We start from the raw sequence: 54,162 nt of genomic DNA on the forward strand, positions 1-54,162 counted from the left end.
TAGCGAGACCCCGCCTGGACCCCGCCTGAACCGAGCACCGCAGGTTGCCCGCAGCGAAGCGGAGGGACGCAGCAACCAGGGTCGCCTTTTCTTTTGCTTACTTTTCTTTTGGCGAAGCAAAAGAAAAGTGAGTAGCCGCCGGGCTACCCCCGGCCAGCAACACTCAGCAGCGAGCGCTCAGGCCGGGGCAAGAACCGGCCTCAATCAACCGATCGTTTAAGCCGAATCTCTTCCAGCTTGACGCTGCCAAACGCCACAGTCTTGAGCGAGGGCATCTCCCGCTTGAACCCCGCAGCCTGTTCATAAAACCGCAACGCACGCTCATTGCGCAACAGCACCCACAGCGTGACCTGTGTGCAGCCCTCTTCCTTCAGGCCTTCGCGCGCGCCGTCCCAGAGGGCCAGGCCCGCGCCCTTGCCCCAGTGTTCGGGAAGCACGTACAAGGCCCAGATTTCACCGACGGTGGATTTGGTGCCGGCATCGCGGGAGCGGTCAAAGCCGACAAAACCGACGATCTGCTCGCCTTCGGTGGCCACCAGCAGTTGCGGTTCGCTGAACTCGATGGCTTCGCGCCAGTAGGCCTGGCGCTTTTCAACAGTGATCTTGGCGAGGTAGTCCTCGGGCATGAGATCTTTGTAGGCGGCTTGCCAGGTGGCAACATGGATCTCGGCGATGGTTTTGGCATCGCGGGGCGTGGCGGGTCGAACGGAATAGCTGGACATGGAAAATCGGGAGGGTTGTTCTTGGAGTCGGAAAATAATCCGGCGGAGCGGAATTGTCGCCCAGATTGCCTCCCTGCCGCCAATAGATTCGCACCAAAGCCGCCGAACGGCGGGCCGGCGCCCGGAAGCGACACGGGCGTCGGGTACATTCGGCGCACCATAACCCTTACAAGCGCGCTCACATCATGGCCCAACGCCTCCAGTTTCCCCTGCAAATGTCCTTCAAGCTCATGGCCGTTGCGCCACAGTTCCTGGTCAAGGACGCGCATAACCAGCCGGTGGCCTATGTCAAGCAAAAACTCTTCAAGCTCAAGGAGGCCATCGCTGTTTTCGCCAATGAGAAGCAGGACCAGCTGCTGCACCAGATCAAGGCCGACCGGATCATCGATTTTTCGGCGCTGTACAACTTCACCGATCCGCAGGGCGTGGCGCTGGGAGGCATCAAGCGGCGCGGCATGCGGTCCATCTGGAGGGCCGGTTTTGACGTGCTGGACAACGGCGTCACGCATTTCAGCATCAACGAAAAAAGCGTGATGACGCGTTTTCTCGACGGCCTGTTCAGCCAGATTCCCCTGATCGGACTGTTTTCAGGCTATGTGTTCCATCCCGCCTACCAGGTGACGCGGCCTGACGGCACGCTGGTGGCCGAACTCACCAAGCGGCCGGCCCTGTTTGAGGGACTCTTCACCGCCGAACAGATGGCCCCCTTCAGCGAGCGCGAAGAGCAGCAGTTGCTGCTGTCCCTGATGACCGTGCTGCTGCTGGAGCGCGCGCGCGGCTAAGGCGGGCACCCTCGCGAAGACGGACATGGACGACGACACCCAGCCCAGCGGCTCCGCCGCCGCACCCGTGTTCAGGGTCAGGCTGGACGCGGAGGGCGCACATTTCAGCGCCTCGCCGTCCCTGCCCATCCTGCAGTCGGCGTCATTGGCCGGCGTGGTGATGGACAGCTCCTGCCGCAACGGCACTTGCCGCACCTGCATCCGCAAGCTGGCCAGCGGCCAGGTGGCCTACCGCATCGAATGGCCTGGCCTGAGCGCCGAGGAAAAGCAGGCGGGCTACATCCTGCCCTGCGTGGCGTACCCGCTGTCGGACCTGGTGATCGCGGCGGCCGACTGAACGGCCGGCGCCACCGGCAGGTCCCCGGGCGACGAAGCGCCCTCGCCCAGCACGCGCTGCATCAGCACCGTGTCCACCCACTGGCCGAATTTGTAGCCGACGCAGCCCAGCGTACCGACGTGCGTAAAGCCCTGTACCTCATGCACCCGCAGCGAGCCGGTGTTGGCGCTGTTGCCGACCACGGCCACCATCTGACGGAAGCCGCGCTGCTCGCACTCGTGGATCAAGGCACGCAGCAAGGCGCTGCCGACGCCGGCCTGGCGCATGCCGGGCGCGACATAAATCGAGTCTTCCACCGTATGGCGATAAGCCGGCCGTGAGCGGTAAGCGCTGCCATAGGCATAACCCGCCAGCACCCCGTCGCGGCGAGCCACCAGGTAGGGATAACCGCCTCGCAGGATGTCGGCGCGGCGTGACAACATCTGGGCCGCCGTGGGTGGCTCCAGCTCGAAGGTGGCCAGATTGGTCGCCACGTAGTGGGCATAGATGGCCTGTATCGCTTCGATGTCGCTCTCGGCGCAAGGGTGGATGAAGAGCGCGCCAGCATCGGGCGCGGGCAGTGGCGCAGGGAAAGCCTGTGAAAGATGTTGCATGCCGCCATGGTTGCCCAAGGCCACTCATAAGTAAATATGTTGAAACTTATGGTTTTGATTAGAATTTCTTTGCATGCTCAACCTGGACCACCTGCGCACCTATGCGCTCATCGTCGAAACCGGCAGCTTCTCGGGCGCGGCCGAAAGGCTGGGCCTGTCGCAGCCGGCCGTCAGCCTGCAGATCCGGCAGCTGGAGCAGCGCCTGGGCGTGCGCCTGGTCGAGCGCGTGGCGCGCCGGGCCTCGCCCACGCCGGCGGGCCTGGATCTCCTGGCGCAGATCCGCCACGTGGACGCGGCGGTGGAAGGCGTGCTGACGGCCATGGCCTCGCATTCGGCCGACGTCACCGGCCGCGTGACGCTGGGAACCGGCGCCACGGCCTGCCTTTACCTGCTGCCGCACATCCTGCGTTCACTGAGGGTGCGCTTTCCCAATCTCAGCGTGCTGGTCAGTACCGGCAATACCGCCGACTTCGTCAAGGCGGTTGAGGGCAACACCATGGACATGGCGCTGGTGACCCTGCCCGTCAAGCGCCGCGCCCTAGTCACCACACCGATGCTGAACGACGAATTTGTGGCGGTGATTCCCAGGCGGGAGGCGGGGCTGCCCGCCCGCATCACGCCGGCCTTCCTGGCCAGGCGCGAACTCGTGCTGTTCGAGCCGGCGGCCAATACCCGCGTGATCATCGACCAGTGGTTCCGGGACGCGGGCCACACCCCCAGGCCCGTGATGGAACTGGGCAGCGTGGAGGCCATCAAAGAGATGGTGGCCGCCGGCCTGGGCTGCAGCATATTGCCGGCCATGGCCGTGACCGGCCCCGGGCAGCATCCCGAACTCGCCGTTCACCCGCTGTACCCGCGGCTGCAAAGAACATTGGCGCTCGTGATGCGCGGCGACAAGCCGGTCAACAAGGCCATGCGCCAGGTGATCTCCGCGATCGAGCAGCGAACAGGGAACTGAGCATTTCAGGCCCCGGCCAACATTCGACACAAAAAAACCCGCCGGCCATGTAGCGCGCTGTCAAACAACTGTGCCAGCATGTCAGGATGGAAATCCTGCCGCCGACCGCCGCCGTGGAAAGTCCCCGCAGCCTTCACAGCCCCTATAGCCTCACGCCGGCGCGCGACGCGGCCGCGAGTTTCGCGGAACTCGAGGAGCTCAAGGCAATTTTGCTGGCGGGCAGCGCCCACTTTGAAGTCGACGTCGTGGCCGAGGCGCACACCGCAGGTCCCTCGTTCCCGCTCTACACCGCCAGCATAGGCTCGCGCGACCCGCAGGCGCCCGCCGTCGGTTTCTTCGGCGGCATCCACGGGCTGGAGCGCATCGGCACGCAGCTGATCCTGCACTACCTGCGCGCACTGCTGTTTCGCCTCGAGTGGGACGAGTTGCTGCACCGCCAGCTCGAAAAAATCCGGCTGGTCTTCATGCCCATCGTCAACCCCGGCGGAATGTGGGCGCACAAGCGCGCCAACCCGCAGGGCGTGGACCTGATGCGCAACGCGCCGCAGCGCGCCGAGGGCCATGTGCCCTTCCTGGCCGGCGGACAGAGCATCAGCCCCTCGCTGCCCTGGTACTGCGGCCGGCCGGGCATGCCCATGGAGGCCGAGAGCGCGGCCCTGCTGCGCGTGGTGCACGAGCAGCTCGCCAGCCGCCCTTTCAGCCTGGCGCTGGACTGCCACTCGGGCTACGGTTTTGACGACAGCCTGTGGTTTCCCTATGCCAAGACGCGCCGGCTGATGCCGCACCTGCCCGAGATGTTCGCGCTGCGGACCATGCTGGAACAGTCGCACCCGCACCATGCCTACAGCTTTGAGCCGCAGAGCAACCAGTACCTGCTGCACGGCGACCTCTGGGACCACGCCTACGACCACGCGCCGCCGCGCCATGTGTTCCTGCCGATGACGCTGGAGCTGGGCTCCTGGCTGTGGATACGCAAGAACCCGCGCCAGCTGTTTTCGCGGCACGGCATCTTCAACCCCATGAAGGCGCACCGCACCAAACGCGTGCTGCGCCGCCATGCGGATCTGCTGGACTTCCTCACGCGCGCCGCCTTCGCCGCGCCGAACTGGCTGCCCTCGGGTGAGCGGCGCGCGCTGCTCACACAGCTGGCCACGGCGCACTGGCGGCCCAGGCGGGTGCGCTGATATGACCTGGGTACTGCTCAGGGGCCTGACCCGCGAGGCGCGACATTGGGGTGACTTCGCGGAGCGGCTGGCGCGCGCCTTGCCGGGCTCGGCCAGCGCGGCCACACGGGTAGTGGCGCTGGACCTGCCGGGCAACGGCGTGTTCTGCCGTAAAGACTCGCCGGCCACGGTGCGCGCCATGGCGGACTTCGCGCGTGAACAATTGCGGGCCCGCGACCTTGCGCCGCCCTATCGCCTGGTGGCGATGTCCTTGGGCGGCATGGTGGCCGCCGACTGGGCGCTGCGCCATCCGGAGGAGGTGGACGGACTGGTGCTGATCAACACCAGCATGCGGCCGCTGGGCCGCGCCAGCGAACGCCTGCGCCCCACCACCTGGCTGCCGCTGGCGCTGGTGGCCGCGCGCTGGCGCGATGCGGCCCATGCCGAGCGCGTGATCCACCGCATTACCTGCAACCGCAGCACCTCGCTGGAGCAGGACCTGGCCGCGTGGACCCGCATCCGCCAGGACGCGCCCGTCAGCGCCGCCAATGCCTGGCGCCAGCTCAAGGCCGCCGCGGCCTTTACCATGGCCGCGCCGCCCGCCTGCCCGGCTCTTGTGCTTTCGTCGGCGGCCGACCACCTCGTGCATCCGCGCTGCTCGGCCCGGCTGGCGCAGGCCTGGCAGGCCACCCACCACGAGCATCCCTGGGCCGGTCACGACCTGCCGCACGACGACGCCGACTGGGTCTGCCGGCGCATTGCCGATTGGGCGGGGGGCGGCTGAACTCGCCCTTTTTCCGCATCGTGGGCTGTCAAGGGTTTCCTGGGCGCAAAACCGGGTTTTGGCCGGGAGGCCCCGGGGCCGCAAGCCGACTCAGGCAAAATCATCCCTTGTCTATACAAGACGCGCCTTCCATGACGAACCCCACCTCACCCGAATCCCAGCCCGCCGGACTGCCGGCCAGTGATGGCGGCCAGGCCGCTACACCGGTGCGCAACAAGCGCATGTGGGTGCTGGCGCTGGGCACGGCGGCGCTCTGGAACCTGGACCCGGCCTTCGGCGAAATGGCCGAGATGATCGGCATGATTGCCTGCGCCGGCAACAAGACACTGGCCAAGGACGCCATCGCCCAGATGCGCAACAAGGCCGACAGCCTGCGCGCGAGGATCCCGCCCCTGCCCGCCAGCGCGCTGACCAAGGTCGTACGGCGTGCCGAAGCCGCCTGCGGCGCGGTGCTCGACAAGGGCGTGCGCGTCAAGGAAGTCGAGGCCAGCTGGGAGCACTTTGTCGCCTGCGTGCGCGCCTTGCCGGACAGGCACAGGTAGGCCGGCCCGCCGCCGCTCAGCGCGCTGCGTAAGGACTTTGCCGGTGCGCGAGCGCGCCCAGAGTCTGCATCGCTGCCTCAAAACGCTCGCTCCACGGATGCCCGTAATTGAGCCGCAGGCAGTGCCGGAAATTGCGGCGCGCTGAAAACACCGGCCCCGGCGCGATGCCTATGCCCTGCTCCAGCGCCGCCTGGTGCAAGGCCAGCGCGTCAAAGCCCTCGGCGAATTCGACCCACACAAAATAGCCACCCGCGGGACGCGACACGCGCACGTCCGGCGGGAAATGGCGGGCTAGGGCGGCCAGCAGGCTGGACAGCTGCGACTCCATCGCATGCCGCAGCTTGCGCAGGTGCTTATCGTAGCCGCCGTGCTGCAGGTAGTCGGCGATCGCCAGCTGCGCGGGCAGGCTGGCCGACAGCGTGGTCATGAGCCTGAGCCGCTCTATCTGCTGGCCGAAGCGCCCGGGCGACACCCAGCCCACGCGGTAGCCGGGCGCCAGCGTCTTGCTGAAAGAGCTGCAGTGCATCACCAGGCCCTTGCGGTCAAAGGCCTTGGCGGGCAAAAAACCGCGATGGCCGAAGTAGAGCTCGGCGTACACATCGTCTTCGATCAGCGGGATGTCGCGGGCGGCCAGCAGCGCGACCAGCGCTTTCTTTTTCTCGAGCGACAGGCTGGCGCCCGTGGGGTTCTGGAAAGACGTCATGAACCAGCAGGCCTTGACCGGGTGCCGCTGCAGCGCGTCGGCCAGCGCCGCCAGGTCCAGGCCGTCCTGCGGGTGCACCGGGATTTCCAGTGMCTTCATCTTGAGCCGCTCCAGCGCCTGCAGGCTGGCGTAAAAACCGGGCGACTCGACCGCGACCAGGTCGCCGGGCTGGGCCACGGCCGTCAGGCACAGGTTCAGCGCCTCCAGCGCGCCGTGCGTGACGATGAGCTCCTCGGCCGGCTGCGCCATGCCCATACCGAGGTAGCGCAGCGCGATCTGCCGGCGCAGACCCTCATCACCGCGCGGCAGGCTGACCACGGTGTCCGGCCCCTGGATGAAACGCGAACTGCGGGCCAACGACTTGCCCAGCCGCTGCAGCGGAAACAGCCCCGGCGCTGGGAAGGCCGAGCCCAGGGGGACGATGGCCGGGTCCTGCGCCGCACCCAGCACGGCGAACACCAGTTCGCTAACGTCCGGCCGCGGCGCCACCCGGGCCGCCTTGCCGGCCCTGCCATCGGCCGCGCCGCGCGCCGGCGCCGCCAGTTGCTGCATGGCCGAGGCCGTGACGTAATAACCCGAGCGCGGCTGCGCACGTACCAGGCCTTTTTCTTCCAGCCGGTAATAGGCCTTGAAGGCGGTGGAGGCGCTCAGGCCGTGCTGCGCCGTGATCGTGCGTATCGACGGCAGGCGTGTGCCGGGCGCCAGGCGCCCGCCGCGGATGTCGGCGGCCAGCAGTTCGACCAGTTGTTCGTAGCGTTTCATGAAGGGGCCATCTGATATTGCAATTTTCCGCTGTTTTTCATCTGATATGCTTTTTTCGACGGCAACTGATGCTTACGCGGACCGCTCATGTGCGGCATGATGGCCGCATGGAACAGACCTGTTTTGGACGCTTTTTGCTGCGCCCCCTACGCCGCCTACGCCTGCTGGCGCTGCCCGCCGCCCTGGCCTGGGCGGCGGCCGGCCCCGCGGCGGCGGCGCCACCTCCCTTTGAAGACAGCATCGCCCAGCGCGCCATGGCCTGCACCGCCTGCCACGGGTCGCAGGGCCGCGCCGCGCCCGACGGCTATTACCCGCGCCTGGCCGGAAAGCCGGCGGGTTATCTCTACAACCAGTTGCTCAACTTTCGCGACGGGCGTCGCCACTACGGCCTCATGACGCAGCTCATTGAGCCGCTCAGCGACGCCTACCTGATGGAAATCGCCACGTATTTCTCGCAGCTGGAGCTGCCCTACCCGGCCCCCCTGCCCGCCGCCGCCGCGCCCGAGGTGCTGCGCCACGGCCGGCAGCTTGTGCTCGAAGGCGACGCCGCGCGCCGGCTGCCGGCCTGCGTGCAATGCCACGGCCAGGCCATGACCGGCGTGGCGCCCGGCATTCCCGGCCTGCTGGGCCTGCCGCGCGACTACCTCAACGCGCAGCTGGGCGCCTGGAAGGCCGGCACGCGCCGCGCGCACGCGCCCGACTGCATGAAGGAAGTGGTGGCCCGCCTCACCGTCGAAGACATCAACGCCGTGGCCAGCTGGGCGGCCGCGCAGCCCCTGCCCGCCAGCACCAAGCCCGCTACCAGCCTGCCCCCGCTACCGCCCGGTGCGACCGCTATTACCTGCGGCAGCGCGTCCCCGCCCCCCGCAACGGCCGCGGGCCCTGCGAAGGCGCAAAAATGAAAAATAGCCCCTACGCTCCCTCACTACGTGTGGTCGCTGCCCCCCGAGGGGGCGCTTTTCATCTTGGGGCGGCCCGGCGATGAAAAAACTCTTCAAAACCGTGCTGGTCCTGGTGGTCCTGGCCGTGGGCGCAGGCGCGCTGGTCTGGGCCCTCAATGTGCGCGACGAAATCGACGTGAAGGCGCCGGTGGCCAACGCCGCGCCCAGCGAAAGCCTGATCGCGCGCGGCGCCTACCTGGCGCGCGCCGGCAACTGCCAGGCCTGCCACACCGCGCCGGGCGGACAGGCTTATGCGGGCGGGCGCGGCATCGCCACGCCCTTCGGCACCGTCTTCACCTCCAACCTCACGCCCGACGACAAGACCGGCCTGGGCACCTGGTCGTCGGCCCATTTCTGGCGCGCCATGCACAACGGCCGCTCCAAGAACGGCCGGCTGCTGTACCCCGCCTTTCCCTACACCAGCTACACCCAGGTCACGCGCGAAGACTCGGACGCGCTATTCGCCTACCTGGGCAGCCTGCCCCCCACGGTGGCGCCCAACCTGCCGCACGCGCTGCGCTTTCCCTACCAGTCGCAGGCGGCGCTGGCGGTGTGGCGCGCGCTCTTCTTCAGCCCCGGCGTCTACGAGGCCGACGCCGCGCGCGGCGCCGAGTGGAACCGCGGCGCCTACCTGGTCAAGGGCCTGGGCCACTGCGCGGCCTGCCACACCGCGCGCAACGCGCTGGGCGCCAGCGACCAGGGCCTGGACCTGGCCGGCGGCCTGATCCCGATGCAGAACTGGTATGCGCCCTCGCTGGCCTCGCCCTATGAGGCGGGCGTCGGCGACTGGGACAAACAGCACATCGTGAGCCTGCTCAGAAACGGCGTCTCGCCGCGCGCCTCGGTCACCGGCCCCATGGCCGAAGTCGTGCAGCGCAGCACCCAGTATTTAAGCGACGCCGACCTGGGCGCGATGGCGCAGTTCCTGAAAGAGCTGCCCGCCACACACACCGCACCGCCGGAGCCGGTCGCCATCAGGACCGGAGGCGAGTCGGTGGAACGCGCCGCCAAACTCTATGAGCAACACTGCGCGCAATGCCACGGCGCCAAGGGCGAAGGCATCGCCAACGCCTATCCCGCGCTGGCCGGCAACCGCGCCGTGGCCATGGGCCAGGCCGTCAACCTGGTGCAGATCGTGCTCAACGGCGGCTACGCGCCCGCCACCGCGGGCAACCCGCGGCCCTTCGGCATGCCGCCTTTTGTACTGGTGCTCAATGACGCCGACATGGCGCTGGTGCTCACGCACATCCGCCAGTCCTGGGGCAACCGGGCCAGCGAGATCACGCCGCTGGAAGTGAACCGGATACGGGCGAGTACGGGACGGTAACTGGGTTGCACTTACCCCAACCAGAGTTGGCCGGAAATTTTCCGCCGGACTGTATTCAACAAAAAAATAACTTCACATTAAAAACGGCAGGAACGACGAGAGCGGTTTCGACAGTAAGCGCAACCATGTGAATACACTCACGGTGTCAGAAAACATACGCGCACAAGAGCGAGGGCAACATGAGCTATTTGAAAACCGTCTTTATCGCCAGGCGCGAGGGCCTCATCACACTCCTGGGTAGTCTGATTTACCTTGCAGTTTGGACTGCCCATACGTACCAACCAGCGCTGTCACCAGTCCCTCCGTTCTACGGGATGCTGAGCCTTTACATCTCAATGGCTCTTGGGCTCGTATACGCTCAAATGGGAGGATTCAGTCGAAAGAGGTTTGAATCCGGGCTGTTCAACACAGCAATGCTGATCCTTGTCATGCTGGTACCCTTTTTTGTGGCTGTTCAGTCGGCGCTGCGCCGGTAAAGAGAGAAGGCATTCCTCAAGACCCTGGCGCCGGCGTAACCATCCTGTCGCGTTTGGAGAGCGAGGGAAACATCCTGAACCACGCCACCGCCACCAACAGCGTGCCCACGCCGCCGGCCACCACCGAGCCGACCGGCCCGAGTAGCGCCGCCGTGGCGCCCGATTCGAACTCGCCGAGCTGGTTGGAAGCGCCTATGAACACCGAGTTGACGGCGCTGACGCGGCCGCGCATCTCGTTGGGCGTCTCGATCTGCACCAGGGTCTGGCGCACCACCACGCTGACCATGTCGGCCCCGCCCGAAATGGCGAGCACCAGCAGCGACAGCACAAAACTGGTCGACAGGCCGAACACCACCATGCAGACGCCGTAAAGAGCAACCGCCGACAGCATGGTAGGCCCGACGCGGCGCTCGAGCGGCCAGCGCGTGAGCAGCGCCGACATCAGCAGGGCGCCTGCCGCCGGCGCACCGCGCAGCAGGCCCAGGCCCCAGGGCCCGACGTGCAGGATGTCTTTGGCGAACATGGGCAGCAGCGCGGTGGCGCCGCCCAGCAGCACGGCGAAAAGATCCAGCGACACGGCGCCCAGCAGGGCCTTGCGCTGCCAGACGAATTCGACGCCAGCCAGCAGCGTCCGCAGCGTCACCGGTTCGCGCGGCGGCGGCGCATGGTCGTAGCGCAGCACCGCGATCAGCACGCAGCCGGTAGCAAAAAGGAAAGCACAGGTGGCGTAAACCGCCGTGGCGCCGGCCACAAAAATCACGCCGCCCAGGGCCGGCCCGCCGATCACCGCCGCCTGCATGCCGGCCGAGCTGAAGGCCATGGCGCGTGGCAGCATGGCGGGTGGCACCAGCACCGGGGTGAGCGCCTGCTGCGCCGGCATCTGGAAGGCCCGGGCCACACCCAGCAGTACCGACACCGCGAGCAGCAGTTCGCGCGAGGCCCAGCTGTGGTGGGCGCCCCAGCCCTGCGTGGCGGACACCAGGATCATCGCCACCGTGGCCTGTGTGACCAGGCAGCCCGCGATGATGCGGCCGCGGTGAACGCGGTCTGCCACATGCCCCGCCACCAGCGTGAGCAGCAGCGCCGGCATGAACTGGTACAGCCCCACCAGGCCCAGGTCCCAGGCGCTGCCGGTCAGCTCGTACATCTGCCAGCCCACCGCCACCATCAGCATCTGGTTGCCCGTGGTGCCGAAAATCCGTGCGAACCACATGCGCATATAGGCGCGCTGGCGGGTCAGTTCCTTGAAAGTGTGTGTCGGCATGCGGGCGTGAAGCTTAACAGCGCCACGTCAACGCGGCGTCTCTGGGGATATTGGCGTGGGGAGGGTTGTGCGGGAGGCGTCCGCGCGGCAGTTAACATGGCGACATAACAACAGCAAGCAACACACCTAGGAGGTCGTTATGCACCGCATCGTCATCGTTGGAGGAGGCGCCGGAGGGCTGGCGCTGGCTACGCAGCTGGGCAAGCGCCTGGGCAAAAAAGGCCAGGCCGAAGTCACCCTGGTGGACGCCGCCCGTACCCATGTCTGGAAACCGCTGCTGCACCAGCTGGCCGCCGGCAGCTATGACACGCATGCCGAAGAAATCGAATACCTGGCGCAGGCGCGCTGGAACCACTTCAAGTTCCGCCTGGGCAGCCTGACCGGCGTGGATCGCCAAAGCAAGACTGTTCAGCTGGCCGCCAGCCACGACGAGGCCGGCCGCGAGATCACGCCGGCCCAGCAGCTGGGCTACGACACCCTGGTGATTGCCGTGGGCAGCCAGACCAACGATTTCGGCACGCCGGGCGCGGCCGAGCACACCATCAAGCTGGACAGCCCGCAGGCGGCCAAGCGCTTTAACGACCGGCTGATCAACGCCTGCATACGCGCGCAGACGGTGCCGCGCATGGCCGGCAGCGGGCGCCTGACAGTGGCCATCGTGGGCGGCGGCGCCACCGGTGTGGAACTGGCCGCCGAGCTGCACGCCGCGGCGCGCGTGCTGGCCAACTACGGCTTCGACCACATCCACCCCGAAAAAGACCTGCAGATCGTGCTGGTGGAAGCCGCGCCACGCCTGCTGGCCCAACTGCCCGAGCGTCTCAGCGAATCGGCCATGCGCGAGCTGCGCAAACTGGCCATCGAGGTGCACACCAATGAAAAAGTGGTCGAAGTCACCGCCGACGGCCTGAAGATGGCCAGCGGCAAGGTGGTCTCGTCCAGCATCACGGTGTGGGCCGCCGGCGTGAAGGCGGCGGACTTCCTGCGCACCCTGGGCGGCACGCCCGAAGGCGGCGAGGCGCTGGAGACCAGCAAGCTCAACCAATTGGTGGTCAACGGCAACCTGCAGACCACGCGCGACGCGAGCATCTACGCCTTTGGCGACTGCGCCGCCTGCCAGCAGCCCGACGGTACCTGGGTGCCGCCGCGCGCACAGGCCGCCTACCAGCAGGCCATGTACCTGGCGCGTTCCTTGTCCGACCTGATCGCCGGCAAGCCGGTCGCGCCTTTTGTGTTCAAGGACCAGGGTTCGCTGGTCTCGCTGTCCGAATATTCCTCGGTCGGCAGCCTGATGGGCAGCCTCACCAAGGGCAGCTTCTTCATCGAGGGCCAGTTGGCCAAGATCATGTACTGGGCCCTGCACAAGCAGCACCAGCTGGCGCTGGGCGGCTTCAAGAAAACCGCGCTGATCACCTTGTCTGAAATGCTGGACCGGACCTATCGCCCGCGCATCAAGTTGCACTGATAATCAGGCATCCCCTTTATCAATCCACCGGAGAAAACCATGGCAAAAGGACAGCAGAACAACAACAAGATGGTCAAGAAACCCAAGAAGGACACCTCGCCGCCCAAGACGGTGTCGCCCGACGCGGTGCGCCCGACCATCGTGACCCAGGTGCCGCTGCGCGGCAAGCTGAAGAACAAATAAGCCTTGATGGCCGGCACTGGCGACTCGCCTGCAAACCTGCCCACGGACGTCCCGGCTGCTGCTCCGGCACAGCCGGGCAATCCCTTGCACGGCGTCAAGCTGGAGGCGATCGTCACCGCGCTGTCAGACCATTACGGCTGGGAAGAGCTGGGGCAGCGCATCAATATCCGCTGCTTTACCAGCGAACCCAGCGTGGCGTCCAGCCTGAAGTTTTTGCGCAAGACACCCTGGGCGCGCGAGAAGGTCGAAAGCCTTTACCTCTTCATGCTGCGGGAGGTCAAACGCAGCAGCCCGCCGGTTCACAATTTTCCGCCGCCCAAGCCAAAGGCCTGACCCCGCTCCAAAGAGCTGCTCAAAGCGGGTTGGCGAACAAGAGCATCATGGCGATACCAACACCGATCAGGAAGTTGGCGTCAATCAGCCCGGCCAGCAAAAACATCTTGACCTGCAGCGGCTCCATCAGTTCGGGCTGGCGCACGGCGCCCTCCAGAAAGCGCCCGCCCATCGCGCCTATGCCCAGGCAGGCGCCTATGGCACCCAGGCCTATGATCAATCCACATGCAATGGCAATGGCACCTGCGTCAGTCATGATTTTTCTCCTTGGTTAAAAACTTTGTCGATGACTGAATCATGAAGGCCGGCCCGTTGCAGAACAATGACCTGGCAGGTAATGGCGCCGCGGCCACCGGTTTCGGGCTGCTGCATGCCGACGACAGCCTGCTGGTGCTGGATAAACCCGCAGGCCTGCTCGCGGTGCCCGGGCGCGGCGAAGGCAAGCAGGACTGCCTGAGCGCGCGCGTGCAGGCGATTTACCCCGACGCGCTGGTCGTACACCGGCTGGACCAGGCCACCTCGGGCCTGATGCTGATGGCGCGCGGGGCGGCCATGCAGCGCGCGCTGAGCCTGGCTTTTGAAAACCGCGAAGTCGGCAAGCGCTATGTGGCCGTGGTGGAGGGCCGCCTTCCCTCACCCGCCGATGCGCAAGCCTGGAGCCTCATCGACCTGCCCATCATCGTGGACTGGCCGCGCCGCCCGCTGCGCATCATCGACGCCGAACGCGGCAAACCAAGCCGGACCCGCTGGCGCGTGCTGGCCTTCGACGCGGCCACCAACACCACGCGCGTGGAGCTCGAACCGGTCACCGGCCGATCGCACCAGCTGCGTGTACACCTGCAGGCGCTGGGCCACCCCATCCTGGGCGATACCCTTTATGCCCCTGCCGAGGTGCAGTCCAAGGCCCCGCGCCTGCTGCTGCATGCCGCGGCGCTGCAGTTCACGCATCCGGCCGGCAGCCTGGCCTTGTCGTTTGAAAGCAGTCCCGGCTTTTAGGGCTCAGCGGCGGCGCAAGCGGCCCGGGCGTCCCGGCGCTAACATCGAGCCATGAAACACCTCACCCTCCTCACAGGCGCCTCGCGCGGCATGGGCCTTTCCATGGCGCGCCAGCTGCTCAGCGCCGGCCACACCGTGCTTTGCATCTCCCGCACTTCGGTGCCCGATCTCGACGCGCATGCCAGGCACGTGGGCGCCACGGTGCTGCAGTGGGAGCATGACCTGGCCGACAGCGGCTCCCTCAACGGCAAGCTGGAAAGCTGGCTCAAGGATTCGCAGGCTGAAGGCCCCTGGGCCAGCGCCACCCTGATCAACAACGCGGGTGTGATCCCGCAGATCGCCCCCTTGAGTGATATCGACGCCGGCGACCTGGCCCGCGCGCTGCGCGTCGGGCTGGAGGCGCCCATGCAGGTCACCGCCGCCTTCCTGCGCGCCACCGGCGACTGGAAAGCGCCGCGCAAAGTCCTCAATATTTCATCGGGCCTCGGACGCAGGGCCATGGCCTCTCAGGCCGCCTACTGTGCCGCCAAGGCCGGCATGGACCATTTCACGCGCAGCCTGGCATTGGAGGAGGCCCTGAAGCCGCATGGCGCCAAGGTCTGTTCACTGGCGCCGGGCGTGATAGACACCGGCATGCAGGAGCAACTGCGCGCGGCGCCAGCCGAGGCCTTCCCCGACCGCGCCTCGTTTGTGGGCCTGAAGACCGGTGGCTCGCTGACCTCGCCCGACGATGCGGCGGCGCGCATCATTGCATTCCTCGACCGCCCCGACTTCGGCACCAACCCGGTGGCCGACGTCAGGGACCCGGCTTAGTAAATCTCAGGCACCACGATGTCCTGTGGAACCGGATTGCGCACATAGTCCTCGTGGCGCACGCGGTCCGGCAGCACGATGGCCGGGTGTTCGGTTTCCTGGTAGGGCATCTGCTGCAGCAGGTGGTGTATGCAATTGAGGCGCGCCTTTTTCTTGTCGACAGCCTGCACCACCCACCACGGGGCTTCGGGAATGTGGGTGCGCTCCAGCATGATTTCCTTGGCCTTGGTGTATTCCTCCCAGCGCCGCCGCGATTCGAGGTCCATGGGACTGAGCTTCCACTGCTTGAGCGGGTCGTGGATGCGGCCCAGGAAACGCAGGTGCTGCTCTTCGTCGGAGATGGAGAACCAGTACTTGATCAGCTGTATGCCTGAGCGGCCCAGCATTTTTTCGAATTCAGGCACGGTACGGAAAAATTCCTCGTACTGCTCGTCGGTGCAAAAGCCCATGACGCGCTCCACGCCGGCGCGGTTGTACCAGCTGCGGTCGAACAGCACGATCTCGCCGGCCGCCGGCAGGTGCGACACGTAGCGCTGGAAGTACCACTGCGTGCGTTCGCGGTCATTGGGGGCCGGCAACGCCGCCACACGGCAGACGCGCGGATTGAGCCGCTGGGTGATGCGTTTGATGACGCCGCCCTTGCCGGCGGCATCGCGGCCTTCAAACAGGATGACGACCTTGTGGCCGGTGGCGACCACCCAGTCCTGAAGCTTCACCAGCTCGGCCTGCAGGCGGAACAGCTCGCGGAAATACTGGCGGCGGTATTCCTTGTCCTTGGCCAGTTCCTGCGGGCTGCGGCTTTTGTCCTCGCCTATCAGTTCGGCCACCGTGCGGTCTTCGATTTCCATCTCCAGCTCTTCGTCGAAGCTGTCGATCAGGTCATTGCGGATACGCCGCATCAGGTCTTCGTCACTTGAATTCAAGGGTTTCTCCCAAAAACCGAAAGCCGGTCGCACCCCAGCGTACCGGACCTCCATGGCAGTTTGATGAAAAAGCCCGGCGGAACGGGTCAGGATTTTTTGAGTATTTCGTAGATCTCGTCCTTGACCTTGAGCCGCCTTTTCTTGAGGTCTTCCAGCCCCTCGTCGGTGATGGCGCCCACGCCCTGCTCGTAGCGCGTGATGGCGTGGTTGTCGCTGTCGTACTGGGTGAAGAGGCTGGCAAAATGCGGGTCGGACACCTTGAGGCTACGCATTTTCTGCAGGTATTCCGGAAACTCGTGTGCCAGGTCGTGATTCAGCAAGTCCATTGGGAAGCTCCTTGTATGGCCGTTGATCGCCGCGGGAATCTCTCGGGGAAGGGTCAGCTTAGTCCCTGACCACCAGCACCGGCAAGTGGGCATGTGAGAGCACCTGGGCGGTGACGCTGCCCAGCACCAGCTTTTCAAGCCCGCGCCGGCCGTGCGAGCCCATCACGATGAGGTCGGCGCCGACCGTTTCGGCGGTGTCCAGGATGCCGCGGTAAACCGCATGGCCTTCGACAACGGAGCCGGTCGCGGCGATGCCTACGCCGTCAAAAGCCTGCTTGGCGGCCTTGATGGCCTCGTTGGCCTCGGCGGTGGCCGCGCTCAGGTACTCGGCCTGGCCGTAGGCGAAGTCGGTGCCGACTCCGGTGAAGGCATAAGGGTCTATGACGTAGATGACCGTCACCTCGGTCTTGAACGCCTGCGCGACGGCCAGCGCATTGCCTATGGCCTTTTGCGAGGTTGCCGAGCCATCCACGGGGACGAGAATGTGCTTGTACATGATGCGCTCCTTGAAAACCCTGGACAGATTCTCAGGCACCAGCCCCTCCCGGGTCAATGCCGGCCCCGGCCGGCCCGCGGAAGGAGCGGCCTTGCATCATTTATAGATCAGGGCGCCCCGGGGGCGTCGTCAGACAAGACGCCGAAAACGGCGGCCTTGCCTGTTTCGGCTTTTGCTTACTCAGCCTTGATGTTGGCTGATTTCGCCAACTGCGCGTAGCGCGCGAGGTCGGCCTTGATGAGCTTGGACAGCGCGGCGCCATTGCCGGACAGCGGCTCGACACCGGCGCCCGAAAGGTTTTCTTTCACGGCGGGTTCGGCCAGCACTTTTTGCACGTCAGCATAGATTTTGGCCACCACTTCAGGCTTCATCTTGGCCGGGCCCATGAGCGCGTACCAGATGGAGAAATCCAGCGGCTTAAGGCCCTGCTCTTCAAACGTCGGCACCTGCGGCATCAGCTGGTAGCGCGCGGCGGTCGACACGCCGATGGCGTTGAGCTTGCCGGTCTTGAGGTGCGGCGCGGCGAGGTTGGCGCTCAGGATGGCCAGTTGCACCTGGCCCCCCACCACGTCGGTGAGCGCCGGGGCACAGCCCTTGTAGCCCACGTTGGTGGCGGCGACGCCGGACTTCTGCTTGACCAGCTCCATCACGAAATGCTGGGGCGTGCCGACACCGCAGGAGCCGTAGTTCAGCGCCGTCGGGTTGGCCTTGGAATAGGCGACCAGTTCCTTGAGGTCCTTGATGTTGGTGCTCTGGTGCGATACCAGCGCGATCGGCGTGAGGCCCAGCAGCATGATGGGCGTCAGGTCTTTTTCCGGGTCGTAGTTGAGCTTGCCGTTGACGGCCGGATTGACCACCATGGTGCTGTTCTGCAGCAGCAGCGTGTAGCCGTCCGGCGGCGCATGCACCACGGCCTCGGTGCCGATGTTGCCCGAGGCGCCGGCGCGGTTGTCCACCGCGACGCCCTGGCCCCAGATGGCCTGCAGGCGCGCGCCTATCTGGCGCGCCAGGATGTCGGAGCCGCCGCCCGTGCCATACGGCACGATGACGCGCACCGCGCGCGAGGGATAGTCCTGCGCCAGCGCGGAGGTCGCGCCCAGGCAGCTCAGGGACATCACGGCGGCCAGCGCCAGCAGTCTGGGGAATTTCATGGTTTGCCTTTTCGCTTTCGTGTGGTGTTGCGAGTGGTGAAGAAATTACTCAACGGCCCCGATCGCCCGGCTCCACAACTCCCAGGGCCGCATGACCTGGCCCTCGTTGGTGTTCATGGCTTTGTCGGCTTCTTCGGGCGTCAGGAATTCGATGGGGCCCAGCGCGCTGGCGGTGAGTTGCAGCTTGGCGTTTTCCTCGGCGTACACGGCGCGGTAGACCGCGCGTTCCAGCGAGGGTGCCACCACGGTGGAGCCGTGGCCGCGCATCAGCACGCAGGTGTGCTGGCCCAGCGCCTTGGCCAGGTCCTTGCCGAGGCCCATGTCGCGGATCAGCAGGTCGGTGTTGCCGTTGGATTCGCGGATTTCATACAGCGACGAGCCGCTGCCCAGGAAACCGCTCATGTGGAAGATGGGGCGCAGGCGCTGGCCGGTCACGCCGAAGGGAATCACGCTGGGCGAATGGCTGTGCACCACGGCCATGACATCGGGCCGCGCGCGGTAGATCTCGCCGTGGATGAAACGCTCGAGGTAGGAACGCAGCGTCGACTCGCCCACCAGGTCGCCGTTCAGGTCGTAGGTCAGGATGTCGGCTTTTTTGACCAGGCCGGGCGCCCGGTTGCAGGACAGCAGGAAATGGTCGGGCGATTTGTCATGGCGCACGCTCACATGGCCGAAGCCGTCCACCACACCCTGGGCATAGAGGATGCGGTTGGCCATCACGAGTTTTTCGACGAGTGCGGGATCGGGTGCGGGAAGCGTCATGGAGTCTCCTTATTAACAACGACCGGGAGGACGTTTTTAATAAGTATACATATTACATTCGGAGTTTTCCAGGCAAATGGCGGAAAACAAAGGGTAAACCCGTCCTCTTCAATGAATCGCCGGCCCGCGGCTTGTGGCCGCGCCAGCGCTCCCGTATCAAGGCTCGATCTTGACGCCCTTCCAGAAGGCGATGTGGCCCTTGATGTTGTCGGCCTCGGGCTTGGGATCGGGGTAGTACCAGGCGGCGTCGGTGTTCATTTCGCCGTTGACCAGCAGCGAGTAATAACTGGCCTGACCTTTCCAGGAGCACATGGTGTGATGGTTGCTGAAGGTGACGTAGTCGCGGTTGAGCGAACTCTCGGGGAAGTAGTGGTTGCCTTCCACCACCACGGTCTCGTCGCTTTGCGCAATCACTGCGCCGTTCCAGATGGCTTTCATGGGGATTTCTTTCTGCGGATGCTGATAGCGGTGAACAGGGGCCAATGCTACGCCCCCGGCAGGAGGCCCTGCGGACCAGGGGTTTATTCTCGCCGCCCGCGCGCAATCCGGCTGGAAGGCGGCCAAAAAAATGCCGGTGACGGGCACCGGCATTTACGCGGGGGAGCAGCAGTGGAGGGTCCGGCCGTCAGTCGTGGCCCTTGCCGTGCTTCTCACCACGGCCGTGGTCATCGCCGTGTCCCTTGTGCTTGTGCTTCTTGTGCTTGCCGCGCTCGTAGTCCTCATCGCCCTGGACTTTCACGAAGTACACCGGCTGGCCACAGGCGTTGTACTTTGCGCAATGCTTGGACCATTTTTTGGCATGGCCGGGAGGCACGTGCAGGTACATCGGCGGCTGCTGCACCACCACCGCCGGGCGTTGGATGATGACAGGCTGCGCATAGACCAGCGGCGGGGGCGGCGCGTTGCCGATTTCAATGCGGCCGTAAACACCGGGCGACAGCGCGCCTTCGACGGTGGCAGTGGCATAAGGGCCAGCGGCCATGGCCGCGCCGCCCGACAGAGTCAGGGCCGCGACAAAACCGGCCAGTAGGATTGGTTTGAATACTTTCATGGGGTGTCTTCTTTCTTTTAAGGAGCAGTTCGTGCGCGACGATGCTCTTCATCAAGTAGGGGCTGCAGGCGCAGCGCCGCCCTCGCGGGCCCCCTCTTCACCAGCAGGGGCCGCGGGACTGGCTTCGCCAGACCGCAGGCGCAGCGCCCCCTCGGGGGGCAGAGAGCTACACGAAGTGAGCGAACGTGGGGGCTCTATTTAGGCCAGGCGGAGATTCTTGCCCTCGACGATCACCTTGGCACCCACGGCCACGGCGCTGGACAGTTCCATGTTGCGGACCGAACCGTCGTCCATGCGCACGCGCACTTCATAGACGGTGACCTTCTTCATGTTCTTTTCGATCTGGTTGCCGGCAAAGGCGCCGCCGGCGACACCGAGGACGGTCATGGCGGTCTTGCCGTTGCCGCCGCCCACCTGGTTGCCCAGCAGGCCGCCGACAACGCCGCCTGCGACGGTGCCCAGGCCGATGGTGGTATTGCCGACATCCACGCCATTGACCTTGCCCTGGCGCTGCACCGGCGTCACGGCTTCCACCGTGCCGCAGGCCGCGCAGACATTGGCTCGCGGCGATGCTTGCGCGACTACGGTCGGGGTGGTGTGCGGCTTGGCGGCTTGCGGTTTGGGCGAATCCGCCAGTTTGGCAACCTTGGCGGGTTCATTGGCGGGGGCGTAATCCGATACACCCGGCTGCGCGTCGGAGCGGTTGACGACCAGCGCGGCGGCCAGCGCCATGACGGTCACGCCGAGCACGGCGATGATGGCGACCAGGGCCTTGCTGTGCTGCAGGCGCTGGGCGAACCCCGGTTGGGAAGCGGGGGCATTAACGACTTGGTTGTTGGTATCCATGATGGACTCCTTCTGTGTGAGCCCCAGTTGTAACCAAGCCGTTTGATACATCCTGTAGGACGAGGTGACATTCGTAAGGAAAGCTTTCCGCGTCTTGCCAAAACCGTGCAATTTTCCGCATATCAACGCGGCTTTATGGCTGCCTCACCAGCGCTTGACCGGCGCTTTACACGCCGCCATGGGGGTGTGTCGGGTCCACCCAGAGCACGGTATCGGGTTTTTCGACCGGTTCGATGTCGAGGTTGACGGCCACCGCTTCGCCGTCGCTGCGGCACAGCACGCACTCCAGCACCTCGGTCGGGCTGGCGTTGATTTCTTGGTGCGGCACATAGGGCGGCACATAAATGAAGTCACCCGGCCCAGCCTCGGCGGTGAACTCCAGGCGCTCGCCCCAGCGCATGCGGGCTTTTCCGCGAATCACATAGATCACGCTTTCCAGGTGGCCGTGGTGGTGGGCGCCGGTCTTGGCATCGGCATGGATGGTGACGGTGCCAGCCCACAGCTTCTGCGCGCCTACGCGGGCGAAGTTGATGGCCGCGCGCCTGTCCATGCCGGGTGTCTGCGCGGTGTTGCTGTCAAGCTGGTTGCCCGCGATAACGCGCACGCCGTCATGTTTCCACGGCGGGTCGGCCTGGCCCTGGGCATGGGGATGGGTGTGCCCGGGGCCGTGGGAGTGGTCGTGGTCGTGCGGGTGATGCGGAAGCGTGGGGTCGTTGCTCATGCCGCCAGCGTACACCAGCCGCGCGCATTCAGTCCAGGACCACCACATGCCCTTGCTGCGGGTCCATGCGCCCGCCGTGCATGTCCTCAATCAAGGCTTGCGCCGCTTCAAAACCATGATGCTCACGCAGTTGCATCCAGGGCCGGTCCGCATCGCTGACGCGGCGGATAAACGCCAGCTGCGCCTCGTTAAAACGCTGGTTGACCACGGCATGGCCCCAGTCGGCGTTGCGCTTTCGGATCTGCACCGGCGCGAAATAAAACTTCGGTTCCGGCCCCGGCATGTCCAGCGGTCGCAGGAACTGCGTGTTCTGCGCCGAACCCGCATAGCAGTCATAGACCAGCGATTCGCCGAAATGCGTGTGCACCGCGATGCGCAGGCTCTCGTCGCCCGAAAAATCCACATACAGCGTGGGCGTGCCGCGGTCCAGCTTCGGCAACTCTTCATAACTCGCCACTTCGCCGTAACAGCCCAAGGCTTCGACAAAGCCCTTGTTGCGCGCCGAGGTCAGCGCGATCCGCTTGATCTGCGGAAAGGCCCTCAGGCAAAAAGCCGTGCCATAGCCGGTCTTGCTCGAAGCGCTGGAGAACACGAGCTGTTCCGCGCCAAAAAATGCGTTGTCCTGCAAAAAATCCGCCAGCATGAACGACGTGATGAACAGCGGGCGCACCAGCATCTGGTAGTTCTCGTCTTCCGGACGGTAAGCCGCGTCGGCGCTGCAGCGCATGTACTGGTTGTAGGCCGAAGTCAGGGTTTTGCGGTGCGCGGCGCCATCGTAAAAGCCGCGCTCCGTCACACGCTCGGGTCGCACACGCAAGTGGCTGGCGATGGGGAAGTAGCCGTAAAAGCGCTCACCCACCTCTACACCCGGCACGCTGGAGCTTTCCACGTCGGCAAAGCCCCACACCGGCATATGGCCCCAGTCCGCCTCGCCGGTCGGGAAAAAATCCCAGTACTGCATTGCGTCGCCAAAGGCCGCGTAAGTGATGTTGTTGGTGGTGACGGCCACGCGCCGGATTTTCAGGACGGCCTCGCCCGGCGTGTCGCCTGCGGGATGCTGCTGGTCCACCCGCGTGTGATTCAATGCATTTTTGCGCGTGAGCAGCCGCGTCAGCAGGGCCGGATTGTTCATGGTGTCTTCTTTCCTTCTTTGGCAAATTGATCGGTCAGTGACAACCAATGTATAGCCGCCAACCGCCTCCCGGGTTCGGAAAACCACCGGCCGCCAAGCCCCTCAAACGCCCCACGCAAGCAAGGGCGGTGTTCACCGTGCAGGCGATTTACGACGCCTTTGTTCGGATTTGGCGGCGGGACGGATGGGACGGCGTGAGCACGCGCGCGGTGGCGCTGGAAACCGGCGTGGCTATCGGCACCCTGTATGACTATTTCCCCAACAAGGCCGCGCTGCTGTCGGGCTATGTGCGGCATTGCATGGAGCAGTTGCTGCTGGCGATTGAACAGCAGGCGGTCACGCCGCCCGGGCTCACGGCCGAGCAGCGGCTGCGCACGCTGGTGCGCCTGGCCTGCGGCGCCGACACACCCGAGCTGCCCTGGTTTGACGCCGGCATGCTGGCGCTCGAAACCGGCATTGCCGAGGGCAAGCACCACAGGCGCGTGCACGAGGAATTGCTGGCCGCCTGGACGCGGGTCTTTGACGCTTGCACCGACCTGCCGCAGCGGCCTTCCGCCGACGCAATCCAGGCCATGCACATGGCGGTCTGGGGCGGACGCCGCTACGGCTTGCTGATAGGTCTCAGCGAGGCAGAAAGCCTTGAATGGGCGCGCCAGATGGAACGGCTGTGCCTGGCCTTACTCGATGCCGAATAAGGCTTACTTGTAGCGCTCGCGCGCCAGCGCAGCGCCCTGCGCCAGCGCCTGCAGTTTCTTGAGCGCCACTTCCCGGTCCATGGGCGCCAGGCCGCAGTTGGTGCAAGGCAGCAAACGGTTCTTGGGCACGTATTGCAGCGCCTTGCCTATGGTGTCGGCCACCTGTTCTGGAGTTTCAATCTCGTCGCTGGCCACGTCGATCACGCCGACCATCACGTCCTTGCCGTCGAGCAGCGCCATCAGGTGCGGCGGCACGTGCGAGTGGTAGCACTCCAGGCTCACCTGCCGGATGGTGCTTTTGGCCAGCGCCGGAAACACGGTTTCGTATTGGCGCCATTCCTCGCCCAGCGAGGCCTTCCAGTCGGTGTTGGCCTTGATGCCGTAGCCGTAGCAAATGTGCACGGCCGTCGTGCAAGTGAGGTCCTGCGCCGCGCGCTCCAGCGCCTTCACGCCCCAGTCGGCGGCTTCCTTCATGTAGACGTTGAAGGCCGGCTCGTCGAACTGGATGATGTCCACGCCGTCGGCCTGCAGGGCCAGCGCTTCCTGGTTCAACAGCTCGGCAAAAGCCATGGCCATCTTGACCTTGTCGCCGTAGAACTGGTCGGCCACGGTGTCGACGATGGTCATGGGCCCGGGCAGGGTGAACTTGATTTTTTTATCGGTGTGCGCGCGCAGCAGGCGCGCTTCGGCGGCATGCACGCGCCCCTTGAGCTTGAGCGCGGCCACTACCTGCGGCACCATGGCGTCGTAGCGGTTGTTGCGTATGCCCATCTTGACCTTGTGCTCGAAGTCGATGCCTTCGATCTGCTCGAGAAAGCCGTGCACAAAATGCTGGCGCGACTGCTCGCCGTCGCCGATCACGTCCAGGCCCGCGTCTTCTTGCGCCTTGATCCACAACAAGGTGGCGTCGGCCTTGGCCTGCTTGAGTTCATCGCCTTCGGCCTTCCATTGCGGCCAGAGCTTGTTGGTTTCGGAGAGCCAGGCGGGTTTGGGCAGGCTGCCGGCGATGGTGGCGCTGAAAAGCGGCCGTGCGGAAGGCGTTGTCATGGGATTCTTTCCTTGTCTCAATCATTGTGGGTCGCCGCCCGGGGTCTCAGAAAAACTCGCGGGCCAGCAGTTCGTAAGAGCGGCGGCGGGCGGCGGGGTCGTGCGCCCAGGTGATCACCACCAGCTCTTCAACCTCCAGTGTATTAGCCAAGGCCCGCAATTTGGCGGCGACCTGCGGGCCGCTGCCGACCAGCGCATTCGCCCTGAGTCTGTCGACCTCTGGCTGCTCGGCCGGTGTGTAGGGCCGCAACGCCACCTCTTCGGGCGAAGGCAGGGCCGCCAGCGCGCCGCGGTTGCGGTCTATCTTCCAGCGCTCGCGGCCTGAAAAATGGTGCCAGGCCTCCGCCTCGGTGTCGGCCGCCAGCGCCCAGACGCAGAGCACGGCTTGCTGCGTGGGGTGGCGCGGGCTGGGGCGGTAATTGGCGCGGTAGAGCTCCAGCGCCTGTTCGGCACCCTGCCCGTCGGTGATGAAGTAAGCGAACGCATAAGGCAGGCCGTAGTGGGCGGCCAGCTGTGCGCCGTAATCGGAGCTGCCGAGCATCCACATTTCGGGTGTGGTCGGGCCCATGGGGTTGGCCGTGACGCCGCGGCCCGGGTGGCCTTCAGGCAGATCAATACCAGCCAGCCAGGCTTGCAGCTCGCGCACCTGGACCGGAAAATTCTCGGCCGACTGGCGCGGGTCGCTGCTGAGCAGCCGCGCCGTGCGCATGTCCGAGCCCGGTGCGCGGCCCACGCCCAGGTCGATGCGGCCCGGCGCAATCGCTTCCAGCACGCGGAACTGCTCGGCCACCTTGAGCGCCGCGTAGTGCGGCAGCATGACGCCGGCGCTGCCCACGCGGATGCGACTGGTCGTGGCGGCAATCGCGGCCATCAGCACCTCGGGCGCCGAGCCCACGATGCTCGGGTGGCTGTGGTGTTCGCTGACCCAGAAGCGGCGGTAGCCCAGCGCTTCGCAGTGGCGCGCCAGCTGCAGGGTTTCACGGATGGAGGCGTCTTCCGTGCGGCCGGTGACGGCGACGGACTGGTCTAGGACGGAGAGGCTGATCATGGTCGGGCCACTATAGCCAGCAGCGATAAACCGCGCTTGGCGGGGGTTTCGCCGGCGGCACTGCGGGCTCTGTTCCAATAGAGGGTTAGTTCCCGTCCAGACCCGAGATAAAGAAGTACATCCTTATGGCACTCAAAGCCACTATCTATAAAGCTCAGTTAGCCCTGTCCGACATGGACCGCAATATCTACGCCGACCACAGCGTGACGATTGCGCGCCACCCCTCGGAAGCCGACGAGCGCATGATGATCCGCTTGCTGGCCTTCGCGCTCAATGTGCCGGCCGACGACAAGAAAGGCAACCTCGAGTTCGCCAAGGATTTGTGGGACGTGGACGAAGCCGCGCTCTGGCACAAGGACTACACCGAGCAGATCCTGCACTGGATCGACGTCGGCCAGCCCGACGACAAGCGCCTCATGAAAGCCGCCGGCCGCGCAGAGCGCGTCAGCGTCTACAGCTTCGCCAGCAGCACGCCGGTCTGGTGGAAAAACATCGAGACCAAACTCACACGCGCGGCCAACCTCGTGGTCTGGCAGATCGACGCGGCCGAAAGCCAGGCGCTGGCCAAGCTCGCCGAACGCAGCATGCAGTTGCAGGTGACGGTGCAGGACGGCACGGTGTGGATGAGCACCGGACTCGGATCGGTAGAGATCACGCCGCGGCGGCTGACGGCCGGCGAATAGAAAACCTAGGAAGCCTGGGGCGGCCGGGCTTTCGCATCCTGGTGCTGGCCTTGATGCTGGTAAGGCGGCAGCTTCGCGCCGCAATGAAAGCAGAAGTCCGCCTCGGGCAGGTGGCCTTCGGTCAGGCATTCATGGCAGGTGCGCGTGGTGGGCAGGGCCAGGTGCTGCAGGCGCCGCTCGGCCGCCATTTCGGCCGTCACGATGCCGGTGGGCACGGCCAGGATGCCCCAGCCCAGCAGCATCATGAAAGACGAGATCAGCCGGCCCAGGTCGGTCTTGGGCGTGATGTCGCCAAAGCCCACGGTGGTGACGGTGCTGATGGCCCAGTAGACCGAGGTCGGGATGCTGGTGAAGCCGTTGGACGGCCCTTCAACCACATACATCACCGTCCCCATGACCAGCACCATCATCACCACGGCTGACAAGAAGACCAGGATCTTGCGGCCGCTGGCGGCTAAAGCCCGGCCCAGGGACTGGTACTCGGCAACATAGGCCGCGAGCTTGAAGATGCGGAACACGCGCAGCAGCCGCAGCACACGCACATCGATGAGGGCGTGCAGTTCGGGAAAGAACAGCGCCAGGTAGGTCGGCAGCACCGCGACCAGGTCGATGATGCCGAAAAAGCTGGTCGCGTATTGCAGCGGCTTGCGCACGCAGACCAGGCGGGCGATGTACTCGGCGGTGAACAGCAGCGTGAAGATCCATTCGACCACCGCGAAAGCGCGTCCGTGCGAGGCATGGATGGCCTGCACGCTGTCGGCCATGACCACGGYGATGCTGACCAGGATCAGGGCGATCAGCGCCTTGTCGAACCAGCGCCCCGCGCGGGTGTCGGCCTCAAAGATGATGGTGTACAGGCGCAGCCGCCAACCGGACAGCGGCTTGTCTTCCGGGTCTTGCGCGGGGGCCGGAGCGGGTGAGGTTTTGGCCATGGTGCTACGCGCCAATCGTGATTTTCAAACGGGCTCTCCGGAAACAGGGCACGGCGGCCGGGAGGTTCAGGGCTTCTCGGCTTCCTGCAGCGCGCGCCACATGACCTTGCCCGAGCCGCTTTTGGGCAGCGCATCGACAAACTGCACCACGCGCGGATATTTATAAGCCGCCATGTTATCCCGGCACCAACTGATGATGTCTTCCTCGCTCGTTTTCCCCTTCGCAGCGGGGCGCAGCACCACCACGGCCTTGACGGTTTCGCCGCGGTAGGCGTCGCGGGTCGAGATCACGCAGGCTTCCTGGATAGCCGGGTGCTTGAACATCAAGGCCTCGACCTCGGCCGGCCAGACCTTGAAGCCCGAAGCGTTGATCATGCGCTTGAGCCGGTCGGTGATAAAGAAATAGCCCTGCTCGTCCACGCGGCCCAGGTCGCCGGAGCGGAAGAAGCGCTTGCCGTCGAGTTCGACAAAAGCCTGCTCCGTCGCGTCGGGGCGCTTCCAGTAGCCCTGGAACACCTGCGGCCCGCTCATGACGATTTCGCCCTGCTCGCCCTGCGGCACTTCCTTGAGCGTGAGCGGGTCGATCACGCGTGCGTCGCAGCTCACGAAGGGCACGCCCAGGCATTGCTGCTTGGTGGCGTCATAGGGGTTGCTGTGCGAGGGCGCGGCGGTTTCCGTGAGGCCGTAGCCTTCGGCAAAACGCAGGCCGTATTGCTCCCAGAGGCGCTGCGCCACCGCTTGCGGCATGGCCGCGCCGCCGCCGCCTATGTAGACCAGGCTGCTGAGGTCGAAGTCGGCAAAGTTGGGACTGGCCAGCAGGTCTATCACCATGGTCGGGATGTTGGTCCAGTGCGTCACGCGCCAGCGCGAGATCAGGCGCCCGGCCAGTTCGCGATCCCAGCGCGGCATGATGACCAGCGTCGCGCTGCCGTAAATGGACGCATGCATCACCGACACCATGCCGGTGATATGGAACATGGGCACCACGGACAGCGTCACGTTCTCAAACGTGCTGCCGCCCCACAGGCAACTGGCCACCGCGTTGTGCATGATGCTGGCATGGGTGTGCATGCAGCCCTTGGGCAGGCCGGTGGTGCCGCTGGTGTAGGGCAGCACGGCCAGGTCTTGCGGCGTGGCGGTGTGTGGGGGCAGGTCTCCTGTACCCGCAATCGCCTCGGCCCAGTCCATCACGCTGCCGCCCTCCAGCGCCGGCAGTGCATGGCGCGTGCGCAGCCAGTCACGCCAGGCCGGCGGCATGGCCGCGTCGCCCTCGCCTCCCCCGGCGATGTCGAAGGCGTCGCTGTAGTGCGTGACCACCATGTGCGCCAGCCGCTCGCCGGGTTCCAGCTGCGCGTTGGCTTTCGCCAGCTCGGCCGCCAGGTCGGCCGACGTGATGGCGACTTTCGCGTCGGGGTCGGTGATGTAGTGCTTGAGTTCCTCTGCCCGGTTCATCGGGTTGACCGGCACCACCACGGCGTTGGCGCGCAGGATCGCAAAGTGCGCGATCACCCACTGCGGGCAGTTCTGCATATTGAGCACCACGCGATCGCCGCTGCGCACACCCAGGCTGTGCAGCGTGGCGGCCAGGCGTTCGGCTTGCCGCATCACTTCGGCATAGCTGAGTACGCGGTTAAAGAACACCAGCGCGGGCTTGTCAGGGAAACGCAGCGCGCTGACCGCGAGGTTGTGCCACAGCGAGGTCGCCGGCGGCGTGATGCTGTGCGGCAGGCGTTTGGGCCAGACCTGGTGGTGCAGCGTGTGCAGCGTCGCGGCAGGGGCGGCCTGGCCGGTATCGGAATCAAGGGTCAAGAAAGGGCTCCAGGCAAGTGCTGACGTGGGGCCCCAGCCTACCGCGAGTCCGCGCCGCCCACATCCGGGAAGCTCCGTATAAATCACTGTCACTTGAGTGACCGGCGCTCACTATGATGAAGCTGCACCGCGTGGGCTTTCGCTGGAGGCCGCGGGCCTTCCGCCGTTTTCTCGCCTTCACCACGGACCCGTGCCGCTTACACGCGGAAACAAGACAACTGGAGACTTCATGAATCGCTTCTTCGCCCTGCCCCGCAAAGTCCTCACGGCACTGGCCGCGGCCGCCCTGGCTTCCTCCGCGTCCATGGCGGCCTTTCCCGACAAGCCCATCCGCGTCGTCATCGGCTTCCCGGCCGGCGGCCCGCTGGACCAGCATGCGCGTTTGCTGACCGAACGCCTGCAGGCGGTGCTGGGCCAGCCCATCGTGATCGACTACAAGTCGGGCGCCGGCGGCACCGTGGGCGCGCAGGACGTGATGAAGGCCGCTCCCGACGGCTACACCCTGATGCTGGCCAACACCGGCGTGATGGTGATCAACCCCGCGCTGTACAGCAAGCTGCCCTATGCCACGCTGAAGGACTTCACGCCGATCGCGCGCACCGCCATGCAGCCGCTGGCTCTGCTGGTCAACCCCAAACTGCCGGTGAACAACCTGCAGGAATTCATCGCCTATGCCAAGGCCAGGCCGGGCCAGGTCAACTACGGCTCGGCCGGCAACGGCGGCATCAGCCATCTTGTCCCCGAGATGTTCAAGAACGCCACCGGGCTGTTCATGGTGCACATTCCCTACCGGGGCAGCGCGCCGGCCTTTACCGACCTGATGGCCGGCCAGGTGCAGTTCATGGCTGAATCGATCCCGCAGGCCGCCAATTACCACAAGCAAGGCAAGGTGCACGCGCTGGCCGTGACCAGCAAAGAGCGCAACCCGGCCCTGCCGGATATCCCGACCGTCATTGAATCGGGCATCAAGGGCTTTGAGGTGGTGGGCTTCTACGGTTTCCTCGCACCCGCAGGCCTGCCCAAGGACGTGACCGCCAGACTCAGCGACGCCTTCAAGCAGGTGATGAGCAACCCCGAGATCCGCAACCGCATGGTGACCCAGGGCGCCGACCCGGCCTTTATGGGCAGCGAAGAGTTCGCGCAGTTCCTGGCCACGGAAATGCCGCGCTGGGCGCAAGCCGTCAAGGCTTCAGGCGCCAAGATGGACTGAGGGCCCGCGCCAGGAAAATCCCCGTTCTGGTGCACCCGGCCACCACAAAGCCACAAGCCGGTGCGCAGGCACGCCAGTCAGGTGCGCAAAACTTGTATACCAGTTGGTTGAACCAGCCAAACGGGCTGGCACGGGATATGCACTGCCCTGTGCATGGCCACCGCCCCCGACATCAGCAATCGCATCATCGAAGCCGTGATGGCGCAAAAGCTTGCGCCCGGCTCGCGACTGGGCGAGCAGCAGCTGGCGTTGCTGTTTGACTGCAGCCGCACCATCGTCCGTGAAGCCCTGACCCGGCTGGCGGTGCGCGGCATTGTCACCGTCAGCAGCCGGCGCGGCTGGTATGTGATCGAGCCCTCCCAGGAAGAAGCGCGCGAGGCCTTTGAGGCGCGCCGCGTGATCGAGATGGGCCTGATCCGCTGCACCACCGACGTCAGCAAGGCCGCCATCAAGCAGCTCAAAAGCCATCTGACCCGCGAAAAAGCCGCCATCAAGGGCGACGACGTGGGCCTGCGCAGCTTTTTGCTGGGCGACTTCCACGTGTGCCTGGCCGAATGCCTGGGCAACAGCCTGCTGGCCGACACCCTGCGCGACTTCACCGCGCGCACCACCCTGATCGCCATGCTCTACCAGTCCTCGCACGACGCGGCCCAGTCCTGCGAAGAGCATGTGCTCATCGTGCAGGCACTGGAAAAAGGCGACCTGGCGAAAGCCGAAAAACTCATGCAGGCGCACATCGGCAGCGTGCAGGCCGCGCTCAAGCTGCAGGCGGGCGGCGGTGATCCGCTGGCGCAACTGCGCAGCGCACTGAGCCCGCTGGCCGCGCAAGCCCCTGCCGACAAACCGGCGTCTTCCCCGCCTTCCCGTGTTCGCAAGCCCGGCCGTGCCTCGGCCAAAACCACAGACGATTCCTCAACCTACCTTGGAGCCCTGCTATGAAGTCCAGCAAACGCGTTTTCTCTTTCGCCCTCGCCGCAGCCGCCGTGCTGGCCGCCTCCGGCGCCCATGCGCAAAACGCGCTGGACGACATCATGAAGGCCAAGGAAATCAAGATCGCCATCCCGACCGACTTCCCGCCTTACGGCATGGTCGGCACCGACCTCAAGCCCCAGGGCCTGGACGTGGAGATGGCCGGCTACATCGCGCAAAAACTCGGCGTCAAGATTGAACTCCTGCCCGTGACCAGCGCCAACCGCATCGCCTACCTGCAAACCAAGAAGGCCGACCTGGTGATCTCCACGCTGGGCAAAACCCCGGAGCGCGAAAAAGTCATCGACTTCACCGCCGCCTACACTCCATTCTTCCAGGCCGTGTTCGGCCCCAAGAGCATCAGCATCAAATCGTTTGCCGACCTCAACGGCAAAACCATCAGCGTGACCCGCGCCGCCCTGGAAGACCAGGAACTGAGCAAGGTCGCGCCCGCCGGCACGGACATCAAGCGCTTTGAAGACAACAACACCACGGTGTCGGCCTACACCGCCGGCCAGGTGCAACTGATCGCTACCGGCGCGTCGGTCGCAGGCAACATGATGGCCAAGAACCCGCAACTCAACACCGAATACAAGCTGTTGCTGAAAGACTCGCCCAACTTCATCGGGGTCGGCAAGGGCGAAGACAAGCTGCGCCTGAAAGTCAATGAAATCATCGCCGAGGGCAAGAAATCAGGCGACCTCGACAAGCTGGCCATGAAGTGGCTCGGCCGTCCTGCCGGCGATTTGCCGCAGTAAGTTGTACACCCCCGTTGCGGTTCGCTTCGCGTAACCGCCTCCCCCCTTGCAGGGGGCGCCGCTGGTGGCCCGGCTAAGCCGGTTCCACTGCGGCTGCTGGTAGGGAAGAACCGACGGTGATCTTTCAAAGGATGTGACCCATGCGTGTCGAGCTTGATTTCATGGCCGTGCTGTCGCAATGGCCGCTGCTGGCCACCGGTGTCGTGTGGACGCTGGGCCTGACGGCGATCTCGTCGGTGCTGGGCGTATTCATGGGCATGGGCTTTGCCTGGGCGCGTGCCAGCGGGCCGACCTGGCTGCGCTGGGTGGTGGGCGCTTACGTCGAGTTGATTCGCAACACGCCTTTTATCGTGCAGCTGTTTTTTATCTTCTTCGGCCTGCCGGCCGCGGGCTTCAAGCTTTCGCCCGAAACCGCCTCGGTGCTGGCCATGGTGATCAACCTGTCGGCCTACGCCACCGAGATCATCCGCGCCGGTGTCGAAGCCACGCCGCGCGGGCAGGTCGAGGCGGCCGAAAGCCTGGCGCTCAATCGGGTGCAGATCTACACCCGCGTGGTGCTGCCGCCGGCGCTCAAGAAGGTCTGGCCGGCCATGGTGAGCCAGATCATCATCGTGATGCTGGGCTCGGCCGTCTGCGGGCAGATCTCCACGCAGGAACTGTCTTATGCCGCCAACCTGATCCAGGGCCGCAACTTCCGGGCCTTTGAGGCTTTCATCATTGCCACCTTGATTTACCTGGCCCTTTCCGTAGCAGTGCGCAAGCTCCTTAACTGGGCTGGTCCCCGCTTCCTCTTCGGCCGATAACCCAAGACAGGTACACCATGATCGAATTCACCGTCTGGGACATCTTCCGCAACCTGCTGCTGGCGGCGCGCTGGACCATCGTTCTCTCGCTGGTCGCCTTCATCGGCGGCGGCATTGTCGGCGCGCTGCTGCTGGTGGGCCGGCTGTCGGCCGCGCGCGCGGTGCCGGGCGCGCAGAAAGCCGCGCGCATCGCACGCCGCGCGCTCGACGGCTATGTGCTGCTGTTCCAGGGTACGCCACTGCTGATGCAGCTCTTCCTGGCCTACTTCGGCCTGGCGCTGTTCGGCATCAACGTGCCGGCCTGGGTGGCGGCCGCGGTGGCGCTCACGCTGTACACCAGCGCCTACCTGGCCGAGATCTGGCGCGGCTGTGTCGACGCGATCCCCAAGGGCCAGTGGGAAGCCGCGCAAAGCCTGGCGCTCAACTTCGGCGAGCAGTTGCGCTACATCGTGCTGCCGCAGGCCGTGCGCATCGCCGTGCCGCCCACTGTCGGCTTCCTGGTGCAGGTGGTCAAAGGCACCGCCCTGGCCTCGGTGATCGGTTTCATCGAGCTGACCAAGGCCGGCACCATGATCACCAACGCCACCTTCAAACCTTTTGTGGTGTACAGCTGCGTCGCGCTGATGTACTTCGCGCTGTGTTTCCCCATATCCCTGTATGCCCGCAAGCTTGAGAGGAAAGCCAGAAATGGACGCTAACCCTAACGCCACAGCCACCCCATCCCTCGCCACGGCCGATAGGACACTGGTCGAAATCAACCAGTTGCGCAAAAGCTTCGGTACCAACGAGGTCTTGAAAGGCATAGACCTCGAAGTCAAGGCCGGCGAAGTGATCGCCATCATCGGCAAAAGCGGTTCGGGCAAAAGCACTCTGCTGCGCTGCATCAACGGGCTGGAAGTCTTCCAGAGCGGCACGCTGCGCGTGGACGGCAAACACCTGCTGCACGACAACCCGCAGGTCATGCGCGAGCTGCGCCAGCGCGTGGGCATGATCTTCCAGAGCTTCAACCTGTTCCCGCACCTGACGGTCGGCAAGAACATCATGCTGGCACCCACGCTGGTCAAGAAGACGGCCGGCGCCCCCGCCGCCGAGCACGCGCGCGCGTTGCTGCAGCGCGTGGGCCTGGCCGAAAAATTCGATTCCTGGCCCGACCAGCTTTCGGGCGGGCAGCAGCAGCGCGTGGCGATCGCGCGCGCGCTGGCGATGCAGCCTTCGGTGCTGCTGTGCGACGAGATCACCTCGGCGCTGGACCCGGAACTCGTGGGCGAGGTGCTGCAGGTGGTGGAAAGCCTGGCCGCCGAGGGCATGACGCTGTTGATGGTGACGCACGAGATGAATTTCGCCCGCAAGGTCTGCGACCGCGTGGTCTTTATGCACCAGGGGCGCGTGCACGAGATCGGCCCGCCCGACGAGGTGTTCTCCAACCCGCAGACCGCCGAGCTCAAGCAGTTCCTCGGCATGATCCAGTAAGCACGGGCGACCAGCTCGCACCGGCCGGCTTCGGGGCTCTGCAAAGCGCACCAAAGCTGCGCGTCAAAGGGCCATGGCTTGCCCAGGCCTGGCTTTTTTGGCGTCAACTTGCCCCCGGCCCTGCAGGGTCGGGCCGCTTCCCGCACAATGGCGGGGACAGACTGACCCCGCTCCTGATTTGATCGCTGCTTGCGCCCGCCACCCCTGGGCGACTTGCGCGGTCCCGCCGACCCGACGCCGCCTTCATGAACACCATGCCCCCCATCCTGTATTTCTTCGCCCTGTGCAACCTGGTCATAGGCAGCGGCGCCTTTGTGCTGGGCGGCATCCTGCAGCCCATGAGCCTCTCGCTGGGCATCAGCGTGGCGGCTGCCGGCCAGGCCATGACGGCCTATGCCGTGGCCACCGCCGTGCTGGCGCCGCTGCTCATCATCCTCACGGCCCGCTGGCCCCGCAAACGCGCGGTGCAACTGGCGCTGGCGCTGTTCACGGCGGGCTGCCTGGTGTGCGCCCTGGCGCCCAACCTGCCCTTGCTGCTGCTGGGCCGCGTGCTGATGGGTGCGGGCGCCATGTTCACCGCGGCAGCCTCGGCGCTGGCCGTCAGCATGGTGGTGCCCGCGCTGCGCGGCCGGGCGCTGTCCATCACCTTCCTGGGCATGAGCATCAGCTACGCCGTGGGCCTGCCCATAGGCGCCTGGCTGGGTTTTGAGTTCGGCTGGCGCGTGCCGGTGTGGCTGTCGGCGGCGGCAAGCCTGACGGCGCTGGTCGCTGCCAGCTGGCTGATTCCCGCCAACATGGCCAGCGCCGGCACCAGCTTCGCGGGCTTCCAGGCCGCCGCGCGCCAGGGCGCGGTGCTGCGCGTGTGGGGCCGCACCCTGCTGTACTTCATCGCCATCTTCAGCGTGTTTGCCTATGTCGGGCCGGTGCTGCAGGCGCTCAACCCCATGAACTCGGCGCAACTCTCGGCCACGCTGGCGGTCTTCGGCCTGGCCGGTGTCGGCGGCACGCTGATGGGCGGCTGGGCGACGGATCGCTTCGGCGCGCTGCGCACCCTGCGCGTGCAGCTGGCCGTGCTGGTCGCGATGATGTGCCTGCTGCCGCTCACGCGCGGCAATGTACCGGCCACCATGGCCGTGCTGGTGGCCTGGGGCATCGCGGGCTTCGGCCTGATGGCGCCGCAGCAAAGCCGGCTGGCCAGCCTCTCGCCGGCGCAGGCGCCGCTGCTGCTGAGCCTCAACGGCTCCATGCTCTACGTGGGCACGGCGTTGGGCGCTGTGATCAGCGGCGCGCTGCTGGATCAAGTGGGCTTTGCGCAACTGGGTTGGGTGGGCGTGCCCTTCGGCCTGCTGGCCATGCTGACCCTGGTGTTTGACCGCATGCCGTCGCGTGTGACGGCCTCGGCGGCCGCCTAGACCTTTTCCTGCAATCAAGCCATGACAGCCCAGGACCAGCTCGACACCCTGCAAAACGCCCTGCGGCAATTGCGCGACGACACCCTGGGCGTGGCCGACTTTTCGCAACTCGCGATGCGGCAGGCAAGCCTGTCGGCGTCGCTACCCGAGCGTTTCGGCGACGTGCTGTCGCAGTTGCTGAACCGGCTTGAGTCCAGCGCGCTGTTCACCGAAGAAAGCTGCTCCTTCAGCCGTGGGGACTTGCTGGACAGCCTGCAGCTGTGGCTGGACAAGGCCCGGCTGCAGCTTCAAAAAAACTGAGGCCGCCGGGCGATCCAGCTCCGTTGGTCAACGGCCGCCATCATGGCCGTGGCGATGATGGACGTCCGGGTAATGGGCATGGCTGTGGGTCACGGGCTCGTGCCTGTGGGGATGCGAATGCGTTCCCGCGACCGCGGGCGTATGGTCGTGCGTATGGTGCTCGTCGTGCGTGTGCGCGTGTTCATGCTCCAGGACGTCATGCGTATGCACATGCGCGTGGTGCTCGGTCAGGTGCAGCCAGATACCGTATGCCATCAGCGCGGCGGCCGCCAGGAGTTTCCAGGTGATGGGCTCCGCCAGAAACACCACGGAAAACAGCGCCCCGACAAACGGCGCCGTCGAAAAGTAAGCCCCGGCCCGCGAAGTCCCCAGATGCCGCAAGCCGACGACAAAAAGCGCCAGGCTCACACCGTAGGCCAGCAGCCCGACCCCCATGGCGATGGCTGTTTTTCCCGAGCCCGGCAGCGCCGCCCCCATCAGGAAAGCCAGCAACAGGTTCGTGACGCCTGCAGCCAGCCCTTTCACGCAGGCAATCCATGAAGCATCCGTCAGCGACACCTTTCGCGTGAAGTTGTTGTCCAGAGCCCAGAAAAAACACGCCAGCAGCACCGCGGATGCCGGCCACAGCAAGGCAAATGTGGACGTTGATGGATCAGATGAATCAGACTGGGGCCAGCTGAGCAGCAGCGCGCCCGCCACGATGGCGGCCATGCCCAGCGCGATCCGCCTGTCGACGTTTTCCTTGAACACCATCCATGCCAGCACGGCCGTCAACACCGCTTCGGCATTGAGCAGCAAGGCGGCGTGGCTGGAAGGCATGGCCGACAGCCCGTACATCAACAGCACCGGCGCGATGCCGCCGCCGCACAGCACCGCGGCGGCCAGCCAGCGCATCTCGCCAGGGGCCAGGCGCGGGCGGGCGGCGCGCCGCATCCGGCGATACACGAACAGGCCCAGGCCGGATCCCAGGTACAAAAGCCCGGCCAGCATCCAGGGACTCATCTCGCCGAGCAGCCATTTGGCCAGCGGCGTCCCCGCGCCGAACAGCAAGGCCGATGCCAGCGCGGCCGCGACACCCGGGCTCAAAGAGCGCGCCAAAAGTTTCAAATGCCTGACTCCTCTGAAAATCAAAAAGAAAATTCACTTCCAATTCGCCATTTTCGACCATGCTGCCATTCCCCTGCCGGCACCCTATCCATAGGGTAGGGCATGAGTCGGCAAAAATCGGATGCACGTGCGCGGAACTTTCCGGGCACATCCCCTATCATTCACCGATGCGCCATTTGCTCTTCGCCGTCCTGATCGCCTTGCTGCCCTTGCGCGGCTGGGTGGGCGACGCGATGGCCACGCAGATGGCGGCCGGCCAGCTTCAGCATCAAGCGACGCAAGTGGCCGCCGAGGCCGGCCACCTTCATGAAGACGCGGAGACGGCTCATACCGGCCACGCTACAGAGACGCCGGCCCTGCACGACTGCGCGGAACAACCCACGGATGGCGGCAACAGCCATTCAGCCGACGGCCATTGCGAAACCTGCGCCGCCTGCCAGGCCTGCCACACGGTGGCGCTGTCACTTGCGGCGCCTGGCGCCATGCCTCATTTCAGCGCACCCACCCTGCCCCGTCCGGCGGCAGACTCCTTCGCCAGCGCCGATGCCGCGCTGCGCCAGAAACCGCCCATTTCCTGATCTCCAGGCCCGTAGTGGGTCTGTACTTGCCATCCAGCACAGTCCTTTGCGGCTGAACGTGCTGGGCCTTGCGATGCCCGCCATCGCACCCGCTTGTATTTCAGGAGATTTTTGTGAACACCCGTGTCATTTCAAACCCGCACGCCTGGGTGCTGGCTTTGCTGCTGTCCGCGGCATCCGCCGCCAACGCGCAGGCCCCAACCCCCTACCCGCGGCTGGATCCCCGGCCCACCGAACAGGCGGCCGACCCGGCCTCACCTGTCCCGGCTGTCTTCTACGCGTCGGCCTTTGCGGGCCTGCCCACCGGTGTCGAACTCGCCGCCGATGACTGGAAAAAAGCCAACGCCGCCGCAGGCCAGTTCCCGCGAGGGCATGCCGACCTGCTGAAGTGGGAACAGGCCCGGGAAGTCAAGCCCGCGGCGCCCGCCGCCCAAAAACCATGAGGCCGGCCATGAACAGTTTCTTTCTTCGTCGCCGGCCCGGCCTGCGGCAACTGGGCACGCCGGCCTTGCTGTTTCTCACACTCACGGCTCGCGCGGCCGTGCCCTTCGACGGCGGCGTCAGCGGCCTGGAGGCGCTGGCCCAGGGCCAGGCGTCCACCCCTGTCGCCATCGCGCGGCCGGGCACGGATTCCGGAGCGGCCATCGCGCCCTTGCTGGCGGCAGGCCCGCTCAGCGCCGACACGGCGGTGCGCATTGCCCTGCTCAACAATCCCGGCCTGCAGGTCTCGCTGGCCGCGCAAGGCGTGAATGTCTCGGATGCCGCCCTCCCCGCCAGCCCGGCCAGACGCCAGGCCGGCCAGGACATGGCCCTGCTGTCGGCCCAGGTGCGGCAAGCCTGGACACGCGCCGTCGCGGCCGCGCAGATCGCGCGCCTGATGGCCGACGCCAAAGACAGCGCGGAAGCCGGCGGCGAGTTGGCCCGCCGCATGGCGCGCGCCGGCAACTGGAGCAAGTTGCAGCAGGCGCGCGAACAACTGCTGCTGGCCGATGCGGCAGCGCAACTCGCGCGCGCCCGTCAAGCGGCTTTCAGCGAGCGCGAAAAGCTGGTCGTGGCGCTGGGCCTGTGGGGTGCGCAAACCGGCTTTGCGCTGCCGGACCGCCTGCCCGAACTGCCGGTACGGCCCCAGGAATTGCCCGACGTGGAAAGCCGCGTTCTGCAGCAGCGGCTGGACCTGCAGGTGGCGGCGGTGCAGTGGGCGCGGCAGCGCGCAAGCCGGCGCGAACCCGGCGCCGACGCGCTGTGGGACGCGATGGGCAATGCGGCCCGCGTGCGCGAGCTGGCGGTCAAAGCCCGCAGTGAAGCGCGCGAGGCCTACCACGGCTACCGCACGGCCTGGGACCTGGCCAGCCACTACGAGAAGGAAGTCCTGCCCTTGTCGCGCTTCGTCAACGACGAGACCCTGCTGCGCTACAACGGCATGCTGGCCAGCGTCTTTGAGCTGCTGGCCGAAGCGCGCGCGCAAACACAGGCCGCGAGCGAAGCGGTCCTGGCCCAGCGCGACTTCTGGCTGGCCGATATAGCCCTGCGCACCGTGCTGGCCGGCGCGCCCTACGACGCGCTTTCCGGCGCATCCGCGGAACGCTCCTCCTCCAATGGCGCGGCCGCAGCCGCTCCCTGAGGCCAGGCCCGCATCACAAATAAACAGGACATTTCATGAATCGACGACATTTCTTCAACCGCGCCGCCACGGCAGGCATGAGCGCCGTGGCCGCCGCCTCCGTCAGCAAGGTGGCCATGGCCGCCCTGCCCGAGCCGGCCGCCATGACGCATGCCAACACGGCCGCGCCACTCACCCCGCCCAACGGCCGGCCCTACAACCCCGTGGTCACGCTCAACGGCTGGACCCTGCCCTGGCGCATGAACAACGGCGTCAAGGAGTTCCACCTGGTGGCCGAACCCGTGGTGCGCGAGATGGCGCCCGGCTTCAAGGCCCATATGTGGGGCTACAACGGGCAGAGCCCAGGCCCGACCATCGAGGTGGTGGAAGGCGACCGTGTGCGTATCTTCGTCACCAACAAGCTGCCTGAGCACACCAGCGTCCATTGGCACGGACAGCGCCTGCCGAATGGCATGGACGGTGTGGCCGGCCTGAACCAGCCGGCGATTCCCGTAGGCAAGACCTTTGTCTACGAGTTCATCGCGCGGCGGCCCGGCACCTTTATGTACCACCCGCATGCCGACGAGATGACGCAGATGGCCATGGGCATGATGGGCTTCTGGGTGACCCACCCCAAGGAAAAACACCCGCTGATCGCCGAGGTGGACCGCGACTTTGTTTTCCTGCTCAACGCCTACGACATAGAGCCCGGCAGCATGACGCCGAAAATCATGACCATGCTGGACTTCAATTTGTGGAGCTGGAACAGCCGCATCTTCCCCGGCATAGACCCGCTGGTGGTGCGCAAAAATGACAAGGTGCGCATCCGCGTGGGCAACCTGACCATGACCAACCACCCGATCCACCTGCACGGCCATGAGTTCACGGTGACCGGCACCGACGGCGGGCCCACGCCAAAGCCGGCCCGCTGGCCCGAAGTGACCACCGACGTGGCCGTGGGCCAGATGCGGCAACTGGAGTTTCTCGCCGACGAGGAAGGCGACTGGGCGTTTCATTGCCACAAGAGCCACCACACCATGAACGCCATGGGCCACAACGTGCCCACCATGCTGGGCGTGGACCACCGCGGCCTGGTCGGCAAAATCCAGAAAGCCGCGCCCGACTACATGGTGATGGGCGAGCGCGGCATGGCCGACATGGGCAGCATGGAAATGCCGATTCCCGACAACACCGCGCCCATGATGACCGGCAAGGGGCCTTATGGCGGCGTGGAGATGGGCGGCATGTTCAGCATGCTCAAGGTGCGCGCCGGCCAGAAACCTGGTGACTACAAGGACCCGGGCTGGTACCGCCAGCCGCCCGGCACGCAGGCTTTTGAGTGGAAGGGCGAGCTACCCGAAGCAACACGCGACAGGGCCGGCAGCGCAGCCGCCGTACCTTCCACCGAAGTCCAGATCCGCAAGCCCGCGGGCCATGGCAGCCATTGACGCTCTGCCATTGACGCTCTTTCTCCATTCAACACAATTCAAGGAACATCATGAAATTTCAATCCACGCTTCAATCCATCGCCGTTTGTGCCATCGTCGTGGGGGCCTCGGCCGCTTTAGCCCACGGCAACGAAGACCATGCGGGCAAGCCGCCCGCAGCCGCCAGAAAAGAACAAAAGGACTGGGGCATTGCCGGTGACGCTAAATCGGTCACCCGCACCGTGACGCTGACCATGAGCGATACCATGCGCTTCACACCCGACAAGCTAGCCTTCAAGCAGGGCGAAACCGTGCGCTTTGTGATCAGCAACCAGGGGAAACTCCTGCACGAACTGGTGATCGGCACCAAACCGGAGCTCGATGCGCATGCCGCGATGATGGTGAAATTCCCAGGGATGGAACACGACGAGCCCTATATGGCACATGTACCCGCCAGCAAGTCGGGCGAGCTGGTCTGGACCTTCAACCGTACCGGTGAATTCGACTTCGCCTGCCTGATCGCCGGCCACTACCAGGCCGGCATGGTCGGCAAGATCAGCGTGACGCGCTGAAACGGATTCACCGATTTTTCATCCGACACAAGGAGCACACGATGCAAAGACGACAACTGATTCAGGCCATGGCCGTGATCGCCGGCCCCGCTATCGCGCCGGCACTGCTGGCGCAGACCTTGCCCCAGGTCGAGGTCTGGAAAGACCCCGATTGCGGCTGCTGCAAGGACTGGGTGGCGCACCTCGAGGCCAACGGCTTCGCGGTGCGCGTGCACGACAGCGGCAACACGGCCGCTCGCAAGCGCCTGGGCATCCCGGACAAGCTCGGTTCCTGCCATACCGGTGAGGTCAGCGCCAAAGGCAAACGCTACGCGCTGGAAGGCCATGTGCCGGCCCGCGAGGTGCAGCGCCTGCTCAAGGAGGCCCCCAAAGCCATTGGCCTGGCCGTGCCCGGCATGCCGGTCGGCTCGCCCGGCATGGATGCGCCGCTGTATGCCGGGCGCAAGGACCCCTACGACGTGCTGCTCGTTCTTCAAGACGGCAGCAGCCGTATTTATCAAAGCTATCACCGCGTTTGACAAGGAATCACCATGAAACATCTGAAACAAGCACTGTTCACGCTGTTCGCCACGCTGGCCGCTTCCGCAGCCCTGGCGCAAGCCACCGCTCCGCTGACCGAAGGCGAAATCCGCAAAGTCGACAAGGAGGCCGGCAAGCTCACGATCAAGCACGGCGAGATCAAAAACCTGGAGATGCCGCCCATGACCATGGTGTTCCGGGTCAGCGACCCCGGGCTGCTGGAGTCGCTGAGCGCGGGCGACCAGGTCGGTTTTCACGTCGAGAAGGTGGACGGCCAGTTCACGGTGACCGCGATTGAAAAAAGGGTGAAATAAGCAAGGGGCGGCAGCGTGATAAGGTTGCCCGCATGTCCAAAACCATACGCTACACCCTGCTGTCGCTGCGCGACCTGACGGTCTCCGCCGGCCCGTTCATCCTGCTGGCCGTCGCATTGCTGGCGCTGGCCTACTGGTGGCTGGACCCGAATCCGCCCAAGCGCGTGACGCTGGCCACCGGTCCGGCGCAAAGCGCGTATGAGGAATTCGGCAAACGCTACGCCAGGGCCCTGGCGGCCGAGGGCATCCAGGTGGTCCTGCAGCCCTCGGAGGGCTCGGCCGCCAACCTCCAGCTGCTGCGTGAAGGCAAGGTGGACGTGGGTTTTGTCCAGGGCGGCACCAGTGACTACACCGACCAGGACGAGGAAGACCTGGCTTCGCTCGGCAGCCTGTTTGTGGAGCCGCTCTGGCTGTTCTACCGCGAGGACGCCGCGCGCAGGGTGGCCGCCGCGGCGCGGGCGGCCAAGAATCCGGGCGGCCGACCGGCCAAAGCAGACCCGATAGAGGACGCCAGCCTGGCATCGCTCACGCAGTTGCAAGGCCTGCGCGTCAACGTGGGCACGCCCGGCAGCGGCGTTCCCAGCCTGATGGCCAAACTGCTGGACAGCAACCGCATTGACGCCGCGACGCTGAAACTGTCCCGGCTGGAGCAGACGCCCGCCACCGTGGCCTTCCTGGGCGGCGAGCTGGACGCCATCGTGTTCGCATCCGCGCCCGAATCGCTGATGGTGCAGATGCTGCTGCAGACGCCCGGCGTGAAGCTGATGAACTTCGCCCAGAGCGAGGCCTATTCCCGGCGTTTCGCCTTCCTCACGCCCACACGCCTGCCGCGCGGCGTGGTGGACCTGGCCGGCAACATCCCGCCCGACGACGTGCGGCTGGTGGCGTCCACCACCTCGCTGATCACGCGCACCGGCACCCACCCCGCGCTGCAGCAATTGCTGGCCCAGGCGGGCAACGAGATCCACGGCGGGGCCGGCTGGTTCAAGAACGCCCGCGAATACCCCAACCGCGACAACAGCGAGCTGCCCATTTCCAAGGAAGCCGAGCGCGCCATCAAGAACGGCACACCGGTGCTGCAGCGCTACCTCCCCTTCTGGGTGGCCAACCTGGTCGAGCGCATGTGGCTGGTGATGGGCATCATCATCGCCATCATGCTGCCGCTGTCGCGCATCATCCCGCCGCTATACGCGTTTCGTGTGCGCTCGCGCATCTTCCGCTGGTACGGCCGGCTGCGCGACATCGAAAACCGGGTGGACGGCAGCGGCGACGGCGACCGCAACAGCGCCAAAAACCAGGCCCTTCTGGAAGAACTCAACGACCTGGACCGCCGGGCCGAAAAGATCACGGTGCCACTGTCCTATGCAGACGAGCTGTATGCGCTGCGCGCCAACATCCACCTGGTGCGAAAAAAGCTGCAGCGGCTTTAGCGCCATTCGCGCCGCAAAGAGGCGCGCGGCACCTTAAAAGGGCAGTGAAAAGCCCGATTCAGGGCAAGTGCCGGGCCTACGCGGTTTCTTTAACCCTAAAGTAAACCCCTGTGTCGGCATAGCAATTGCTCTGCTAGTATCGCCCGATACTTTTTCTTTGGCCGATGCTTGCTTTTATTCTGCGCCGCCTGATCCAGGCCGTGATCGTGATGGTCGTGGTCGCCCTGATCGCCTTCATGCTGTTCCAGTATGTCGGCGATCCGGTGGTGTTCCTGCTGGGGCAGGATGCCTCCCCCGCCCAGATCACCCAACTGCGCGCCGACCTCGGCCTGGACCGGCCCTTCGTCGTGCAGTTCTGGCATTTCCTCGTGAATGCCGCGCAGGGTGAGTTCGGCCTGAGCCTGCGCCAGGGCGCCAAGGTCTCGCGCCTGATCGCCGAACGCTTTCCCGCGACGCTGGAGCTGGCTTTGGTGGCAGCCTTGATGGCGCTGCTGATCGGCATCCCCATGGGCGTGTATTCGGCGCTGCGCCGCGGCAGCTTCCTGAGCCAGGTGTTCATGACGATTTCGCTGCTGGGCGTGTCGCTGCCGACCTTCCTGATCGGCATCCTGCTGATCCTGGTGTTCGCCGTGGGCCTGGGCTGGTTCCCGAGTTTCGGCCGCGGCGAAACCGTGCAGATCGGCTGGTGGAGCACCGGCCTCTTCAAGGCCGACGGCTGGCACCACATCGTGCTGCCGGCTGTAACGCTCGCGGTGTTCCAGCTGACGCTGATCATGCGGCTGGTGCGCGCTGAAATGCTGGAAGTGCTGCGCACCGACTACATCAAGTTCGCGCGCGCCCGCGGCCTGCCCGACCGCGTCATCCACTTCGGCCACGCGCTCAGGAACACACTGGTCCCGGTGATGACCATCACCGGGCTGCAGCTGGGCGGCCTGATCGCCTTCGCCATCATCACCGAGACCGTGTTCCAGTGGCCCGGCATGGGCCTGCTGTTCATCCAGGCAGTGACCTTCGCCGACATCCCGGTGATGGCGGCCTACCTGTGCCTGATCGCACTGATTTTTGTCATCATCAACCTGGTCGTCGACCTGCTGTACTTCGCGGTGGACCCCAGGCTGCGCGTCGGCAACGCCGCGGGCCACTGACACCTCAGGCCGCACCTTTTTTCTCCGCTTTTTTCCCGTTTTTTACCCCGCAAGCCCTCATCCCTTCCACCAGGAGTTCCCGATGAAATTCAAGTCCAAACTGCTCTCGGCCAGCCTGCTGTGCGCCTTCGCGGCCACCAGCTTTGTCGCATCCGCGCAGACCCTGAGAGTCGCCAACCAGGGCGATTCGCTGTCCATGGACCCGCACTCGCTCAACGAGTCGCTGCAGCTCAGCGTGACCGGCAATGCCTATGAGGGCCTGGTCATCCGCAACAAGGACCTGAGCCTGGCCCCGGGCCTGGCCACCTCGTGGAAGCAGACCTCGCCGACCGTCTGGCGCTTCGAACTGCGCAAGGGCGTGCAGTTCCATGACGGCACGCCGTTCACGGCCGACGACGTGGTGTTCAGCTTCAACCGCACCCAGGCCGAGGGCTCGGACATGAAAAGCTACACCAACGATTTCAAGGAAGTGCGCAAGATCAACGACCATGTGGTCGAGATCGAAACCAAGACGCCCTTCCCCATCCTGCCGGACGTGATTTCGCTGGTCTACATGATGAGCAAGAAGTGGTGCGAGACCAACCAGGCAACCCGGCCGGTGGACCGCCGCAAAGGCATTGAAAACGCGGCCTCCTTCCGCGCCAATGGCACCGGCCCTTACCGTGTGCGCGAGCGCCAGCCCAATGTGCGCACCACCTTTGTCCGCAACGGCACCTACTGGGGCAAGATCGACGGCAATGTCCAGGAAGTGATCTACACCCCTATCGGCAACGACGCGACCCGCGTGGCCGCCTTGCTGTCGGGCGAGGTCGACGTGATGGAACCGGTGCCGGTGCAGGACATCGACCGCGTCAACAGCAATGCCGGCACCAAGGTGCTGGTCGGCCCCGAGCTGCGCACCATCTTCCTGGGCATGGACCAGAAACGCGACGAGCTGCTGTATTCAAACATCAAGGGCAAGAACCCCTTCAAGGACAAGCGCGTGCGCCAGGCCTTCTACCAGGCCATCGACATCGACGGCATCAAGAAAACCGTGATGCGCGGCGCCTCGGGACCAACGGCCCTGCTGATAGGCCCCGGCATCAACGGCTTCCAGCAGGAGCAGAACAAGCGTCTGCCCTACGACCCGGAAGCCGCGAAGAAACTGATGGTTGAAGCCGGCTACCCCAACGGTTTCGAAGTGTCCATGAACTGCCCGAACGACCGCTATGTAAACGACAGCCGCATCTGCCAGGCCGTGGCGGCCAACCTGTCGCGCATCAACGTGAAGATCAACCTGCAGGCCGAGACCAAGGGCACCTACTTCCCCAAGATCCTGCGCCGCGACACCAGCTTTTATATGCTGGGCTGGACACCGGCCACCTATGACGCCCACAACGCACTCAATGCGCTGATCGCCTGCGTGGACGACAAGGGCGCCGGTCAGTTCAACCTGGGCGCGTATTGCAACCCCAAGGTTGACGAGCTGACGAAGAAGATCCAGTCCGAAACCGACAAGACCAAGCGCAACGCCCTGATCAAGGAAGCCTTCGACATTCACGGCGCCGACATCGGCACCCTGCCGCTGCATCAGCAGTCGCTGGCGTGGGGCACGAGCAAAAAAGTCGACGTGGTTCAGCTTGCCGACAACTTCATGTTCTTCAAGTGGGTGACGATCAAGAAGTAATAGGCCCCCCTGTTGCCTTTTCGCTGCGCGTAACGGCCTCTCCCCTACAGGGGACAACAGCAGCGGCCCGGCAAAACCGGTTCCGCGCTGTTGCTGGCTGGCACGGGTCTCGCTTCACTCGCTCCTGATGACACTGACTCCACGCTCCTCCTGATGAAAAAAACCCTTGCGCGCTGGCTTGACAGTGATGTGGGCCACAGCTTTCGCACATCACCGGTTGCGATGGTGGCGGCGGCCATTGCGCTGGTCTGCATTTTTTGCTCGGTGTTTGCCGGCTGGGTGGCGCCGCATGACCCGTTCAACCTGAGCACGCTGGAACTCAGCGACGCCCGCCTGCCGCCGGCCTGGAGCGCGCAGGGCAGCTCGAAATACCTGCTGGGCACCGACGACCAGGGGCGCGACATTTTGTCTGCGCTGATGTATGGCGCACGCATCTCGCTGGTGGTGGGCTTCGCCTCCGTCCTCCTGTCCATGGCGGCCGGTGTCTCGCTGGGCCTGCTCGCGGGTTTCCGCGGCGGCTGGATTGACTCGGCCCTGATGCGGGTCTGCGACGTGATGTCCTCGTTTCCGCCCATCCTGGTCGCGCTGCTGATCGCGGGCGTGGGCCGCGCGGTGTTTCCCGACGCCAGCCAGCTGCTGGCCATGGGTGTGCTGATTTTGTCGATCTCCATGGGCCAGTCGGGCTGGGTTCAGTACGCGCGCACGGTGCGCGGCTCGACCATGGTGGAGCGCGGCAAGGAATACGTGCAGGCCGCCCGCGTGACCGGCGTGGCGCCGCTGCGCATCATGCGCCGCCACGTGCTGCCCAATGTGATGGGGCCGGTGCTGGTGCTGGCGACCATCCAGGTGGCGACCGCCATCATCACCGAGGCCACCCTCTCCTTCCTGGGCGTGGGCGCACCGCCCACCTCACCCTCGCTGGGCACGCTGATCCGCGTGGGTAATGATTACCTGTTCTCGGGCGAGTGGTGGATCACCGTATTCCCGGGCCTGATGCTGGTGCTGATCGCGCTGAGCGTGAACCTGCTGGGCGACTGGCTGCGCGACGCCCTGAATCCACGCCTCCAGTGAAACCGAATTCCACTATGAGTCTTCTGCAAATCAAGAACCTGGTGGTCGAGTTCCCCGGCCGGCGCGGCACGCTGCGCGCACTGGACGACATCTCCTTCGACATCGCGCCCGGTGAAATCCTCGGCGTGGTGGGTGAATCGGGCGCGGGCAAATCGCTGACCGGCGCCGCCATCATCGGCCTGCTGGAGCCGCCCGGGCGTGTGGCCGGCGGCCAGGTGCTGCTCGAAGGCGAGCGCATCGACAACCTGCCCCATGAGCGCATGCGCCACATCCGCGGACGCAAGATAGGAGCGATCTTCCAGGACCCGCTGACCTCGCTGAACCCGCTTTACACCATAGGCCGGCAACTGGTGGAAACCATCCAGGCCCACTTGCCGGTGACGGCGCGGGAAGCCAGGGCGCGTGCCATCGAGCTGCTCGACGACACCGGCATCCCGGCGGCCGCGCAGCGCATAGACCACTATCCGCACCAGTTCTCGGGCGGCATGCGCCAGCGCGTGGTGATCGCGCTCGCCCTGGCGGCCGAGCCCAAGCTGATCGTGGCCGACGAGCCGACCACCGCGCTCGACGTGTCCATCCAGGCGCAGATCATCACCTTGCTCAAAGACATCTGCAAGCAGCGCGGCGCCGCCGTGATGCTGATCACCCATGACATGGGCGTGATCGCCGAGACCTGCGACCGCGTGGCCGTGATGTATGCCGGGCGCATCGCCGAGATCGGCCCGGTGCACCAGGTGATCAATCACCCGTCGCATCCCTATACCGCAGGCCTGATGGCCGCGATTCCCGACATCGCGGTGGAGCGCGAGCGCCTCTACCAGATCGACGGCGCCATGCCGCGCCTGAACGCCATCCCGCAGGGCTGTGCCTTCAACCCGCGCTGCCCCAAGGCTTTTGACCGCTGCCGACAGGACAGGCCGGACTTGATGCCGGCCGGCGCCACGCGGGCGGCCTGCTGGCTGCACGATGCGCATGCGGGGGTAGCGGCATGAGTGAAATCCTGAATATCGAAACATTGCAAAGCGCAACGAGCGCGGGGGCCCCGCTGGTCCAGGCGCATGACCTGGCCAAGACCTTCGACGTATCGCCTCCCTGGTTGAACCGCGTACTGGAACGCAAGCCTCGCCTGCTGCTCAAGGCCGTCGACGGGGTGAGCTTCGAGATTGAAAAAGGCAAGACGCTGGCGCTGGTCGGTGAATCGGGCTGCGGCAAGAGCACCGTGGCGCGCCTGCTGGTGGGCCTGTATGAACCCACGCGCGGCGGCCTGACCTTTGACGGCCAGGACGCCCATGCGGTGTTCAAGACACCGGCCGGGCAGCAACTACGCAGCCGTATCCAGATGATCTTCCAGGACCCGTATGCCAGCCTGAACCCGCGCTGGACGATCGAGGACATCATCGCCGAGCCGCTGCGTGAGCACGGCATCCTGGAGGGCGGCGCCGCGCTCAAGGAGCGCGTGGGCGAGCTGCTCAAGTCGGTCGGCCTGTCGCCGCTGGACATGCCCAAGTACCCGCACCAGTTCTCGGGCGGGCAGCGCCAGCGAATCTCCATCGCGCGCGCGCTGGCCACCGAGCCCGAATTCCTGGTCTGCGACGAGCCCACCTCGGCGCTCGACGTGAGCGTGCAGGCGCAGGTGCTCAACATCATGAAGGACCTGCAGCGCACGCGCGGCCTGACCTACCTCTTCATCTCGCACAATCTCGCGGTGGTGCGCCATGTCAGCGACCAGGTCGGCGTGATGTACCTGGGCCGACTCGTGGAACTGGCCGACAAGCACAGCCTGTTCGACAGGCCGCGCCATCCCTACACACGCATGCTGCTGGACGCCATCCCCAAGATGCACGACACCGGCCGCGCCCGCACCCCGGTGTCGGGCGAAGTGCCCAATCCGCTGAACCCGCCCGGCGGCTGCACCTTCCACCCGCGCTGCCCGCACGCCAATGCGCGATGCCAGAGCGAAAGGCCCGAGTTCCTGAGCCTGGGCGGCGTGCGCGTGGCCTGCCACGCGGTTGAAGAGGGCCGGATTTAGGCATTAATGCCAGGAACCCAGGCACTGTCATGCAAAGCGGAACCGGCTTGGGTAATATGTACTCTTAGGGGACACCACCATGAAAATCATTGAATCCATCCTGGCCGGAGCGGCCGACATCGCGGCCGTGCGCCGCGACATCCACGCCCACCCTGAACTGTGTTTCCAGGAAGTGCGCACCGCCGACGTGGTCGCGCAAAAGCTCGAGTCCTGGGGCATCYCGGTTCACCGCGGCATGGGCACCACCGGCGTGGTCGGCATCGTGCACGGCCGCGACGGCGGCGCCTGCGGCCGGGCCGTGGGCCTGCGCGCCGACATGGACGCGCTGCCCATGCAGGAGTTCAACAAATTTCCCCATGCCAGCACGCAGCCGGGCAAGATGCACGCCTGCGGCCATGACGGCCACACCGCCATGCTGCTGGCCGCGGCACGCCACTTCTCGCAGAACCGGGACTTTGACGGCACGGTCTACCTGATCTTCCAGCCGGCGGAGGAAGGCGGCGGCGGCGCGCGCGAGATGATCAAGGACGGCCTCTTCGAAAAATTTCCCGTCGAAGCCGTCTTCGGCATGCACAACTGGCCGGGCGCGCCCGTCGGTACTTTCGCCGTCAGCGCGGGGCCGGTGATGGCGTCGAGCAATGAATTCAAGATCACCATACGCGGCAAGGGCGGCCATGCCGCGATGCCGCACACCGGCATAGACCCGGTGCCGGTGGCCTGCCAGATGGTGCAGGGCTTCCAGAACATCATCAGCCGCAACAAGAAGCCCGTGGATGCGGGCGTCATCTCGGTGACCATGATCCACGCCGGCGAGGCCACCAACGTGGTGCCCGACTTCTGCGAGCTGCAGGGCACGGTGCGCACCTTCAGCATCGAGGTGCTGGACCTGATCGAAAGACGCATGAAGGAAGTCGCCGAACACACTTGCGCCGCCTTCGAGGCGCGCTGCGAGTTCAAGTTCACGCGCAATTACCCGCCCACCGTCAACAGCGCCGCCGAAGCCGACTTCGCGCGCCGGGTGATGGCCGACATCGTGGGGCCGGCGAACGTGCTGGCGCAGGAGCCCACCATGGGCGCTGAAGACTTCGCCTACATGCTACAAGCCAAGCCCGGAGCCTACTGCTTTATCTCCAACGGCGACGGCGCGCACCGCGCAATGGGCCATGGCGAAGGCCCCTGCACGCTGCACAACCCGAACTACGACTTCAACGACGACCTGATCCCCCTGGGCGGCACCTACTGGGTCCAACTGGCCACGCGCTGGCTGGGCACGGCTGCCAAGGCCTGAATCCTGACCTCCAACAACAACACCATGAACACACATGCGGCTTTTTCGGCCAGCTATGCGGCTGCGCGCGCGAAATTCCTTGAGGCGGCGACCTCCGCCGGCATGGCGCTCCGCGCCTACGAACACCCGCTCAAGGGCCGTGAGGGCGAAACCCTGGCCATGGACGTGGCCCTGGACGGCTCGCCCGACGCGGCGAAGCTCTTCATCGTCAGCAGCGCCTGCCACGGCGTGGAAGGCTACTGCGGCTCAGGCGTGCAGGTGTACGCCGCGCGCGACGCCGAATGGCGCGCCAAGGCCCGCGCGGGCGGCGTGGCGGTGCTCTACATCCACGCGCTCAATCCCCACGGTTTCTCGTACGCGCGGCGCACCACGCATGAAAACGTCGACCTGAACCGCAACTTCCATGACTTCAGCCGGCCCCTGCCCGTGAATGAGGCCTACCGGGAGGTCCACGACCTGCTGCTGCCCGCGCAGTGGCCGCCGGCGGATGAGAACGAGGCCGCCATCGCGGCCTATATAGACACCCATGGCGTACCGCGCTACCAGGCGGCGGTGTCGCAAGGCCAGCATGAATACGCCGACGGCATGTTCTTCGGCGGCATCGCGCCGACCTGGAGCAACCATACAGTGCGTGAAGTGCTGCGCACTTTCGGACGGCGGGCTCAACGCATCGCCTGGATGGACCTGCACACAGGCCTGGGGCCCAGCGGCCTGGGCGAGCGTATCTTTGCCTGTGAAAACGACGCCAAAGCCCTGGCGCGCGCGCGCGCCTGGTGGGATGGTGGCGGCGCCACGCCCGTGACTTCGTTCTACGACGGCTCCTCCAGTTCGGCCCACCTGACCGGCCTGCTGTGGAGCGCCATCTCGGATGAATGCCCACAGGCCGAATACACCGGCATGGCGATGGAATATGGCACGCTGCCGATACTCGACATGATCGCCGCCCTGCGCGCCGACCACTGGCTGCACAAACATCCTGAAATGCCGCCCGAAATGCATGCGGCGGTCAGGCGCCGGATGATGGACGCGTTTTACGTCGACACCGACGAATGGCGCACGCAGATCGTGGCGCAGGCGCGCGAGGCCATGTTCCAGACGGTGGACGGGCTAGGCACACCCTGATGCCGGCACGGCGGCCCGCCACTCCACCCGAGCACGAAAGCCGCGCCATGCCGTCCGACGCCGACCTGCAACTCCAGCTCAAGCAGTTGCAGCAGCAACACCAGGCGCTGCAGGTCGACTACCGCGAGCTGCAACTTGAAAAGCAGAAGCAGGAAACCTCGGCCACGCTGTGGCTGGAGCAGCGCACCCGCGAGCTGCAGGCCGAAGCGCTGGAGCAGAAAAAAGCCGAAACCCTGCAGCGGGTGTTCTACCGCATCGCCGAGCGCGCCGCGGCCGATCTTTCCTTTTATGACTTCCTGCAATCGGTGCACGGCCTGCTGGGCGAACTGCTGTATGCGAAGAACTGTTACGTCTGCCTCTACGACGCGCAAAAACAACGCAAGAATTTCGCCTACTACGTGGACGAGCGCGACGGCGACACCCTGCAGTTGAGCGACGTGCCCTACCGGCGCGGTCTGACCGAGTTCGTGCTGAGCACCGGCCGGCCGCAGATCATCGATGCCGCGCGGCTCAAGCTGCTCGAAGCCGGCGGCCAGGTGACGGAAGGCAGCGGCGACATGACCTTCAGTTCCTGGCTGGGCGTTCCCATGCACATACGCGGCAGCATAGGCGGCGTGCTCGCGGTGCAGGGCTATGAACCGGGTGTGGCCTACAGTGATTCGGACGCGGACATCCTCTCCTTCGTGGCCAATCACGTCAGCAGCGCCATCGAGCGCTACCAGGCGCTCGACGAGCTGCGCAAATCGGAAGAGCGCTACCGCACGGTGATTGAAAACGTTGGCGTCGGCGTCGTGGTGGTGCAGGACGGCCGCATGGTGTTCGCCAACCCCAGCCTGGAACGCATCGTGGGCCATCCGCGGGAATACCTGCTGTCCCAGCCCTACACGGCGACGGTCCACCCCGACGACCTGCCGGTGATGCGCGAGCGCCACGAACGCCGCCTGCGGGGCGACGAGGTCGACGCGATGTATGGTTTTCGGGTGATCACCCAGGCCGGCGAGGTGCGCTCGCTGGAGCTCTCCGCCGTGCAGATCGAATGGGGCAAGCGCGAGGCGACCCTGATCTTCGTGGTGGATGCCACCGCCCGCCTGCAGGCCGAGTTGACCCAGCGCCAGACGCTGCAACGGCAGACCGAACTCAACGACATGAAGTCGCGCTTCATCTCGGTGGCTTCGCATGAGTTCCGCACGCCGCTGGCCTTCATCCTGTCGTCCGCGGAGCTGCTCAAGCACTACGGCGACCGCCTGCCCGAACCCGAAAAAGCCGAAGTCATCGCCACCATAGAAACCGGCGTGCAGCGCATGACCCAGATGCTGGACCGCGTGCTGCTGCTGGGCAAGGTGGAGGCTCAGATGCTGGAGTTCCAGCCAGCCGAGCTCAACCTGCAAACGCTGTGCCAGGACCTGGTCGAGGATGCCCGCATCCAGCATGCGGAGGGCGGCTGCGAGCTTGCCCTGGAATTCGAGGCCAGTCCGGCGATCGGGCTCTTCGATGAAAAGCTGCTGCGGCATATTTTCGGCAACCTGTTGTCCAACGCCATCAAATATTCGCCGCAAGGCGGGAAAGTCCTGTTCCGCGTCTTTTCTTCGGAGGGACGTGTGGCCTTTGAGGTCTCGGACCAGGGCATAGGCGTTCCGGCCGAAGAACTTCCCCACCTGTTTGAATGGTYTCACCGGGCCAGCAACGTCGGCGAAATCCAGGGCACGGGTCTGGGCCTGGCCATCGTTAAGAATTCCGTCGACCTGCACGGCGGCCGCATCGAGGTTGCCAGCACCGTGGGACAGGGCACGCGCTTTACCGTCACGATTTGAACATTCAAGTCCGGCAACGCTATAAGATGGGCCACCAGACCGGCGCTGCGGCGTATCCCGCCGGCTGGCGGCACAGGGAATATCCGCCCCCTTCAACAATGACAGCGGGGGCCCTCAACGCGAAAGAAAAATGGCGCGCATCCTGGTGATTGAAGACGAGTCCCATATACGGGACAACCTGCTGCGCTTCGTCCGGCTGGAGGGCCATGAAGGCGTCGCGGCGGCGGACGGCAGCGCCGGCCTGCAGGCGGCCAGGGCGCAGCTACCGGACCTGATTTTTTGCGACGTGATGATGCCGCAGATGAACGGCATGGAAGTGTTGGCCGCGCTTCAGGCCGAACCCGCGCTCAGGCAGGTGCCCTTTGTGTTCCTGTCGGCCAGCGCGGAGTCGGAGCGGCTCGAAGAAGCCCTGCGCCTGGGTGCCAGCGGCTATGTGACCAAGCCTTTTAACTTCGCCCAGCTTCAGGCGGTGCTCAAGCAGTATTTGCCCAAATAGGAGCGCCGCGGCTCTACAGGCCCAGCGCTTTCCAGCCCGTGTGGCCGAGTTTTTCGAGCGTCGCGATGTTCTGCTCGAAGATGGCCTCAGCCTCGGGGAATGCCTCCACGGCCCTTTCGACGCTCTCCTCGCGCAGCAAATGCAGGATGGCGAAGGGGGCGCGGTTGGTGTAGTTGCCGATATCGTCAGGCTCGGTGCCGTCAAACTGGAACTGCGGGTGGAAGCTGGCCAGCTGGATCACGCCTTCCAGGCCGTGTTCATCCACCACACCTTCGGCAATCTCCAGGAAGTCATTGAAATCC

The 54,162-nt window shown here is 65.4% G+C and carries 62 protein-coding genes (1 of these 62 only partly in view); 41 read left to right on the plus strand and 21 right to left on the minus strand.

All coding sequences use genetic code 11. The annotated features are described in order from the left end of the window. Positions 1-200: 200 nt before the first annotated feature. The gene (locus AC1D1Y_RS14290) at positions 201-722 is read right to left on the minus strand and encodes an N-acetyltransferase family protein (RefSeq protein ID WP_477655286.1); all 522 of its coding nucleotides are present in this window, start codon (positions 720-722) and stop codon (positions 201-203) included. Between the two features lie 185 nt (positions 723-907). Between AC1D1Y_RS14290 and AC1D1Y_RS14295 the strand changes: the two genes are divergently transcribed. Together AC1D1Y_RS14295 and AC1D1Y_RS14300 are read left to right on the plus strand one after the other, a co-directional pair. Beyond that, a complete protein-coding gene (locus AC1D1Y_RS14295; protein ID WP_477682907.1) occupies positions 908-1,504 on the plus strand; it encodes an LURP-one-related family protein in 597 nt (198 codons plus the stop codon). 25 nt (positions 1,505-1,529) lie between these two features. Next, the gene (locus tag AC1D1Y_RS14300; RefSeq protein WP_477655284.1) at positions 1,530-1,841 is read left to right on the plus strand and encodes a 2Fe-2S iron-sulfur cluster-binding protein; all 312 of its coding nucleotides are present in this window, start codon (positions 1,530-1,532) and stop codon (positions 1,839-1,841) included. On the opposite strand, the gene AC1D1Y_RS14305 is transcribed toward AC1D1Y_RS14300, so the two are convergent. Beyond that, a complete protein-coding gene (locus AC1D1Y_RS14305; RefSeq protein WP_477682908.1) occupies positions 1,781-2,434 on the minus strand; it encodes an N-acetyltransferase family protein in 654 nt (217 codons plus the stop codon). The two genes, AC1D1Y_RS14300 and AC1D1Y_RS14305, sit on opposite strands and share 61 nt — an antisense overlap. 73 nt (positions 2,435-2,507) lie before the next feature. Between AC1D1Y_RS14305 and AC1D1Y_RS14310 the strand changes: the two genes are divergently transcribed. From AC1D1Y_RS14310 to AC1D1Y_RS14325, 4 genes are all read left to right on the plus strand, one after another. Further along, positions 2,508-3,392 carry a LysR family transcriptional regulator gene (locus AC1D1Y_RS14310; protein ID WP_477655282.1) on the plus strand — a complete coding sequence of 295 codons (885 nt, stop codon included), beginning with the start codon at positions 2,508-2,510 and terminating at the stop codon, positions 3,390-3,392. Between the two features lie 86 nt (positions 3,393-3,478). Continuing rightward, a complete protein-coding gene (locus AC1D1Y_RS14315; RefSeq protein WP_477682909.1) occupies positions 3,479-4,576 on the plus strand; it encodes a M14 family zinc carboxypeptidase in 1,098 nt (365 codons plus the stop codon). A 1-nt stretch (position 4,577) separates the two neighbouring features. Next, positions 4,578-5,339, plus strand: a complete 762-nt coding sequence (locus AC1D1Y_RS14320; protein ID WP_477682910.1) for an alpha/beta fold hydrolase — start codon at positions 4,578-4,580, stop codon at positions 5,337-5,339. 131 nt (positions 5,340-5,470) lie between these two features. Further along, complete coding sequence (locus AC1D1Y_RS14325) at positions 5,471-5,881, plus strand: hypothetical protein (RefSeq protein WP_477682911.1); 411 nt, start codon at positions 5,471-5,473, stop codon at positions 5,879-5,881. A gap of 16 nt (positions 5,882-5,897) precedes the next feature. Here AC1D1Y_RS14325 and AC1D1Y_RS14330 read toward each other — a convergent pair whose 3' ends face one another. Continuing rightward, on the minus strand, positions 5,898-7,346 hold the full coding sequence (locus AC1D1Y_RS14330) for an aminotransferase-like domain-containing protein (protein WP_477682912.1): 1,449 nt from the start codon (positions 7,344-7,346) through the stop codon (positions 5,898-5,900). A gap of 107 nt (positions 7,347-7,453) precedes the next feature. Here AC1D1Y_RS14330 and AC1D1Y_RS14335 point away from each other — a divergent pair, with 107 nt between their 5' ends. From AC1D1Y_RS14335 to AC1D1Y_RS14345, 3 genes are all read left to right on the plus strand, one after another. After that, positions 7,454-8,248: a c-type cytochrome gene (locus tag AC1D1Y_RS14335; RefSeq protein WP_477682913.1), complete on the plus strand. Its 795-nt coding sequence runs from the start codon at positions 7,454-7,456 to the stop codon at positions 8,246-8,248. A gap of 79 nt (positions 8,249-8,327) precedes the next feature. Next, on the plus strand, positions 8,328-9,614 hold the full coding sequence (locus AC1D1Y_RS14340) for a c-type cytochrome (protein WP_477682914.1): 1,287 nt from the start codon (positions 8,328-8,330) through the stop codon (positions 9,612-9,614). A gap of 179 nt (positions 9,615-9,793) precedes the next feature. Beyond that, positions 9,794-10,090 (plus strand): hypothetical protein, encoded by a 297-nt coding sequence (locus AC1D1Y_RS14345; RefSeq protein ID WP_477682915.1) that lies wholly within the window; start codon positions 9,794-9,796, stop codon positions 10,088-10,090. A gap of 16 nt (positions 10,091-10,106) precedes the next feature. Here AC1D1Y_RS14345 and AC1D1Y_RS14350 read toward each other — a convergent pair whose 3' ends face one another. Then, a complete protein-coding gene (locus tag AC1D1Y_RS14350; protein WP_477682916.1) occupies positions 10,107-11,354 on the minus strand; it encodes an MFS transporter in 1,248 nt (415 codons plus the stop codon). A 139-nt stretch (positions 11,355-11,493) separates the two neighbouring features. Between AC1D1Y_RS14350 and AC1D1Y_RS14355 the strand changes: the two genes are divergently transcribed. Genes AC1D1Y_RS14355 through AC1D1Y_RS14365 form a run of 3 tightly spaced genes read left to right on the plus strand, consistent with a single transcriptional unit; the run spans position 11,494 to position 13,332 of the window. After that, positions 11,494-12,816, plus strand: a complete 1,323-nt coding sequence (locus AC1D1Y_RS14355) for an NAD(P)/FAD-dependent oxidoreductase (RefSeq protein ID WP_477682917.1) — start codon at positions 11,494-11,496, stop codon at positions 12,814-12,816. A gap of 39 nt (positions 12,817-12,855) precedes the next feature. Then, entirely contained in the window at positions 12,856-12,999 is a 144-nt protein-coding gene (locus AC1D1Y_RS14360; protein ID WP_164483755.1) for a hypothetical protein, read from the plus strand. Positions 13,000-13,005: 6 nt separating this feature from the next. Beyond that, positions 13,006-13,332 (plus strand): VF530 family protein, encoded by a 327-nt coding sequence (locus tag AC1D1Y_RS14365; protein ID WP_477682966.1) that lies wholly within the window; start codon positions 13,006-13,008, stop codon positions 13,330-13,332. Between the two features lie 19 nt (positions 13,333-13,351). Here the strand turns inward: AC1D1Y_RS14365 and atpE are convergent, their stop codons facing one another. After that, a complete protein-coding gene (atpE, locus tag AC1D1Y_RS14370; protein ID WP_436153757.1) occupies positions 13,352-13,588 on the minus strand; it encodes a F0F1 ATP synthase subunit C in 237 nt (78 codons plus the stop codon). Between the two features lie 41 nt (positions 13,589-13,629). On the opposite strand from atpE, the gene AC1D1Y_RS14375 reads away from it, so the two are divergent. Both AC1D1Y_RS14375 and AC1D1Y_RS14380 read left to right on the plus strand, forming a co-directional pair. Next, positions 13,630-14,328, plus strand: coding sequence for a pseudouridine synthase (locus AC1D1Y_RS14375; protein WP_477682918.1), 699 nt, complete (start codon positions 13,630-13,632; stop codon positions 14,326-14,328). A gap of 51 nt (positions 14,329-14,379) precedes the next feature. After that, positions 14,380-15,141 carry an SDR family NAD(P)-dependent oxidoreductase gene (locus AC1D1Y_RS14380; protein ID WP_477655269.1) on the plus strand — a complete coding sequence of 254 codons (762 nt, stop codon included), beginning with the start codon at positions 14,380-14,382 and terminating at the stop codon, positions 15,139-15,141. Here AC1D1Y_RS14380 and ppk2 read toward each other — a convergent pair. From ppk2 to AC1D1Y_RS14430, 10 genes are all read right to left on the minus strand, one after another. Then, positions 15,138-16,040 carry a polyphosphate kinase 2 gene (ppk2, locus tag AC1D1Y_RS14385; RefSeq protein ID WP_477655290.1) on the minus strand — a complete coding sequence of 301 codons (903 nt, stop codon included), beginning with the start codon at positions 16,038-16,040 and terminating at the stop codon, positions 15,138-15,140. The genes AC1D1Y_RS14380 and ppk2 overlap by 4 nt on opposite strands. Before the next feature lie 110 nt (positions 16,041-16,150). After that, positions 16,151-16,390 (minus strand): HP1242/YdcH family protein, encoded by a 240-nt coding sequence (locus AC1D1Y_RS14390; RefSeq protein WP_436153754.1) that lies wholly within the window; start codon positions 16,388-16,390, stop codon positions 16,151-16,153. 58 nt (positions 16,391-16,448) lie between these two features. Continuing rightward, entirely contained in the window at positions 16,449-16,886 is a 438-nt protein-coding gene (locus AC1D1Y_RS14395; protein ID WP_477682919.1) for a universal stress protein, read from the minus strand. A 176-nt stretch (positions 16,887-17,062) separates the two neighbouring features. After that, complete coding sequence (locus tag AC1D1Y_RS14400; protein WP_477682920.1) at positions 17,063-18,037, minus strand: Bug family tripartite tricarboxylate transporter substrate binding protein; 975 nt, start codon at positions 18,035-18,037, stop codon at positions 17,063-17,065. 45 nt (positions 18,038-18,082) lie between these two features. Then, complete coding sequence (locus AC1D1Y_RS14405) at positions 18,083-18,799, minus strand: class II aldolase/adducin family protein (protein ID WP_477655266.1); 717 nt, start codon at positions 18,797-18,799, stop codon at positions 18,083-18,085. A gap of 156 nt (positions 18,800-18,955) precedes the next feature. After that, complete coding sequence (locus AC1D1Y_RS14410) at positions 18,956-19,237, minus strand: DUF427 domain-containing protein (protein WP_477655265.1); 282 nt, start codon at positions 19,235-19,237, stop codon at positions 18,956-18,958. Positions 19,238-19,424: 187 nt separating this feature from the next. Then, positions 19,425-19,850 (minus strand): hypothetical protein, encoded by a 426-nt coding sequence (locus tag AC1D1Y_RS14415; RefSeq protein WP_477682921.1) that lies wholly within the window; start codon positions 19,848-19,850, stop codon positions 19,425-19,427. A gap of 198 nt (positions 19,851-20,048) precedes the next feature. Continuing rightward, the gene (locus tag AC1D1Y_RS14420) at positions 20,049-20,696 is read right to left on the minus strand and encodes a glycine zipper 2TM domain-containing protein (RefSeq protein ID WP_477682922.1); all 648 of its coding nucleotides are present in this window, start codon (positions 20,694-20,696) and stop codon (positions 20,049-20,051) included. Positions 20,697-20,862: 166 nt separating this feature from the next. Next, positions 20,863-21,417 carry a cupin domain-containing protein gene (locus tag AC1D1Y_RS14425; RefSeq protein ID WP_477682967.1) on the minus strand — a complete coding sequence of 185 codons (555 nt, stop codon included), beginning with the start codon at positions 21,415-21,417 and terminating at the stop codon, positions 20,863-20,865. 28 nt (positions 21,418-21,445) lie between these two features. Continuing rightward, positions 21,446-22,549, minus strand: coding sequence for a DUF2855 family protein (locus AC1D1Y_RS14430; RefSeq protein WP_477655261.1), 1,104 nt, complete (start codon positions 22,547-22,549; stop codon positions 21,446-21,448). Positions 22,550-22,596: 47 nt separating this feature from the next. Here AC1D1Y_RS14430 and AC1D1Y_RS14435 point away from each other — a divergent pair, with 47 nt between their 5' ends. Then, positions 22,597-23,244: a TetR/AcrR family transcriptional regulator gene (locus AC1D1Y_RS14435; RefSeq protein ID WP_477682923.1), complete on the plus strand. Its 648-nt coding sequence runs from the start codon at positions 22,597-22,599 to the stop codon at positions 23,242-23,244. Positions 23,245-23,247: 3 nt separating this feature from the next. Here AC1D1Y_RS14435 and AC1D1Y_RS14440 read toward each other — a convergent pair whose 3' ends face one another. Together AC1D1Y_RS14440 and AC1D1Y_RS14445 are read right to left on the minus strand one after the other, a co-directional pair. Then, complete coding sequence (locus AC1D1Y_RS14440; RefSeq protein WP_477655259.1) at positions 23,248-24,291, minus strand: methionine synthase; 1,044 nt, start codon at positions 24,289-24,291, stop codon at positions 23,248-23,250. 46 nt (positions 24,292-24,337) lie between these two features. Then, positions 24,338-25,336, minus strand: a complete 999-nt coding sequence (locus AC1D1Y_RS14445; RefSeq protein ID WP_477682968.1) for an LLM class flavin-dependent oxidoreductase — start codon at positions 25,334-25,336, stop codon at positions 24,338-24,340. Between the two features lie 128 nt (positions 25,337-25,464). On the opposite strand from AC1D1Y_RS14445, the gene AC1D1Y_RS14450 reads away from it, so the two are divergent. Beyond that, the gene (locus AC1D1Y_RS14450) at positions 25,465-26,022 is read left to right on the plus strand and encodes a YaeQ family protein (protein WP_477677267.1); all 558 of its coding nucleotides are present in this window, start codon (positions 25,465-25,467) and stop codon (positions 26,020-26,022) included. A 5-nt stretch (positions 26,023-26,027) separates the two neighbouring features. Here the strand turns inward: AC1D1Y_RS14450 and AC1D1Y_RS14455 are convergent, their stop codons facing one another. Together AC1D1Y_RS14455 and AC1D1Y_RS14460 are read right to left on the minus strand one after the other, a co-directional pair. Then, positions 26,028-26,954, minus strand: a complete 927-nt coding sequence (locus tag AC1D1Y_RS14455; RefSeq protein ID WP_477682924.1) for an ion transporter — start codon at positions 26,952-26,954, stop codon at positions 26,028-26,030. 66 nt (positions 26,955-27,020) lie between these two features. After that, positions 27,021-28,763 carry a long-chain fatty acid--CoA ligase gene (locus AC1D1Y_RS14460; RefSeq protein ID WP_477682925.1) on the minus strand — a complete coding sequence of 581 codons (1,743 nt, stop codon included), beginning with the start codon at positions 28,761-28,763 and terminating at the stop codon, positions 27,021-27,023. Positions 28,764-28,992: 229 nt separating this feature from the next. On the opposite strand from AC1D1Y_RS14460, the gene AC1D1Y_RS14465 reads away from it, so the two are divergent. The 8 genes from AC1D1Y_RS14465 to AC1D1Y_RS14500 all read left to right on the plus strand — a co-directional run bounded on the left by AC1D1Y_RS14465 (position 28,993) and on the right by AC1D1Y_RS14500 (position 35,685). After that, positions 28,993-29,973, plus strand: a complete 981-nt coding sequence (locus tag AC1D1Y_RS14465; RefSeq protein WP_477682926.1) for a Bug family tripartite tricarboxylate transporter substrate binding protein — start codon at positions 28,993-28,995, stop codon at positions 29,971-29,973. Between the two features lie 153 nt (positions 29,974-30,126). Continuing rightward, the gene (locus AC1D1Y_RS14470; protein ID WP_477682927.1) at positions 30,127-30,912 is read left to right on the plus strand and encodes a GntR family transcriptional regulator; all 786 of its coding nucleotides are present in this window, start codon (positions 30,127-30,129) and stop codon (positions 30,910-30,912) included. After that, the gene (locus AC1D1Y_RS14475) at positions 30,909-31,700 is read left to right on the plus strand and encodes a transporter substrate-binding domain-containing protein (protein WP_477682928.1); all 792 of its coding nucleotides are present in this window, start codon (positions 30,909-30,911) and stop codon (positions 31,698-31,700) included. The genes AC1D1Y_RS14470 and AC1D1Y_RS14475 overlap by 4 nt, the downstream gene beginning before the upstream one ends. 140 nt (positions 31,701-31,840) lie before the next feature. Next, positions 31,841-32,503, plus strand: coding sequence for an amino acid ABC transporter permease (locus tag AC1D1Y_RS14480; RefSeq protein ID WP_477682929.1), 663 nt, complete (start codon positions 31,841-31,843; stop codon positions 32,501-32,503). 17 nt (positions 32,504-32,520) lie between these two features. Then, on the plus strand, positions 32,521-33,201 hold the full coding sequence (locus tag AC1D1Y_RS14485) for an amino acid ABC transporter permease (RefSeq protein WP_477682930.1): 681 nt from the start codon (positions 32,521-32,523) through the stop codon (positions 33,199-33,201). Further along, a complete protein-coding gene (locus AC1D1Y_RS14490; protein ID WP_477682931.1) occupies positions 33,191-33,973 on the plus strand; it encodes an amino acid ABC transporter ATP-binding protein in 783 nt (260 codons plus the stop codon). Before AC1D1Y_RS14485 ends, AC1D1Y_RS14490 begins: the two co-directional genes overlap by 11 nt. Before the next feature lie 245 nt (positions 33,974-34,218). Next, positions 34,219-35,385 (plus strand): MFS transporter, encoded by a 1,167-nt coding sequence (locus tag AC1D1Y_RS14495; RefSeq protein WP_477682932.1) that lies wholly within the window; start codon positions 34,219-34,221, stop codon positions 35,383-35,385. A 21-nt stretch (positions 35,386-35,406) separates the two neighbouring features. Next, positions 35,407-35,685 (plus strand): hypothetical protein, encoded by a 279-nt coding sequence (locus AC1D1Y_RS14500; RefSeq protein ID WP_477682933.1) that lies wholly within the window; start codon positions 35,407-35,409, stop codon positions 35,683-35,685. Between the two features lie 27 nt (positions 35,686-35,712). Here AC1D1Y_RS14500 and AC1D1Y_RS14505 read toward each other — a convergent pair whose 3' ends face one another. Then, complete coding sequence (locus AC1D1Y_RS14505; RefSeq protein ID WP_477682934.1) at positions 35,713-36,792, minus strand: DMT family transporter; 1,080 nt, start codon at positions 36,790-36,792, stop codon at positions 35,713-35,715. A gap of 167 nt (positions 36,793-36,959) precedes the next feature. Here AC1D1Y_RS14505 and AC1D1Y_RS14510 point away from each other — a divergent pair, with 167 nt between their 5' ends. The 17 genes from AC1D1Y_RS14510 (at position 36,960) to AC1D1Y_RS14590 (ending at position 53,860) form a co-directional block, all read left to right on the plus strand. Beyond that, positions 36,960-37,370 carry a hypothetical protein gene (locus AC1D1Y_RS14510; protein ID WP_477682935.1) on the plus strand — a complete coding sequence of 137 codons (411 nt, stop codon included), beginning with the start codon at positions 36,960-36,962 and terminating at the stop codon, positions 37,368-37,370. Between the two features lie 113 nt (positions 37,371-37,483). Beyond that, positions 37,484-37,813, plus strand: a complete 330-nt coding sequence (locus tag AC1D1Y_RS14515) for a hypothetical protein (protein ID WP_477682936.1) — start codon at positions 37,484-37,486, stop codon at positions 37,811-37,813. Positions 37,814-37,821: 8 nt separating this feature from the next. After that, positions 37,822-38,991 carry a TolC family protein gene (locus tag AC1D1Y_RS14520; protein ID WP_477682937.1) on the plus strand — a complete coding sequence of 390 codons (1,170 nt, stop codon included), beginning with the start codon at positions 37,822-37,824 and terminating at the stop codon, positions 38,989-38,991. A gap of 35 nt (positions 38,992-39,026) precedes the next feature. Next, the gene (locus tag AC1D1Y_RS14525) at positions 39,027-40,418 is read left to right on the plus strand and encodes a multicopper oxidase family protein (protein WP_477682938.1); all 1,392 of its coding nucleotides are present in this window, start codon (positions 39,027-39,029) and stop codon (positions 40,416-40,418) included. A 50-nt stretch (positions 40,419-40,468) separates the two neighbouring features. Continuing rightward, positions 40,469-40,969 (plus strand): cupredoxin domain-containing protein, encoded by a 501-nt coding sequence (locus tag AC1D1Y_RS14530; protein WP_477682939.1) that lies wholly within the window; start codon positions 40,469-40,471, stop codon positions 40,967-40,969. Between the two features lie 41 nt (positions 40,970-41,010). Beyond that, positions 41,011-41,487, plus strand: coding sequence for a DUF411 domain-containing protein (locus AC1D1Y_RS14535; protein WP_477682940.1), 477 nt, complete (start codon positions 41,011-41,013; stop codon positions 41,485-41,487). Positions 41,488-41,499: 12 nt separating this feature from the next. After that, positions 41,500-41,802, plus strand: a complete 303-nt coding sequence (locus tag AC1D1Y_RS14540) for a copper-binding protein (RefSeq protein WP_477682941.1) — start codon at positions 41,500-41,502, stop codon at positions 41,800-41,802. Between the two features lie 32 nt (positions 41,803-41,834). Beyond that, complete coding sequence (locus AC1D1Y_RS14545) at positions 41,835-43,232, plus strand: TAXI family TRAP transporter solute-binding subunit (RefSeq protein ID WP_477682942.1); 1,398 nt, start codon at positions 41,835-41,837, stop codon at positions 43,230-43,232. Positions 43,233-43,396: 164 nt separating this feature from the next. Beyond that, positions 43,397-44,377: an ABC transporter permease gene (locus AC1D1Y_RS14550; protein ID WP_477655238.1), complete on the plus strand. Its 981-nt coding sequence runs from the start codon at positions 43,397-43,399 to the stop codon at positions 44,375-44,377. Between the two features lie 82 nt (positions 44,378-44,459). Next, a complete protein-coding gene (locus tag AC1D1Y_RS14555) occupies positions 44,460-46,043 on the plus strand; it encodes an ABC transporter substrate-binding protein (protein ID WP_477682943.1) in 1,584 nt (527 codons plus the stop codon). 153 nt (positions 46,044-46,196) lie between these two features. Beyond that, on the plus strand, positions 46,197-47,114 hold the full coding sequence (locus AC1D1Y_RS14560; protein WP_477682944.1) for an ABC transporter permease: 918 nt from the start codon (positions 46,197-46,199) through the stop codon (positions 47,112-47,114). A gap of 14 nt (positions 47,115-47,128) precedes the next feature. Further along, on the plus strand, positions 47,129-48,106 hold the full coding sequence (locus AC1D1Y_RS14565) for an ABC transporter ATP-binding protein (protein ID WP_477682945.1): 978 nt from the start codon (positions 47,129-47,131) through the stop codon (positions 48,104-48,106). Beyond that, on the plus strand, positions 48,103-49,143 hold the full coding sequence (locus AC1D1Y_RS14570; protein WP_477682946.1) for an ABC transporter ATP-binding protein: 1,041 nt from the start codon (positions 48,103-48,105) through the stop codon (positions 49,141-49,143). The genes AC1D1Y_RS14565 and AC1D1Y_RS14570 overlap by 4 nt, the downstream gene beginning before the upstream one ends. Before the next feature lie 79 nt (positions 49,144-49,222). Beyond that, the gene (locus AC1D1Y_RS14575; protein WP_477682947.1) at positions 49,223-50,431 is read left to right on the plus strand and encodes a M20 aminoacylase family protein; all 1,209 of its coding nucleotides are present in this window, start codon (positions 49,223-49,225) and stop codon (positions 50,429-50,431) included. A gap of 24 nt (positions 50,432-50,455) precedes the next feature. Beyond that, positions 50,456-51,553: a M14 family metallopeptidase gene (locus AC1D1Y_RS14580; RefSeq protein WP_477682948.1), complete on the plus strand. Its 1,098-nt coding sequence runs from the start codon at positions 50,456-50,458 to the stop codon at positions 51,551-51,553. Between the two features lie 47 nt (positions 51,554-51,600). Then, positions 51,601-53,364 carry a sensor histidine kinase gene (locus AC1D1Y_RS14585; RefSeq protein ID WP_477682949.1) on the plus strand — a complete coding sequence of 588 codons (1,764 nt, stop codon included), beginning with the start codon at positions 51,601-51,603 and terminating at the stop codon, positions 53,362-53,364. Positions 53,365-53,494: 130 nt separating this feature from the next. After that, positions 53,495-53,860, plus strand: coding sequence for a response regulator (locus tag AC1D1Y_RS14590; protein ID WP_477655230.1), 366 nt, complete (start codon positions 53,495-53,497; stop codon positions 53,858-53,860). A gap of 13 nt (positions 53,861-53,873) precedes the next feature. On the opposite strand, the gene AC1D1Y_RS14595 is transcribed toward AC1D1Y_RS14590, so the two are convergent. Then, on the minus strand, positions 53,874-54,162 hold the 3' portion of the coding sequence (locus AC1D1Y_RS14595; protein WP_477682950.1) for a DUF1415 domain-containing protein. Its footprint extends 248 nt past the window's final position; the window shows 289 of its 537 coding nt (coding positions 249-537); the start codon falls outside the window, past its right edge; it ends in the stop codon at positions 53,874-53,876.

The organism is Polaromonas sp. P1_G1 (assembly GCF_056405595.1).

Coding starts and splice junctions, on each gene's coding strand:
- AC1D1Y_RS14290 (WP_477655286.1), bottom strand. CDS start 722: ATGTCCAGCTATTCCGTTCGACCCGCCACGCCCCGCGATGCCAAAACC.
- AC1D1Y_RS14295 (WP_477682907.1), top strand. CDS start 908: ATGGCCCAACGCCTCCAGTTTCCCCTGCAAATGTCCTTCAAGCTCATG.
- AC1D1Y_RS14300 (WP_477655284.1), top strand. CDS start 1,530: ATGGACGACGACACCCAGCCCAGCGGCTCCGCCGCCGCACCCGTGTTC.
- AC1D1Y_RS14305 (WP_477682908.1), bottom strand. CDS start 2,434: ATGCAACATCTTTCACAGGCTTTCCCTGCGCCACTGCCCGCGCCCGAT.
- AC1D1Y_RS14310 (WP_477655282.1), top strand. CDS start 2,508: ATGCTCAACCTGGACCACCTGCGCACCTATGCGCTCATCGTCGAAACC.
- AC1D1Y_RS14315 (WP_477682909.1), top strand. CDS start 3,479: ATGGAAATCCTGCCGCCGACCGCCGCCGTGGAAAGTCCCCGCAGCCTT.
- AC1D1Y_RS14320 (WP_477682910.1), top strand. CDS start 4,578: ATGACCTGGGTACTGCTCAGGGGCCTGACCCGCGAGGCGCGACATTGG.
- AC1D1Y_RS14325 (WP_477682911.1), top strand. CDS start 5,471: ATGACGAACCCCACCTCACCCGAATCCCAGCCCGCCGGACTGCCGGCC.
- AC1D1Y_RS14335 (WP_477682913.1), top strand. CDS start 7,454: ATGGAACAGACCTGTTTTGGACGCTTTTTGCTGCGCCCCCTACGCCGC.
- AC1D1Y_RS14340 (WP_477682914.1), top strand. CDS start 8,328: ATGAAAAAACTCTTCAAAACCGTGCTGGTCCTGGTGGTCCTGGCCGTG.
- AC1D1Y_RS14345 (WP_477682915.1), top strand. CDS start 9,794: ATGAGCTATTTGAAAACCGTCTTTATCGCCAGGCGCGAGGGCCTCATC.
- AC1D1Y_RS14350 (WP_477682916.1), bottom strand. CDS start 11,354: ATGCCGACACACACTTTCAAGGAACTGACCCGCCAGCGCGCCTATATG.
- AC1D1Y_RS14355 (WP_477682917.1), top strand. CDS start 11,494: ATGCACCGCATCGTCATCGTTGGAGGAGGCGCCGGAGGGCTGGCGCTG.
- AC1D1Y_RS14360 (WP_164483755.1), top strand. CDS start 12,856: ATGGCAAAAGGACAGCAGAACAACAACAAGATGGTCAAGAAACCCAAG.
- AC1D1Y_RS14365 (WP_477682966.1), top strand. CDS start 13,006: ATGGCCGGCACTGGCGACTCGCCTGCAAACCTGCCCACGGACGTCCCG.
- atpE (WP_436153757.1), bottom strand. CDS start 13,588: ATGACTGACGCAGGTGCCATTGCCATTGCATGTGGATTGATCATAGGC.
- AC1D1Y_RS14375 (WP_477682918.1), top strand. CDS start 13,630: ATGAAGGCCGGCCCGTTGCAGAACAATGACCTGGCAGGTAATGGCGCC.
- AC1D1Y_RS14380 (WP_477655269.1), top strand. CDS start 14,380: ATGAAACACCTCACCCTCCTCACAGGCGCCTCGCGCGGCATGGGCCTT.
- ppk2 (WP_477655290.1), bottom strand. CDS start 16,040: ATGCGGCGTATCCGCAATGACCTGATCGACAGCTTCGACGAAGAGCTG.
- AC1D1Y_RS14390 (WP_436153754.1), bottom strand. CDS start 16,390: ATGGACTTGCTGAATCACGACCTGGCACACGAGTTTCCGGAATACCTG.
- AC1D1Y_RS14395 (WP_477682919.1), bottom strand. CDS start 16,886: ATGTACAAGCACATTCTCGTCCCCGTGGATGGCTCGGCAACCTCGCAA.
- AC1D1Y_RS14400 (WP_477682920.1), bottom strand. CDS start 18,037: ATGAAATTCCCCAGACTGCTGGCGCTGGCCGCCGTGATGTCCCTGAGC.
- AC1D1Y_RS14405 (WP_477655266.1), bottom strand. CDS start 18,799: ATGACGCTTCCCGCACCCGATCCCGCACTCGTCGAAAAACTCGTGATG.
- AC1D1Y_RS14410 (WP_477655265.1), bottom strand. CDS start 19,237: ATGAAAGCCATCTGGAACGGCGCAGTGATTGCGCAAAGCGACGAGACC.
- AC1D1Y_RS14415 (WP_477682921.1), bottom strand. CDS start 19,850: ATGAAAGTATTCAAACCAATCCTACTGGCCGGTTTTGTCGCGGCCCTG.
- AC1D1Y_RS14420 (WP_477682922.1), bottom strand. CDS start 20,696: ATGGATACCAACAACCAAGTCGTTAATGCCCCCGCTTCCCAACCGGGG.
- AC1D1Y_RS14425 (WP_477682967.1), bottom strand. CDS start 21,417: ATGAGCAACGACCCCACGCTTCCGCATCACCCGCACGACCACGACCAC.
- AC1D1Y_RS14430 (WP_477655261.1), bottom strand. CDS start 22,549: ATGAACAATCCGGCCCTGCTGACGCGGCTGCTCACGCGCAAAAATGCA.
- AC1D1Y_RS14435 (WP_477682923.1), top strand. CDS start 22,597: ATGTATAGCCGCCAACCGCCTCCCGGGTTCGGAAAACCACCGGCCGCC.
- AC1D1Y_RS14440 (WP_477655259.1), bottom strand. CDS start 24,291: ATGACAACGCCTTCCGCACGGCCGCTTTTCAGCGCCACCATCGCCGGC.
- AC1D1Y_RS14450 (WP_477677267.1), top strand. CDS start 25,465: ATGGCACTCAAAGCCACTATCTATAAAGCTCAGTTAGCCCTGTCCGAC.
- AC1D1Y_RS14465 (WP_477682926.1), top strand. CDS start 28,993: ATGAATCGCTTCTTCGCCCTGCCCCGCAAAGTCCTCACGGCACTGGCC.
- AC1D1Y_RS14470 (WP_477682927.1), top strand. CDS start 30,127: ATGGCCACCGCCCCCGACATCAGCAATCGCATCATCGAAGCCGTGATG.
- AC1D1Y_RS14475 (WP_477682928.1), top strand. CDS start 30,909: ATGAAGTCCAGCAAACGCGTTTTCTCTTTCGCCCTCGCCGCAGCCGCC.
- AC1D1Y_RS14480 (WP_477682929.1), top strand. CDS start 31,841: ATGCGTGTCGAGCTTGATTTCATGGCCGTGCTGTCGCAATGGCCGCTG.
- AC1D1Y_RS14485 (WP_477682930.1), top strand. CDS start 32,521: ATGATCGAATTCACCGTCTGGGACATCTTCCGCAACCTGCTGCTGGCG.
- AC1D1Y_RS14490 (WP_477682931.1), top strand. CDS start 33,191: ATGGACGCTAACCCTAACGCCACAGCCACCCCATCCCTCGCCACGGCC.
- AC1D1Y_RS14495 (WP_477682932.1), top strand. CDS start 34,219: ATGAACACCATGCCCCCCATCCTGTATTTCTTCGCCCTGTGCAACCTG.
- AC1D1Y_RS14500 (WP_477682933.1), top strand. CDS start 35,407: ATGACAGCCCAGGACCAGCTCGACACCCTGCAAAACGCCCTGCGGCAA.
- AC1D1Y_RS14510 (WP_477682935.1), top strand. CDS start 36,960: ATGCGCCATTTGCTCTTCGCCGTCCTGATCGCCTTGCTGCCCTTGCGC.
- AC1D1Y_RS14520 (WP_477682937.1), top strand. CDS start 37,822: ATGAACAGTTTCTTTCTTCGTCGCCGGCCCGGCCTGCGGCAACTGGGC.
- AC1D1Y_RS14525 (WP_477682938.1), top strand. CDS start 39,027: ATGAATCGACGACATTTCTTCAACCGCGCCGCCACGGCAGGCATGAGC.
- AC1D1Y_RS14530 (WP_477682939.1), top strand. CDS start 40,469: ATGAAATTTCAATCCACGCTTCAATCCATCGCCGTTTGTGCCATCGTC.
- AC1D1Y_RS14535 (WP_477682940.1), top strand. CDS start 41,011: ATGCAAAGACGACAACTGATTCAGGCCATGGCCGTGATCGCCGGCCCC.
- AC1D1Y_RS14540 (WP_477682941.1), top strand. CDS start 41,500: ATGAAACATCTGAAACAAGCACTGTTCACGCTGTTCGCCACGCTGGCC.
- AC1D1Y_RS14545 (WP_477682942.1), top strand. CDS start 41,835: ATGTCCAAAACCATACGCTACACCCTGCTGTCGCTGCGCGACCTGACG.
- AC1D1Y_RS14550 (WP_477655238.1), top strand. CDS start 43,397: ATGCTTGCTTTTATTCTGCGCCGCCTGATCCAGGCCGTGATCGTGATG.
- AC1D1Y_RS14555 (WP_477682943.1), top strand. CDS start 44,460: ATGAAATTCAAGTCCAAACTGCTCTCGGCCAGCCTGCTGTGCGCCTTC.
- AC1D1Y_RS14560 (WP_477682944.1), top strand. CDS start 46,197: ATGAAAAAAACCCTTGCGCGCTGGCTTGACAGTGATGTGGGCCACAGC.
- AC1D1Y_RS14565 (WP_477682945.1), top strand. CDS start 47,129: ATGAGTCTTCTGCAAATCAAGAACCTGGTGGTCGAGTTCCCCGGCCGG.
- AC1D1Y_RS14570 (WP_477682946.1), top strand. CDS start 48,103: ATGAGTGAAATCCTGAATATCGAAACATTGCAAAGCGCAACGAGCGCG.
- AC1D1Y_RS14580 (WP_477682948.1), top strand. CDS start 50,456: ATGAACACACATGCGGCTTTTTCGGCCAGCTATGCGGCTGCGCGCGCG.
- AC1D1Y_RS14590 (WP_477655230.1), top strand. CDS start 53,495: ATGGCGCGCATCCTGGTGATTGAAGACGAGTCCCATATACGGGACAAC.